This window comes from Aerococcaceae bacterium zg-252 (assembly GCA_016237705.1).
Lineage (GTDB): Bacteria > Bacillota > Bacilli > Lactobacillales > Aerococcaceae > Globicatella > Globicatella yangjingiae.
The window spans coordinates 1,264,384-1,322,054 of the sequence record CP066204.1; the positions used below are offsets into that span (position 1 = coordinate 1,264,384).

Annotated in this window: 45 protein-coding genes and 2 pseudogenes (2 of these 47 only partly in view); 8 read left to right on the forward strand and 39 right to left on the reverse strand. The window is 36.6% G+C overall.

Annotated elements, in window-relative coordinates; genetic code table 11:
* The 16 genes and pseudogenes from JDW14_05960 to JDW14_06035 form a co-directional block, all read right to left on the reverse strand.
* A protein-coding gene (locus JDW14_05960) for a MucBP domain-containing protein (GenBank protein ID QQD64881.1) crosses the window boundary here: on the reverse strand, nt 1–4,102 show its 5' portion. Its footprint begins 1,364 nt before the window's first position; only the first 4,102 of its 5,466 coding nucleotides appear in the window; its start codon is at nt 4,100–4,102; the stop codon falls past the left edge of the window.
* A 370-nt stretch (nt 4,103–4,472) separates the two neighbouring features.
* A complete protein-coding gene (locus JDW14_05965; protein QQD64882.1) occupies nt 4,473–5,087 on the reverse strand; it encodes a recombinase family protein in 615 nt (204 codons plus the stop codon).
* Between the two features lie 342 nt (nt 5,088–5,429).
* Nucleotides 5,430–6,296, reverse strand: coding sequence for a sugar ABC transporter permease (locus JDW14_05970; GenBank protein ID QQD64883.1), 867 nt, complete (start codon nt 6,294–6,296; stop codon nt 5,430–5,432).
* Nucleotides 6,296–7,686, reverse strand: a pseudogene (locus tag JDW14_05975) (sugar ABC transporter permease). The gene JDW14_05970 and the pseudogene JDW14_05975 overlap by 1 nt, the downstream one beginning before the upstream one ends.
* A 47-nt stretch (nt 7,687–7,733) precedes the next feature.
* Entirely contained in the window at nt 7,734–8,948 is a 1,215-nt protein-coding gene (locus JDW14_05980) for an extracellular solute-binding protein (GenBank protein QQD64884.1), read from the reverse strand.
* 264 nt (nt 8,949–9,212) lie between these two features.
* A complete protein-coding gene (locus JDW14_05985; GenBank protein ID QQD64885.1) occupies nt 9,213–10,703 on the reverse strand; it encodes a flavocytochrome c in 1,491 nt (496 codons plus the stop codon).
* Between the two features lie 199 nt (nt 10,704–10,902).
* Nucleotides 10,903–12,393 (reverse strand): flavocytochrome c, encoded by a 1,491-nt coding sequence (locus JDW14_05990; GenBank protein QQD64886.1) that lies wholly within the window; start codon nt 12,391–12,393, stop codon nt 10,903–10,905.
* 340 nt (nt 12,394–12,733) lie between these two features.
* Nucleotides 12,734–13,783 carry an alcohol dehydrogenase AdhP gene (gene adhP / locus JDW14_05995; protein ID QQD64887.1) on the reverse strand — a complete coding sequence of 350 codons (1,050 nt, stop codon included), beginning with the start codon at nt 13,781–13,783 and terminating at the stop codon, nt 12,734–12,736.
* A gap of 243 nt (nt 13,784–14,026) precedes the next feature.
* A complete protein-coding gene (locus tag JDW14_06000; protein QQD66552.1) occupies nt 14,027–14,242 on the reverse strand; it encodes a hypothetical protein in 216 nt (71 codons plus the stop codon).
* 27 nt (nt 14,243–14,269) lie between these two features.
* Complete coding sequence (gene pip / locus JDW14_06005; protein QQD66514.1) at nt 14,270–15,202, reverse strand: prolyl aminopeptidase; 933 nt, start codon at nt 15,200–15,202, stop codon at nt 14,270–14,272.
* Nucleotides 15,199–16,122, reverse strand: a complete 924-nt coding sequence (locus JDW14_06010; GenBank protein ID QQD64888.1) for a serine hydrolase — start codon at nt 16,120–16,122, stop codon at nt 15,199–15,201. The genes pip and JDW14_06010 overlap by 4 nt, the downstream gene beginning before the upstream one ends.
* A 9-nt stretch (nt 16,123–16,131) precedes the next feature.
* Nucleotides 16,132–16,623, reverse strand: a complete 492-nt coding sequence (locus JDW14_06015; GenBank protein ID QQD64889.1) for a dihydrofolate reductase — start codon at nt 16,621–16,623, stop codon at nt 16,132–16,134.
* Nucleotides 16,620–17,276 carry a YdeI/OmpD-associated family protein gene (locus JDW14_06020; GenBank protein ID QQD64890.1) on the reverse strand — a complete coding sequence of 219 codons (657 nt, stop codon included), beginning with the start codon at nt 17,274–17,276 and terminating at the stop codon, nt 16,620–16,622. Before JDW14_06020 ends, JDW14_06015 begins: the two co-directional genes overlap by 4 nt.
* A gap of 11 nt (nt 17,277–17,287) precedes the next feature.
* Entirely contained in the window at nt 17,288–17,647 is a 360-nt protein-coding gene (locus JDW14_06025) for a DUF1801 domain-containing protein (protein ID QQD64891.1), read from the reverse strand.
* A 34-nt stretch (nt 17,648–17,681) separates the two neighbouring features.
* Entirely contained in the window at nt 17,682–18,623 is a 942-nt protein-coding gene (locus JDW14_06030) for a thymidylate synthase (GenBank protein QQD64892.1), read from the reverse strand.
* A 41-nt stretch (nt 18,624–18,664) separates the two neighbouring features.
* Nucleotides 18,665–20,548, reverse strand: coding sequence for an ABC-F family ATP-binding cassette domain-containing protein (locus tag JDW14_06035; protein QQD64893.1), 1,884 nt, complete (start codon nt 20,546–20,548; stop codon nt 18,665–18,667).
* A gap of 169 nt (nt 20,549–20,717) precedes the next feature.
* Between JDW14_06035 and JDW14_06040 the strand changes: the two genes are divergently transcribed.
* Nucleotides 20,718–22,256 (forward strand): acyl-CoA synthetase, encoded by a 1,539-nt coding sequence (locus JDW14_06040; protein QQD64894.1) that lies wholly within the window; start codon nt 20,718–20,720, stop codon nt 22,254–22,256.
* A gap of 529 nt (nt 22,257–22,785) precedes the next feature.
* Nucleotides 22,786–23,493 (forward strand): CPBP family intramembrane metalloprotease, encoded by a 708-nt coding sequence (locus tag JDW14_06045; protein ID QQD64895.1) that lies wholly within the window; start codon nt 22,786–22,788, stop codon nt 23,491–23,493.
* Nucleotides 23,494–23,551: 58 nt separating this feature from the next.
* Here JDW14_06045 and JDW14_06050 read toward each other — a convergent pair.
* The 18 genes and pseudogenes from JDW14_06050 to JDW14_06135 all read right to left on the reverse strand — a co-directional run bounded on the left by JDW14_06050 (nt 23,552) and on the right by JDW14_06135 (nt 45,013).
* Nucleotides 23,552–24,200 (reverse strand): annotated as a pseudogene (locus JDW14_06050) (HAD hydrolase-like protein).
* Nucleotides 24,201–24,313: 113 nt separating this feature from the next.
* Complete coding sequence (locus JDW14_06055; GenBank protein ID QQD64896.1) at nt 24,314–24,964, reverse strand: ABC transporter ATP-binding protein; 651 nt, start codon at nt 24,962–24,964, stop codon at nt 24,314–24,316.
* Between the two features lie 3 nt (nt 24,965–24,967).
* Complete coding sequence (locus JDW14_06060) at nt 24,968–25,159, reverse strand: hypothetical protein (protein ID QQD64897.1); 192 nt, start codon at nt 25,157–25,159, stop codon at nt 24,968–24,970.
* Nucleotides 25,160–25,324: 165 nt separating this feature from the next.
* Nucleotides 25,325–26,203, reverse strand: coding sequence for a hypothetical protein (locus tag JDW14_06065; GenBank protein QQD64898.1), 879 nt, complete (start codon nt 26,201–26,203; stop codon nt 25,325–25,327).
* Between the two features lie 11 nt (nt 26,204–26,214).
* Nucleotides 26,215–27,327 (reverse strand): hypothetical protein, encoded by a 1,113-nt coding sequence (locus JDW14_06070; protein ID QQD64899.1) that lies wholly within the window; start codon nt 27,325–27,327, stop codon nt 26,215–26,217.
* The gene (locus tag JDW14_06075; GenBank protein QQD64900.1) at nt 27,302–28,264 is read right to left on the reverse strand and encodes a hypothetical protein; all 963 of its coding nucleotides are present in this window, start codon (nt 28,262–28,264) and stop codon (nt 27,302–27,304) included. Before JDW14_06075 ends, JDW14_06070 begins: the two co-directional genes overlap by 26 nt.
* A 215-nt stretch (nt 28,265–28,479) precedes the next feature.
* Nucleotides 28,480–31,122, reverse strand: a complete 2,643-nt coding sequence (gene adhE, locus JDW14_06080) for a bifunctional acetaldehyde-CoA/alcohol dehydrogenase (protein QQD64901.1) — start codon at nt 31,120–31,122, stop codon at nt 28,480–28,482.
* Nucleotides 31,123–31,424: 302 nt separating this feature from the next.
* On the reverse strand, nt 31,425–32,042 hold the full coding sequence (locus JDW14_06085) for a CHAP domain-containing protein (GenBank protein ID QQD64902.1): 618 nt from the start codon (nt 32,040–32,042) through the stop codon (nt 31,425–31,427).
* Nucleotides 32,017–32,253: a phage holin gene (locus JDW14_06090; GenBank protein QQD64903.1), complete on the reverse strand. Its 237-nt coding sequence runs from the start codon at nt 32,251–32,253 to the stop codon at nt 32,017–32,019. The genes JDW14_06085 and JDW14_06090 overlap by 26 nt, the downstream gene beginning before the upstream one ends.
* Entirely contained in the window at nt 32,243–32,476 is a 234-nt protein-coding gene (locus JDW14_06095) for a hypothetical protein (GenBank protein QQD64904.1), read from the reverse strand. The genes JDW14_06090 and JDW14_06095 overlap by 11 nt, the downstream gene beginning before the upstream one ends.
* Before the next feature lie 69 nt (nt 32,477–32,545).
* Entirely contained in the window at nt 32,546–32,785 is a 240-nt protein-coding gene (locus JDW14_06100; GenBank protein ID QQD64905.1) for a DUF2922 domain-containing protein, read from the reverse strand.
* Between the two features lie 254 nt (nt 32,786–33,039).
* Nucleotides 33,040–33,237, reverse strand: a complete 198-nt coding sequence (locus JDW14_06105) for a hypothetical protein (protein QQD64906.1) — start codon at nt 33,235–33,237, stop codon at nt 33,040–33,042.
* Between the two features lie 121 nt (nt 33,238–33,358).
* The gene (locus tag JDW14_06110; protein ID QQD64907.1) at nt 33,359–33,865 is read right to left on the reverse strand and encodes a sigma-70 family RNA polymerase sigma factor; all 507 of its coding nucleotides are present in this window, start codon (nt 33,863–33,865) and stop codon (nt 33,359–33,361) included.
* A gap of 23 nt (nt 33,866–33,888) precedes the next feature.
* Nucleotides 33,889–34,113 (reverse strand): helix-turn-helix transcriptional regulator, encoded by a 225-nt coding sequence (locus tag JDW14_06115; protein QQD64908.1) that lies wholly within the window; start codon nt 34,111–34,113, stop codon nt 33,889–33,891.
* A gap of 323 nt (nt 34,114–34,436) precedes the next feature.
* A complete protein-coding gene (locus JDW14_06120; GenBank protein ID QQD66515.1) occupies nt 34,437–35,540 on the reverse strand; it encodes an LPXTG cell wall anchor domain-containing protein in 1,104 nt (367 codons plus the stop codon).
* A 1,388-nt stretch (nt 35,541–36,928) separates the two neighbouring features.
* Nucleotides 36,929–43,540, reverse strand: coding sequence for a YSIRK-type signal peptide-containing protein (locus JDW14_06125; protein QQD64909.1), 6,612 nt, complete (start codon nt 43,538–43,540; stop codon nt 36,929–36,931).
* Between the two features lie 367 nt (nt 43,541–43,907).
* Nucleotides 43,908–44,504: a superoxide dismutase gene (locus tag JDW14_06130; GenBank protein ID QQD64910.1), complete on the reverse strand. Its 597-nt coding sequence runs from the start codon at nt 44,502–44,504 to the stop codon at nt 43,908–43,910.
* 68 nt (nt 44,505–44,572) lie between these two features.
* Nucleotides 44,573–45,013, reverse strand: coding sequence for a winged helix-turn-helix transcriptional regulator (locus JDW14_06135; GenBank protein QQD64911.1), 441 nt, complete (start codon nt 45,011–45,013; stop codon nt 44,573–44,575).
* Between the two features lie 274 nt (nt 45,014–45,287).
* Between JDW14_06135 and JDW14_06140 the strand changes: the two genes are divergently transcribed.
* Nucleotides 45,288–46,556 carry a DUF1576 domain-containing protein gene (locus JDW14_06140; GenBank protein QQD64912.1) on the forward strand — a complete coding sequence of 423 codons (1,269 nt, stop codon included), beginning with the start codon at nt 45,288–45,290 and terminating at the stop codon, nt 46,554–46,556.
* 18 nt (nt 46,557–46,574) lie between these two features.
* Nucleotides 46,575–46,913, forward strand: coding sequence for a hypothetical protein (locus tag JDW14_06145; protein QQD64913.1), 339 nt, complete (start codon nt 46,575–46,577; stop codon nt 46,911–46,913).
* 87 nt (nt 46,914–47,000) lie between these two features.
* Here the strand turns inward: JDW14_06145 and JDW14_06150 are convergent, their stop codons facing one another.
* Together JDW14_06150 and JDW14_06155 are read right to left on the reverse strand one after the other, a co-directional pair.
* Complete coding sequence (locus JDW14_06150) at nt 47,001–47,345, reverse strand: DUF2187 domain-containing protein (GenBank protein ID QQD64914.1); 345 nt, start codon at nt 47,343–47,345, stop codon at nt 47,001–47,003.
* Nucleotides 47,346–47,430: 85 nt separating this feature from the next.
* Nucleotides 47,431–48,336 carry a diacylglycerol kinase family lipid kinase gene (locus JDW14_06155; GenBank protein QQD64915.1) on the reverse strand — a complete coding sequence of 302 codons (906 nt, stop codon included), beginning with the start codon at nt 48,334–48,336 and terminating at the stop codon, nt 47,431–47,433.
* Nucleotides 48,337–48,548: 212 nt separating this feature from the next.
* On the opposite strand from JDW14_06155, the gene JDW14_06160 reads away from it, so the two are divergent.
* Both JDW14_06160 and JDW14_06165 read left to right on the forward strand, forming a co-directional pair.
* Nucleotides 48,549–49,520: a rhodanese-related sulfurtransferase gene (locus JDW14_06160; GenBank protein QQD64916.1), complete on the forward strand. Its 972-nt coding sequence runs from the start codon at nt 48,549–48,551 to the stop codon at nt 49,518–49,520.
* A gap of 549 nt (nt 49,521–50,069) precedes the next feature.
* Nucleotides 50,070–52,928 carry a penicillin-binding protein gene (locus tag JDW14_06165; protein QQD66516.1) on the forward strand — a complete coding sequence of 953 codons (2,859 nt, stop codon included), beginning with the start codon at nt 50,070–50,072 and terminating at the stop codon, nt 52,926–52,928.
* A gap of 110 nt (nt 52,929–53,038) precedes the next feature.
* Here the strand turns inward: JDW14_06165 and JDW14_06170 are convergent, their stop codons facing one another.
* From JDW14_06170 to JDW14_06180, 3 genes are all read right to left on the reverse strand, one after another.
* A complete protein-coding gene (locus JDW14_06170; GenBank protein ID QQD64917.1) occupies nt 53,039–54,208 on the reverse strand; it encodes a PatB family C-S lyase in 1,170 nt (389 codons plus the stop codon).
* A gap of 34 nt (nt 54,209–54,242) precedes the next feature.
* Nucleotides 54,243–55,334 (reverse strand): aminotransferase class I/II-fold pyridoxal phosphate-dependent enzyme, encoded by a 1,092-nt coding sequence (locus JDW14_06175; protein ID QQD64918.1) that lies wholly within the window; start codon nt 55,332–55,334, stop codon nt 54,243–54,245.
* 123 nt (nt 55,335–55,457) lie between these two features.
* Nucleotides 55,458–56,573 carry an MFS transporter gene (locus tag JDW14_06180; protein ID QQD66517.1) on the reverse strand — a complete coding sequence of 372 codons (1,116 nt, stop codon included), beginning with the start codon at nt 56,571–56,573 and terminating at the stop codon, nt 55,458–55,460.
* Nucleotides 56,574–56,923: 350 nt separating this feature from the next.
* On the opposite strand from JDW14_06180, the gene ccdA2 reads away from it, so the two are divergent.
* Complete coding sequence (gene ccdA2 / locus JDW14_06185; protein ID QQD64919.1) at nt 56,924–57,631, forward strand: thiol-disulfide oxidoreductase-associated membrane protein CcdA2; 708 nt, start codon at nt 56,924–56,926, stop codon at nt 57,629–57,631.
* A gap of 37 nt (nt 57,632–57,668) precedes the next feature.
* Nucleotides 57,669–57,671 carry the 5' end (the start) of a hypothetical protein gene (locus JDW14_06190; protein QQD64920.1) on the forward strand. The gene runs 342 nt beyond the window's last position, so only the first 3 of its 345 coding nucleotides appear in the window; it begins with the start codon at nt 57,669–57,671; the stop codon falls past the right edge of the window.

Below are 57,671 nucleotides of genomic sequence, written 5' to 3' on the forward strand. Positions count from 1 at the left end.
TCAATTCATAAGTCTTACCGTCTTTAGTCGTAATTGTTTTTGGTTTGTTATCCGTTGTATCGTATGATGTACCAGTTGAACTTTCTGGTGTATCCGTCACATCTTCTGCGATTGGATTACCTGATTCATCAACATAATGGACGATAACGTCACCTTTTACTTCTTTGTAAACATAAGTTACTTCGGTTGTACCTGGTACAACTGTTCCGTTTTCTTCACCTTTTGTCTTGTTCGGAATCAATTCATAAGTCTTACCGTCTTTAGTCGTAATTGTTTTTGGTTTGTTATCTGTTGTATCGTATGATGTACCCGTTGAGCTTTCTGGTGTATCTGTCACATCTTCTGCGATTGGATTACCTGATTCGTCAACATAATGAACGATAACGTCACCTTTTACTTCTTTGTAGACATAAGTTACTTCGGTTGTACCTGGTACAACTGTTCCGTTTTCTCCACCTTTTGTCTTGTTCGGAATCAATTCATAAGTCTTACCGTCTTTAGTCGTAATTGTTTTTGGTTTGTTATCCGTTGTATCGTATGATGTACCAGTTGAACTTTCTGGTGTATCCGTCACATCTTCTGCGATTGGATTACCTGATTCATCAACATAATGAACAACAACATCACCTTTTACTTCTTTGTAGACATAAGTAATAGTTTGGTCTTGATCTTTTACTTTACCGTCTACTGGAGCAGAACTTATTAAGTGACCATTCTCATCAACACCACCTACTCCGTATTCGCCGGCTGGTACTAATTCATAAGTCTTACCGTCTTCTGTTGTAATCGTTGGTGGTTTTAATTCATCTGTTTTTGTATCATAATCTGTTCCTGTATCAGCATCTTTTGCGACTTCTTTAGCCGGTGCAATTGGATTACCATCAGTATCAACATACGTTACGTCCACATTACCTTTTTGAAGTTCATAGTAGTAGACAATACGTGTTGTTCCCTCAACAACTTTTCCGTCTTCTTTTCCAGCAACTTTTTCGACACGTTTGTAAATTTTACCGTCTTCTGTTGTAATTGTTTCTGGACGATTATCAGTGGTTGTATAAGCTGACCCTGTCGATGTAGCTTGAGTATCAATGACAGCACCCTCCCATTCAGGACGAGCAGTATCATCTTCTTTGTCTTGAGTATCAGCTGTCGCTACATTACCAATTGTCTTACCATTACTTCCGATACCTGTAATCGCCTTACCTGTACCATTTTCACGATAAAGGACAACGACATCACCTTTGACTTCTTCGTAAACATAAGTAATAACTTTTGGTTCTTTACCTACTTGACCAGTTGGACCATCTACACCATGTTTATTAAGTGTTGATGTCGTAAGGTGACCGTCTTTGGCAACATCACCGACTGGATAGTTACCTTCTTTGGTCACTAACTTATAAGTCTTACCAGTTTTAGGGTCTGTGATTGTATTTTTTCTTTGTGGCTCTGAATCATACGAAGTTCCAATTGGTGTATCTTTAGGTTTTACTTCTGCTGATGTATGGATAGGGTTACCCTCTGTATCCACATACTCAACGGTAACTTGACCACCTTTTTGAACAGCATATTCATACTGAATAATTTGTTTTTCTTCAGTAACTGTACCAGTAGCCTCTGCTGAACCTGCTTTGACTTTTGGTGTTCCGTCTGGTGTTGTCACTAATACATAGACAACACCGTCTTTATCCTTCAAAGTTGCTGGTGGTGTATTTTCATACTTCGTTCCAACTGGTGTATTTTGTGCTTTTACGACTGTATCGCTCTTATCTGTCTTGTCTTCTGGATACAAACGAGTCGTTGTGCCTTCTATAAAATGTTGAGCAACTACTTCGCCACCTTTTTTAGCAGCATATTGGTACTGAATCACTTGTCCACCACCATAAGCAATCTTATCACTTACTGGAGCTGAACCGTCTTTTAAAACTGGTTCTCCTTCTTTATTAACAACTAATTCATAAACAATACCGTCTTTATCTTTTAATGTTGGTGGAATATTCGTATCTGCATAAGGCTGGCCATCAATGTCTTTAGCCACTTCTTTTTTCGTAGGATTTTCTTTGTCATAATCCGCTGGATCTGGATACAAGTGAGTATTTGTATTTTCTACGAAGTACTCTGCCTCAACTTTTTCAATTTTAGCATATTCGTAAATCACAGTATCGGATTGTTTCCACCCATTACGGATTGTCGCAATACCAGTGACTGTTCCACGAGCATTAATCAATGGTTCATAGAAAGGTGTACGATGATTAGAATCTCCAACAGACTCAAATGGTCGACTATTTACAGTTGAAATATACTTATAGTCCGTATTTCCTTCTGCTTTAAAATCAGAAAGTGTTTTTTCAGCAATCGGTGCATGAAAAAATGCTTCTCTATCAGCTGAAATTGTTGTCGCAAAATCATTAGCGATAATCTCTTTTTTATAGTCTTCAAGCGATTTACTTGAATCTGCCTTAAATTTCTCTGCAGCAAGCTGGTTAACACCAGCATTGTATAGAGACGCTGCATTATCTATATCTGCTTCTGGTAAATAATACTTATGTTCAAAAATTTTATATTTTTCAATATTAGTAAAGAACTCTTCAGCAGTCGGTAATGTTGCTTCATCTTCGGGATTATTCGCATTTTTTGGACTAACATAGATTGTCATAGTGCCGTGTCCCGTATTATTATCAAACACTACTTTTCGATAAATGGTCATCGGCCCTTTTGCTAATGGTGCTACCAATCTTGTATAAGTGGTATCCCCTGCAAGAATCGTTGGAGTTTCTGTCACCATTCCATTTTTATTTTCATTCTCTGAGACTAATTTGTACTCGGGAATATCAAACGGTTCCGTTGTATAGTTAAACCCATTCCAACCAGATTGAGTATAATCAGGAAGTAGCGGTTTATTGGTCTTATATTCTACATACTTAGTAATTTGCTCAGCATAACTTGGTGAACCGACAACTAATTCATCTAAGTATACGGTCGATTTTCGATTTGCTGCTAATAAATTGTCTTCAATCCCATGTTTATTTTCATTATTAACTCCTGAACGCATAGGAGAGATAGTAATCTGACCTGCTGAATCCACTGTAATAGTTGGATTCGCCTTATCAATCGTTGAAAATGGATTTGAACTACCCGGCTTACTTATATCGGCAACAAAAGCCTCAGCTAATGGCTTTCCATTAGCATCTACTGGTGTCACATAAATAACAGGAGCTTTATCACCAGTTTTTGGAGCTTCAGTATCAATTGATAAGACATATTTCACATCAGGATTGTTTTTATAACCTGTGTAGGCATATGAATAGCGTCCTGCTACTGGATCAACATATTTAAGAGATTTTGGATCAGAAACACTATAATCATCTGTAATTTTAGGTTGATTATTCTCTTGAATCTTCTCTGCATCTTTTAATAGAGAAGAAGTAGAACTTTCCTCACCAGCATCTGCACGAAAACCTGTATAAGACGCAATCTCTTCATCTACTACATCAGCTTTTTTTACAACGTCAAAATTAATTACATTGTTCTTTCCACCACGTTCAGATACAGTTTTTTCAACAACAGGTGATTGATTAGTAGATAATTCCCAACTAGCAAGTGCAGGATTTGTATCTAATTCATTTTTTTCAGTCACAATGGCACTGGCTGCTTCAGATTTTGGCAAGCTTGTTTCAACAGCTGTTGAATGACTTCTTGCATAAACTACTTCATTCGTATCCACATCTGTATAAGATACTTTATAAGTAATTCCAGCCACTCGTTTTGGTGCAACAGTTTCTTCTACTTCAATCGCTGAATCATCAATATCTTTATTATCTTCTGAAACTAAAGTATCTTCTTCAGTTACTTCTGTTGATTCAACCTCATCACTAGAATCCATTACTGGCTGTTCGACTTCATTTTCTACTACTTCATTCGCAACTGAATCAGATTCATCAACAGGTGTATTGACTTCTGCTACCGTTGCTGCTTGTTCCACATTGTCCAATTGTTCTGCCATAGCAGTATCGACATTTGTAATAAATAATGCCCCTAAACTTACCGAGCAGACTCCAACTGACAATTTACGAATCGAAAAACGATCCTTTCTCTTAAAAAACATATCATTCATCCTCTCAAACTTTTATTCATAATATTTTCCCTCAGTATCTACTATATGAATCAGCTACTCATCATCTCCCTCTCCCATTAAAAAGAGCCAATAAACATGGCGAAATTCATAAAACAGCTAATTTATACATCCTTTTCTATTCAAATCAGATGATGTTTTTAGTCAAATTTCAATTGACATAAGCAAACTGCTTCGATGCATTCCAAAAAGCAGAACTTTTTGTACAAATATGATAGAATAATACAAGCTAAGTTTGAGATATTAATTTTGCCAATAAATTAAAACTCTTGGAATAGCTGAGTCAGCTTTTAATACCCACTTCACTACCAAAAGCTGGCTTTTGTTGCGCATTCCGAAAGTCCTAGTATTTTGTACATTTTTTTTGATTTTTTCTGACGACTAACCAGTTATAACAAGTTGTTTTAGCAACACCGAGTATTCGAGCAGCCTCTCGTACATTCAATTCGTGTAATTCCCACTGCTGAAAGACCTCTTCAAAATTGCTCGGAATTTCTTTTTTAGGTCGTCCAAATCGGACACCTTTTTTCTTAGCCTCTCTAATTCCCTCCTTTTGTCTTTGTAACATATTTTCACGCTCGACTTGAGCAACATAGGATAGCACTTGTAACACTAAATCAGAAATAAAGCGTCCAGTAACATTATTATCGAGTGACTTGGTATTCAATAATTCTAAGTCAATCACTCGAATGTCTACTTCACGCTCTCTCACTAAATAACGCCATTGTTCAAGAATTTCATCGTAATTTCTCCCTAGACGGTCGATAGACTTAATCACGATTTCATCTCCCTTTTTAAGACGTTTTACCATTCGTTTATAAGCTGAACGATTAAAATCTTTTCCTGAAATTTTATCAATATAGAGCTGTTTAGTTGAAATCCCCTCTTCATACATAGCAGTTAGCTGTCTATCCACATTCTGCTCCTTTGTCGATACTCGAATATATCCGTATCTCATAATTAGCCTCCTATATGTTTTAAATTGATTATTCTCAAATCAGTCATCAAAAAATTAAGATGATAAAATAATAAAGCCTTACCATTTGACTGATTTATAGCACTCAATGACGAAAAAAATGATGATACTGGCAAAAAAGTCTTGTCTGACAACAAATAAAAGCAGCCTTATATTTGTTGTCATCTTTAGACTTTTCCCCAACATCATCATTTTTCTTATTAAGGAGAACTTGAGAACTCACATTATTCGAAAATATGTGCTCGCAAAAAACAAGTAAAACCTAGTCGATTAGATTTTACTTGTTTCTCACATTTTCATTGTTACTAAATAGTCAAGCAACCATTATCCTTTAACTGCACCGGATACCCCTTCAACATAGAATTTTTGCATGTAGATAAATAAGGCTGCAATCGGTAAGGACACCACAACTGCTCCAGCAGCAAATGCTGTGTACCATTGGTGAATATATTCTTTTTGTAACATATTCCATAAACCAATCGCTACTGTAAATTGGTCACTATTGGCACGAATTAACACTTTCGCAAAGATGAAGTCAACCCATGGCCCCATAAAACTTGTTAAGACAGTATAGATAATAATTGGTTTACTCAATGGAATCGTAATTTTTGTAAAGATTTGCCACTGATTAGCACCGTCGATAGTCGCTGCCTCGTCAATTGAACGTGGCACTGTATCGAAGTACCCTTTCGCAATTTGGAAACCTAAACCGGCACCGGCACTATACACCATAATTAAGGCGATACGTACCATTTGCCCTTCCGTTAATCCTAATGTTTTTAAAATATAGTATTGTGCAATCATCGCCATAAACCCAGGGAATAATCCTAAAATCATCGCAAGGTTCATGTATGGTTTACGGAAATTAAAACGTAAACGTGACAATGAATACGATACACTTAACACGAAGAATGTTGACACCAAACAAGTAAAAATCGCAATGATTAATGTATTGGTAAACATTTTAGGGAAGTTTAATACACTATGGTCAGTAAATAACTTCACATAATTATCCAATGTATACGACTTAGGGAAAAAGCTATTAACATAAGAACCTGGTTCTGCACGAAAACTCGTCAATATAATCCATACAATCGGCAATATCCAAATAAATGAGAGTGCTGCCAACAATAAATGAATCAGCCAATTTGTAATTTTTCTACGCATTCTTGCACTATTCGTTATTTTCATTACATAAACGCCTCCTCATTTTTGTATGATTTACTATTGCGATACGTTACTAAAGTAATAACAGTTAAAATAACGAATGTTAAGATACCAATAACAGCACCTAAGTTGAAGTATTGTTGATCTACCGTTAATTTGTATAACCATGTTACTAATAAGTCCGTTTGACCAGCAGTATCACCCACATAAGTTGGGCCACCACCAGATAATAAGTAAATAACGTTAAAGTTATTGATATTTCCTACAAATTGCGTAATCAAGTAAGGTGTTGTTACGAATAACATGTACGGTAACGTAATTTTAAAGAAGATTTTTACAGGACCCGCACCGTCCATACGAGCTGCCTCATATAATTCTTCTGGAATATTTTTCAAAATACCCGTTACTTGCAACATTGTATACGGAATACCAATCCACACATTGATCACAATAATTGTAATACGTGCCCACATCGCATTTGTCAAAAATGGCAATGGTCCGTCAATCAATCCTGCATTTTGTAAAAGAACATTAATCGCACCTTGTGGTTGTAGCATTGTTTTCATAATCAATAACGATACGAATTGTGGTACTGCAATTGATAAGACAAAACAAAAACGCCATAACCCTTTCATTTTAGTATCCTTACGGTTAATGACCATTGCTAACATCATACCAAGGAAATAATTAATAAATGTTGCAAAAAATGCCCAAATAATCGTCCATTGTAAGACGCCCCAGAACTGTTTCCCGATATTTCCTTTTAAGTTCAACACGCGGAAAAAGTTAGTTAAACCATTCCAGTCAAATAAAATCAACTGATTATTTTCTTTTGAATAAGTCGTAAATGCCATTGAAATCATAAAAATAAGTGGCACTACGTTAAACGCCAAAATACCAAGCATTGGTAATGACATTAAGGTTACATGTAACTTTTCATTGAATAAAGAACGAATGTCTTCACGCAAGTTGTTGATTGGCTTACCTGCACGCTGACGCAATTGTAAACGATATGCATGCTTCAATTGTGCTGCCCATAAACCAATTATCGCAACAATAACAAATAGAGTTAACACACCCATTAATAAAATAATTAATGAATTATCCCCTGCTTGATATTCATAGATTTGCTTCGCTTCATTCCAAACCTTAACTTGATCCGTCTCACCTAATGCAGGTAATGCACGTAAATTCTCTATACCAGTCGTCAACATGAAATAGATAAAGGTAATTTGTAATAGTAATAGCCCAATACCTTTTGCTACTTGACGACGCATCATATGTCCCACACCCATTACAAGTGCCGACAAACGTGTCCAACCATCTCCATTAGCCAAAACACGAATCAAAGATGTTTTGTTCGACATTTCAGTTGCTCCTTTCCTATAATTTAGTCAATTTGGCTTAAATTCATGTAAAGGGAGAGAGCATTAGCTCACTCCCTTTTGTTTTGAGATTCAATTATTCGACTGCACTTGTGTTCATTGCTTCATTTGTTGCTGCTGTTACTTCAGCTGCATTTTCATGAGTTACTTCACCCGCTACAATACGGTCACCTAATGTTTGAGCTGGAGTCCAATAATTAGACATAGCAGCTACTAAAGGTTGGACAACTGACGCAAATTCCATTGCATCAGATTGTGCTTTAGCCAATGCATTACCACTTATATCAATATCTGAGAATGTTGGAATAATGTTACGAGTTTCATAGTGAGCTTGTTGTGCTTCTTTGCTACCTAAGAAAGCTGCAAACGCAACAGCTACTTCTGGATTAGCAGAGTTAGGGTTCACACCAATCGCTTTTGATCCAGCAAATGCTTTTAATTGTTTTTCTTCGCCATTTAATGTGTATTTAGGTGCAGCTGCAATACCTACGTTTTCTTCACCTAAAGCTTTTACCACATTATCGTAATCCCATGTACCTGAGAAGATAGCATTGATTGAGCCGTCTGCTAAACCAGCAATTCCGACACCGTCAGCATCATTACGGAAGTTTTTGTTTTTCACTAAGTCTACTAAGTAATTTGTTACATCTGTACCTTTATCACCTGACCAGTCGATACCAGCAGATTCATCTGTTCCGTCACCGAAAATTGTATTACCATTTGCAGCATAGAACGATGCAATATACCAAGAGTTAGACAATGGGAATGATACCACACCTTTTTCTAACATTTTATCTAAGTTTGTAATATCTTCTTCAGAGAAAACACGTTTGTCATAATACATGAACCATGTGTTCGCTGTAAATGGCACACCATATACTCCGTCATTATAAGTTACTGTTTTAACAGTTGTTTCAGAGTTATTAGCTTTAATGTCTTCAACTGTTTTACCACCTAATTCAGCAATTGCATTAGCTGTTAATAAATCAGGTAATTGGTCATTCGCATACATATACACATCTGCACCAGCTGCTGCATCAGTCGCTAAGTTTGTTTTAGCATCTGCTTCCGGTACCACACCATATTCAAACTTAATATTCCATTCTGGGTGCATTTCATTGAACTTTTCACCCATTTTTTGTAACCATTGCTCACCTGTTTGGTCTTCTTGTGGGCCCCAAACAGTTAACGATACATCTTTAGCCTCTTCAGCTTTTGCTACTGCTCCAAAGGGTACTAAAGTGCTAGCTGCTACTAAGACAGCTAAACTTTTCATCATAAATTTCTTCATGCGACTACCTCCAAAAAATTTTTTATTCGAAATACTTTGCCCTCATATCAAATTCAACGCTATTTAATGGTAAAACTCAACACTTACGCAAACGTTTTCCTAATGATTTAATTATAGCGATAGCGTTTTCTATTGTCAATATATTTTTTACATTTTTCTGGTCTTTTTTATAATTTTTACAATTTAGATGCATAAAGAACAATAGATACTGGCACAACCAAAAAAGCACCTGAATCAATTCAAGTGCTTTTCCATATTATTAAATTATTCAGCTACAAAGGCTGCTGATTGTGCACCAGCTTGACGACCGAAGATGATAATATCAGCAACAGCATTACCACCGATACGGTTTTGACCGTGGATACCGCCTGTTACTTCACCAGCTGCGTATAAACCAACGATTGGTTCACCAGCTTCATTCAATACTTGTGCGTTTGTATTAATTTTCAAACCACCCATTGTATGGTGAATACCAGGAGCTACTTTAATCGCATAGTAAGGAGCTTGTGATAAGTCTGAATCCATACCTGTTGTACGACCAAATTCAGTATCTTCACCAGCTTTAACAGCTTCATTCCAAGTGTCTAATGATGCTTTTAATGTTTCTGCATCAGCACCGATTTGAGCTGCTAAGTCTTCGATTGTTTCACCAGTCGTTACTAAACCATTTTCTTCGTATTTAGCGATTGCTTTTACACGACCTTTTAATGCTTCATCGAATACAACGTAAGCATATTGTTCTTCTAAACCATTAATTGCTGCTGATACATTGTCACGTGTTTCTAATTCGTTATAGAAACGAGAACCTTGTTGATTTACTAAGATTGCTCCCTCACCACGAACAGCTTCTGTAATTAAGTAAGAAGTGCTTTGTTCAACTGACGGGTGAATTTGGATTTGCTCTAAGTCAACTACAGCTGCACCTAATGCTTTAGCCATTTCAATACCGTCACCAGTAGAACCAGCTTGGTTTGTTGTAACATAACCTTTTAATTCCGGTTTTAATTCAGTTACCATGTCTAAGTTAGCACCGAAACCACCTGTTGTTAAAATAACAGCTTTCGCTTTAATTTCTTTTGTTTCGCCACCGATTTCAACTTTGACACCAGTCGCTTTACCGTCTTCTTGTAAAATCTCTACTACATCAGCATTGACGAATAATGGAATTTCACGTTCAGTAACATTTGCATATAAACCGTCTACTAAGTAACCACCTACGGCAGAACCGTCAGCTGGACGGTGTGTACGTTTAACACTCATACCACCTGTTGTTGTTAAGTTACTTAAAGTGATTCCCATTGAATCTAACCACTCGATTGCTTCTGCTGAGTGGTCAACAAAATAACGTAATAATTCTTGGTCATTTGTATCTTTACCACCAGCTAAAGTTTCTTCGAAGAATTTATCATTTGAATCTTCGATTCCCTCTGCTTCTTGGAATTTTGTTTGAGATGCATTCATACCAGCAGATGATTTACTTGTGTTACCACCAGCAACTGGCATTTTTTCTAAAATCGCAACATTTGCTCCAGCATCGTGAGCTGAAATCGCTGCTGCCATACCAGCACCACCGGCACCGATAACCACAACATCATACTCCTCTGCTAATGTAGCAGGATCGGTGTACTCTTTTACAGAAGCACCTGATGTTGCATCTTCTTTCTCTTCTGATGACGCTTGTAAGCGTGGAAATGCTGTGAAAACACTAAGTGCCAATACTAAGGCAACAAAAATATATGACAATTTCTTTTTCATGTCTTTCCCTCCAATAAATATTTTTTACAACGAATATTATATTATAAACAGGTCGAATAATCAACTAGTCAAGTTAAATTGAATGGATATTTTAACGATAATTTACGTAATTTATATAGCTACTTCACTCAGCAATAACAATATATACTTCAAAAAACACTTGAACCGAAGTTCAAGTGCTAATTTATGATTTACTAAATTATTGAGCTGCGAAAGCTGCTGATTGTTCACCAGCTTGGCGACCAAATACAATAATATCCGCTACTGCGTTACCACCCATACGGTTTTGACCATGGATACCACCTGTTACTTCACCTGCTGCGAAAAGACCAGGAATCGCATTGCCGTCTTTATTTAATACTTCTGTATTGGTATTAATTTTCAAACCACCCATTGTATGATGAATACCAGGAGAAACTTTAATTGCATAGTATGGAGCTTGAGAAATATTACGTTCCATAGCTGTTGTACGACCAAAGTCTGTATCATTTTGGTCTTCTACAAATTTATTCCAGCTCTCGATTGTAGCTGCCAAATTTTCTGCTGGCACTTCAAGTGCTTTTGCTAATTCTTCGATACTATCAGCTTTTACAACCATACCTTTACTTTCGTAAGTATCAATTGATTTTGAATGTTCACGCAATTGTTGGTCAAATACAATATAAGCATATTGCTCTTCTAAACCATTAATCGCTGCTGATACATTATCACGTGTTTCCATTTCATTGTAGAAACGAGAACCTTGTTGATTTACTAAGATAGCTCCCTCACCACGAATTGCTTCTGATACAAGGAATGCATTTTCTTGATAAACAGTTGGGTGAATTTGAATTTGTTCCATATCAACTGTATCTGCACCTAATTTTTGTGCCATTGCGATACCGTCACCTGTTGCACCCTCATGGTTAGTTGTTACATAACCGTCTAATTCTGGTTTGTATTGAGTAACAAGATCCATGTTCGCACCAAAACCACCTGATGCTACAATAACTGATTTAGCAGCAACTGTTTTTTCTTCGCCATTTACCATTACTTTAACACCAGCAGCAGCACCGTCTTTTTCGATGATTTCTGTTACATTAGCATTAACAAAGATTGGAATATTACGCTCCATTAAGTTGTTATATAGTCCATTTACAAGGTAGCCACCAACAGCTGAACCGTCAGCTGGACGGTGAATACGTGCCACACTAAATCCACCTGAGAAAGTAACATTATTAAGCGTGATACCGATACTATCAAGCCAGTCAATCGCTTCGGCAGAATGGTCAACCATATAACGAAGTAATTCTGGGTCATTAGTCCCTTTTCCACCTTTTAATGTTTCTTCATAGAATAAATCATTTGTATCTTCAATACCTTGTTCTTTTTGGAATTTAGTTTCAGATGCATTCATACCACCTGAAGACTTGCTTGTGTTACCACCAGCAACTGGCATTTTTTCTAAAATTGCAACATTTGCTCCAGCATCGTGAGCTGAAATTGCCGCTGCCATACCAGCACCACCAGCACCAATGATAACAACATCATACTCTTCTTTCAATTCAGACGGATCAGTATACTCTCTTGCAGACGCACCTGATGTTGCATCTTCTTTCTCTTCTGATGACGCTTGTAAGCGTGGAAATACTGTGAAAACGCTAAGTGCCAATACTAAGGCAACAAAAATATATGATAATTTCTTTTTCATATCTCTTCCTCCAATAATTATTTTTTTCACAAAAGGTATTATATAATATGCTTAATTTTTTATCAAGCCATTTTGTGAAAAAAATTCAAAATTGATTAAGCAAGCCACTTCCAATTGGATATATGAGCCATGTGTTATTAATTCGCTAGAACATTCTTTCACAAAATAAGTTCTGTTCCACATTCAAAATCTAGTTGTCCAATGTATTCAATAGAAAATTGAGTTTTTAAAATGTTTACAAATCATTGTCTTGTCATCCATTTTCATTCCATTGTGTTACTTGGACTAAAAAAAAGACAAACCCCTATTTCATAGGAGTTCATCTCTCTCATTATCTATCTTAATGGCAGCCACAAGAACAATCACTGTGTCCTTTTTTCATATCAATAACCATACGGCCTTGAATCGTTCCATTTTCCATTTCTTCAAATACATCATTGACTTCATCTAATGAACGAGTTTGAACCACTGGTACGACTTTGCCCTCTGCACCGAATTGGAACGCTTCTTCTAAATCTTTTCGAGTACCAACGAGTGAACCAATTACTTCAATACCGTCTAATACGGCTTTAACAATTGGCAAGTCCATTGTTTCTGACGGTAAACCAACAGCAACCACTTTACCAGCAGCACGCACGCAGTTAATCGCATCATTGAATGCCACTTTTGAAACGGCCGTCACAACTGCTGAGTGAGCACCACCCACTTTTTCTTGGATATAAGCAGCAGTATCGCCAATTTCTTTAGCGTTTAATGCAATGTCAGCCCCTACTTCTAAAGCTAAGTCTAATTTATCTTGATTAATATCAATCGCAATAACATGTGCATTGAATACGTGTTTCGCATATTGAATTGCTAAGTTTCCTAGGCCTCCACAACCGTAAATCGCAATCCATTGACCTGGTTTTGCATCAGCCACTTTAATCGCTTTATAAGTAGTAACACCAGCACATGTAATCGAACTTGCTTGAGCTGGGTCTAAGCCCTCTGGCACTTTTACTGCGTAGTCAGCAGTAACTAAACATTGTTCTGCCATACCACCGTCAACACTGTAACCAGCATTTTTCACTTTACGGCATAGCGTTTCACGACCTGTTGTACAGTATTCACAGCTACCGCATCCTTCAAAGAACCAAGCAATACTCACGCGGTCACCAACTTTTAAGCTAGTAACACCAGGCCCAATTTCAGATACAATCCCAATTCCTTCGTGTCCGACAACACGACCAGGCACTTGTCCAAAGTCACCATGTGCTACGTGCAAATCAGTATGACATACACCACAGTATTCGACATCAACTAAAGCCTCACCATAACCTACTTTAGGTGTTTCTTTTTCAACAATCTCAACACGACCATTACTTTCTTTTGTTACAACTGCTGCTCTCATCATCAACACTCCTTAATTAGTGATTTATTTCACAATTTAATTTGTACTAAATTGCTCTTGTATCATATATTATAATCCAATATTATCAATAAATAAAGCCTTATTTTCATTTTTTAAATAAATTTTCATTATTTTAAAACTCCAACATTGAGAAAAATATCACAAAGTGTAATGGATACTATTTTATAAAATATCCCCCACAATCGACTGTCAATTGTGGGGGATAACAACAAATAAGATAAATTAAATTCTTAAACTCGTAAAGCGATACTCTTCGTACTGTATTACCGTTTTAAAAAAGTTAATTAACGGTTCGACCATGTATTCTGACGGAGTTAGATTATCTACTTTTTGTAAACCAAAAGCAGTTTGCCATAAATCTAGTTTTATTTGGTAAGTTAAATTACTTTTTTCTTCAGTATACTCACTCTTAAATTCTTGATTATTAATCGCAAACATCCTCTTTTGAATAATCAGTTCTTAATTTTACTTCAAACGTTCCATAACTTGCCACAATGCATCAAACATTGCATCATCATACGGAGTGTGTCCACCCAATGAAATTAGCTGCAAATTCGCCTGTGGACAAGCCTTTTTAAGTTCATACGCTCCAATCGGACGGCAGTCAATGTCATAGCGACCATGAACAATATCCATTGGAATTTCTCGCAATTGTTCAGCACGATTTAATAAATAATTATCTTCGTCCCAAAACATTTTATTCGCAAAATAATGAGCCTCCAATAATCCAATTGACCGGTCTCCATTACTGATTGTTATCGGAATTAGTGTTTCATCTGGTACTAGGCAAACAATTGCTGATTCCCACTGGCTCCATTTCAAATAGGCTGCCTCACGAATTGCCTCGTCATCACTCGTCATACGGCGATAATATGCCTGTACTAAATCATCTTGCTCTGACTTCGGAATAAATTGCTTAAATTGTTCGAACTCCTCTGGATAATAGTAGCCTGCTCCCTCTTGGAATAGCCAGTCCACATCACTTTGTCGCCCTAAGAAAATACCACGCAAAATGAGATGTTGCACACGTTTAGGGTGATGAATCGCATAAGCTAATGCCAAAGTCGAACCATAGCTACCACCGAACACATACCACTGTTCAACCCCCAATTGCTCACGAATGATTTCCATATCGCCAACACTGTGTAGTACCGTATTGTTTTCCAAACTTAAAAATGGCGTGCTTTGCCCAGTACCACGTTGGTCAAAGAGAATAATTCGATAATACTGTGGGTCGAAAAAGCGTCGAGATAATTCACTAATAGCCCCACCAGGCCCACCGTGTAAGAAGACAACAGGCTGACCATTCGGATTGCCACATTCTTCCACATATAAAGTATGCGTATCATCAACAGCAATGTGATAAGTTTGATTAACAGGTGTATCTTTATACATTATTGTGCCTCCTTTACTAATGGCATAAAATGTTCACTTAAATCGCCGAATGTAAAACCACGACTCGTTTCATTACTTGTCAAAACGACAAAAACAACTGGAAATCCTTTTGATTTTTCCCAAAGTAACGCATCATGCAGACTGACACCGTCTAGCTGCTCGCTGAGTGCCCCATATAATGTATCAGACGCACTTAATGTCACTGCGATACCAACTGGGCCATGTTGCGATAATAATTTCAAAGCCTCTTGATTATATGGCTTTTCAAATAAAACATCTTGATACAAGGCTAGTAAGAGATTTGCCACATCTGATGCTGATGTTTGATTGTTAATAATTTCTTCGCCCATTGGTGCTGCCAAATGCGTTTGAATAAAACCAAGATTTTTAATTGCTTCATCAACCTTTTCAATGCCACCAAGTGCTTTAATCATCACATTAGTCGCTGCTAAATCATGAGATTGTAACATCAATTGCAGTAAGGTTGTGTAATCATAGTCCTGCTCCAATGGTAAATTTTTTAAAGCACCCGAACCCTCTACAATATCGTCTGGAGTTACTTGAATTTTATCATTGGGGTTAATCGCACCAGTTTCTACTTGATGATAATAGGCTGCTAAAATAAATAAGTTAATCAGACTATCTGCTGGTAAAACCTGTGTGCTTTGTTGTTCGGTCGTTAAAATATCTGAGCCAACTTGTAAATAGATGGACGTTTGTTCATTGGACGATTGAATAATGTCAATTAATTCGTCCAATGTCTGATTGGTATGACTAGAATCACCAGTATTCGAAATCTCTGGCCATTGAATTGTTTCTTCGAGAATGTATTGACCTTGTTGACTGGTTTCTTGTGCATTTACATTTATCACCGTCGATGCTACCAATACTAACGCACTGCCTAAACTGATTAATTTTTTCATTATTTCACCTCACTCACACTTTTTCCACCATTCGAATTGATGTGGAATTTGATTTTTTTCGTCCATTATTCCTTGTTCAATTTTTTCACAATGCCATTTTGTAGCATCCAATTCCGGCATAAACACATCACTGTCAAATACCGCCTTAATTTGCGTGCGAATCACACAATCAGCATACGGCAATAGTGTATTGAATAATTGTGCTCCACCGATAACCATGAGTGGCTCTTGTTCGCTCATTCGTAGCACTTCATCGACAGTTGACAATACTGTCAAACCTACAATCTCTTGCTTATAAGACGTATCTCGTGTCACAACTACGGTATTGCGACCCGGTAGCAGTCGGCAGCCCATTGATTCAAATGTTTTGCGTCCCATAACAATGGTTTTCCCCATTGTCTGAGCCTTAAAAAATTTCAAATCATTCGGTAAATGCCATGGCAATTGATTTTGATAACCAATGCCCCCTTGCTCATCTTGCGCATAGATAAATGTAATCATTTTTCGTCCCTGCTTTCTGCTGACAAACTATTTTGTAATTCATTCAAACGTTTGTCTTTAGTCGGTTGTGTCTTAGCACTATAAAGATGCCGTAACCACTGTCTTTGTCTACCCGGTGTTAACTGTTTAAATCGCATTTGTTCTTCTGACGTTAATCGCTGCAACAAATCGGACTCATATTGTACATAATCTGCCACACGTCCGCTCGGCTTAGTATCCGATTGACGTGATAAACGTTCCAACTCCTTGGCAGATGCATGTTTAATCCCAATAATTGTCCACACAGCGTTCAAGCTCACCATGCGATTAAACTTATAATGCGTTCCCGGTAAAAATCCTAACGCATCATCTACTTCTAAAGCTGGAAACAAATGGTCACGATGAATACCTGGATAAATACCATTGTTGAGTTTAGGATACATTAGATAACAGACACCACCCTCTCGCAATGTCTGATGTTCATGTAAACGATAGAGTTGCTCTTTCATCTCCGTCAATGAAAATACGTGCAACAACACGCAATCATATTGCATTTGCCAACTAAACTCTCGGTCTAAATTTAAGTCACTCAACTCTGGACTATGTTCATTTTCATTGACTAAAACGATATGCTGATAACGATTCAATGATAATTTCCGTTGCAGTGATTCCATAGCATTCTCCCCTACCGCCAAAACTTTTGATAATCTTTCTTTTCCTCAATATTAAACGCAATCATGCGACGAATTAAATCTAAATCAACCGTATCCGTTGCCCCTAATTTCAAATAATTTTTAGTCGTCGCATACTGTCTGGCTTGTATCTCTGCTGCAAAATGTTCCATAGTCGCTATTTCTGGTGCGACATTAACATAGTGCTTGGATACACTAAACCCGATAATATATGTGCCATGGTCAAGAAACATTGGTTGATTCCACTTGACAGCATACTCTAGCTTAGGAAATTCTGTTTGAATTAAATCATAAATTTGTTGTAACTGTTGTGCTTGTATTGGATTTTGTAATTCCTGAATATATGCTTGCATGACTGCCCTCCCTTGTATTGACTTGATTGGAGCACTACACTGCTATCGGTGCTTTAATCGTCGGATGAGGTTCATAGCCGTCTAAACGAATCGCTGCTGCATCAATTTGGTCTATCGGTGCATCGCCGTCGATAATAAGTTTCGGTAATTCACGTGGTGTGCGGCTTAATAATAATTTTGCTTGCTCCACATGATTCGCATACAAATGGGCATCTCCTAATGTATGAATAAATTCTCCCACTTGCAAGCCTGTTTCACGAGCGATTAAATGAATCAATAACGCATAACTTGCGATATTAAAGGGAACACCTAAAAAAACATCAGCACTGCGTTGATACAGTTGGCAACTTAATTTACCGTCTTGCACATAAAATTGGAACAATGAATGACAAGGTGGCAATGCCATATTAGGCACATCTTCGGGATTCCAAGCCGACACAATTAAGCGTCTTGAATCAGGATTTTTTTTAATCTGCTCAATCACTTGAGAGATTTGATCCAATGTTTCGCCATTACGCAATTGCCACGCACGCCATTGCTTGCCATAAACATCGCCTAATTCTCCATATTGGGCTGCAAAATCATCATCTTCTAAAATCCGTTGTTGGAACGCAGCCATTTCTTGTTCATACACTTGACGAAACGCATCATCTTCTAATACTCGCACGCCAAAATTATCCATATTCGGCCCTTGATAGTCAGCACTTTTTACATATCGTTCAAATGCCCACTCGTCCCAAATATGATTGTTATGCTCTAATAAATAGCGAATATTTGTATCGCCACGCAAAAACCATAATAATTCACTTTTGATTAATCCAAATGGCACTCTTTTACTCGTAACCATAGGAAAACCGTCTGCTAAATTAAAACGCATTTGATAGCCGAATAAACTATACGTTCCGACTCCAGTACGGTCACTTTTAAAATGCCCTTTCGTTAAAATATCTGATACGAGTTGTTGATATACTTGCATTCTTTACTCCTTATATTCCATTATTTTTGTCATCACACGATTTACGCACGTTCAGCCAATTCTTCTTGGCGTTCATATAGAGCCATTAATGCCTCTTCCTTTTCTTCCAGTTCACGTTGTAAATCCATTAATTTACCAGCATCGCTGCTCGGCTTGTTCATTTCTGCTTGAATTTCTTCTAAACGCACTTCTAGCTTAGTAATTTTATTCGGTAATTCTGCCCACTCTTTTTTCTCGTGATAGCTTAATTTTTTAGCTGGTACACTCACTTTTTCCGGTTCGGCACTTTTTTCTACCACTGGTTTTGCTTTTTCAACCGGTTGGCTCTCTGCACGTTCGAGATAATCCGAATAATTACCCCAAGAAACAGTATAAGCACCTTGTCCTTGAATATCGAGTAATTGATCAACCGTTTTATCTAAAAAATATCGGTCATGCGATACAACCACCACAACACCCTCAAAGGTCGCCAAATAATCTTCTAAAACGGTTAAAGTATCAATATCCAAATCATTTGTCGGCTCATCAAGTAACAATACATTTGGCTGTTGAATCAATAAAGATAACAAATACAAACGACGACGTTCGCCGCCAGAGAGTGTACGAATTTCACTGCCATGCGTATTACGTGGAAAATTAAATTGCTCCAATAATTGTGACGCACTAACAAGCGAACCGTCTTCACGTTTAAAATTATCAGCAATCTTCGTCAAATACGCTAACACACGCACATCGCCAGGTAAATCTTGGTCTAACTGACGGTAATAGGCTAAACGCACCGTTTGACCCATTTCATACGTTCCACTATCAATCGAGTGCATACCAGCAATCGTATTTAAGAAAGTCGTTTTACCAACACCATTTTCACCGATAATACCGATACGTTCACCTTTGACAAAATTCTTTGTAAAATCACGAATAACTGATTGATTATTAATCGAAACCGACACATTTTCCATGTCAATAATCCGATTACCGATTCGTTGTTGTTGAAAATTAAACTCAATGCCGTCCACTTCTTGATTGCGTGATGCAATCGTTGATTTTAAGTCATGGAAACGGTCGATACGTGCTTGTTGTTTCGTTGTACGAGCTTTTGCTCCTTTACGCATCCATGCTAATTCTTGTTGGAATAGCTTATCTTGCTTTTCCTGAGTTCGTTGTTGAATCTCAGCTTGCTCAGCACGTTTTGTCAAATATGTTTCATAATTTCCCTCATAAGCTGTTAATTTTCCAAAACGCAATTCGACAATGTGATTAACCGAACGCTCTAAGAAATAACGGTCATGGGTTACTAAGAGCAATGCACCTTGATAATTTGCCAAATATTTTTCTAACCACTGTACGCTTTTAACGTCCAAATGGTTAGTCGGCTCGTCTAAAATCAATAAATCCGGTTGCTCAATTAAAACTTGGGCAATCCCAATTCGTTTTTGTTCCCCACCAGAACATTCACCAACAATACGTGTTAAATCCACTAAACCAAGTTGCGATAAAATTGATTTTGCACGCACTTCCACGTCCCATACATTATGCAAGGTCATCTCATCGCTCATTTTAGTAAAACGAGTAAGCAAGGTATTATTCGTAGGGTCAGCCTCTAATTGTGTGCGTAACTGCTCATATTGCAGCAACAATTGAATATCTTTCGCTTGGCTATCGTAGACTGTTTCTAATATTGTCTTAGTCGGCTCTAATTGGGGATTTTGATCTAAATAAGCAATCGTGTAATCATTTGGTTTAGTTATCTCACCAGTATCATAATTATCAATACCAGCTAATACTTTTAAAAAGGAACTTTTGCCCGTTCCATTAGGGCCGATTAACCCCACTCGTTGCCCTGTCCGTATCGCCCAATCAATTTGCTCAAGTAAAACTTTTGTCCCATACGTTTTAGACAATTGTGTTATTTTTAATTCTTTCAACAGCATCACCCTTTCGATTCAGTTGCGTCATCTATAAAAAATCAATCGTTATCTAAATAATCAATGACACGTATTTCTCAAACAGTATACCATAATTCGCTATAAAATACTTGCAGCATAAACTGACAGCCCACCGAATTTGTGATAAACTAATCCCATTATGAAATGAATGGAGTGTTCACTATTGGATAAAAGTTTCCCTTACAAACCACTAAATTTATATCAAAATTATCGTGATTCTGCATTACAAACACCAGACGTGATGATTGCCGTCGATACGGTTATGCCAGCCTTTCCTGAATTGGCAACTCAAACAACGTATCAACACAGTCACGATGCCATTGTGCAAAGAGCATATCAATTGGCTACTTATGGCATAAAGCACGGAGATAAGGTCATGATTTTCAAATCTGCTGCTTTGGATACCTATTTACTCGCCGTAGCCGTTACCTATTTAGGTGCGATTCCAGTCATGGTTTCATATCATTTACCTACATCAACTATTGAAACCTTTATCGAACGCTTAGAACAGCCCTTTGTGCTCTATGACAATGCGACTAAATCAACAATGGCAGCTGTCACTAACTTAGCCAAAGAACAACAATTACACATTGCTGACTTATTAAACTTAGCACCAACTATGGTCGAACACCAACCATTGCCAGACGATGTGATTTGTTATATGACCCATACTTCTGGTACAACCGGAGTACCAAAACTGATTTGTCACTCAGCCAATTCAATGGGCTGGCGTACAAAATGGCAGAAGACTGTTTTTGATAAAATTGATACAAAACGACCTTTAGCCTTTCACATTTCACCGGTTCATTCACGATACAATATCGGTGTCAGCTCTGCCATGTCACTCGGTTTTCCACTTGTATCAATCACTCATGCTGATTTTGATACACTAGAACAAGTACTTACCACGTATCAACCGATTGCATTAGAGACCCACCCAAACAACTTTGTTCGCTGGGCAGAGTTAGCACAAGCCAAACCAGAATTATTTGAACAAACTCGCTATTATCATTCAACCTTTGATGCAATCAATTATGGTACAATGGCTGCATTTTTATCGGCATCTAAAGCACAGTCGCCTGTCTTTTTACAAGTCTACGGACAAAGTGAGTGCGGCCCAATGATTTTACGGTCACATCGCTTAGAAACATTAACCGAACAAGATGCACGTAATATGGGAGTTGGACTCTTAGATTTAACAAAAGCTCGCATTGCCGATGAACAAGGACGTATTTTACCACCTAATACTGACGGAAATATTCATCTTTACTCAAAAGGTCGAGCATTAACTTACTATAAAGAAGATGAACGATTCCAAAAAACTGTCTATGGCGAATGGTGGGATAGTGGCGATTATGGCTGTATCAATGAAGACGGACACTTAATCTTAAAAGACCGTCAAGTTGACTTGATTCAAGATGTTAACAGTAACTTGGCACTTGAAGACTTCTTACTTGACCATTTAACTTTTTTAAATGAAGTTGTCATTGTCAAAGGAAAAGAAAATCGTGCACAACCTGTCATCACATTAAAAGACAATCAAACAATGGACTGGGACGCTTGGTGGCACCAAGTCAGCGATTTACCTCATTTATACAAACCATTAATTATGAAATGGGAAGAAATTCCACGCACAGCTACAATGAAAGTACAACGTAGACAATTGGAAACGATGATTAGTGAGTAGGGTGTTTTGTTTTTTTCAAATTGCATTTCTTGTTGAAAACTGAATTAATGTTCTGTATAATATAAATAGAAAGAGCCGAGCGGGAACTCGACTCTTATGTAGAACCGTTTCAGACGGTGGCTACCGACTTTATTGATTTATAAGCCGTTTGTCAAAGTTAAGGACGGCTTATTTTTTATGGTTGTCTTCATGAATTTGGTGGCACAAAGCTATCAAGCTGATAGTAAAACTACTAAACAACAAGATTGTTTGTACAACTTCAAATGCAGTCAACCTTGGCTACTCCTTTCTTACGGATTTCAGCACTTACTTCCATAAGCACCACCTCCTTTGTAATTTAGGGTAGCCACCGTCTTCACTTTTCTACATTTTTAGTATAGCAAAAATACATATAATTTCAATGTAATCGTTTTAATTTTATATCTTCCCCTGTAAAACTAACTTCATAAATTTACTCGATTATCCCCCCACCACCGATTTGTTATGGTATAATAATCTAGCAATCTGTATTAAATTTGTGGAGGTTTCTATGAAAAAATATGCTAATATAATTATGTTTCTTGCCTACGGTATCATGATGATAATCAGTGGTCATTTAATTGATGTCATTGGCGATACCAATGCTGTTTTACTAAATAGTGTCTCAACGCTGGCACTCGGCATTTATTTGTTTCATGACCACTTAAAAGCTGAATATCACCGGATTCGTCAACGCATTACAATACCAAAGCTATTCTTACTATCCGTTGGTTTATTTTTCCTAAGTGGGATTGTTCGCTTGTTATTAGTCTACGGATTATCCGAATTTATTAACTTTGATACACTCGGACAAAACCAACAAGAATTAGCTGAAATGCAACAAAATATACCATTTGTGCTATTCTTTTTCTTAACGGTTATTTCAGCACCTATTGTAGAAGAATTAGTTTTTCGCCATTCACTAAATGGTTGGGTCAATCCAAATAATCGAGTATTACAAATCGTCATGTATGCTGTATCAACCTATCTATTCGCAGCAGCCCATGTCTTTGCTTTACAAGATTTCATTATTTATTTACCATTATCCCTTGTACTCATCTGGATGTACGCTCGTTTCGATAACAATGTCATGGCATCTTTAGCCTTTCATTTTACCAATAATGCAATCGCAACAGTGGTGACACTTTTGTCATCCTTGATACCAGTAGAACAACTTGGCGAGCCAGTTAGCACCATTCTTCATTTATTTGTAAAATAATAACGCAAATACACCTCACATTACTTAGCTATCTAAGTCGTGTGAGGTACTTTTATTTCTACAATAATAAATCAAGCAAGGCTTGAGTAGTTTCAACAATATGGGTTGCTCCGGCTTGTTTCAATTCATCAAAATCGCCATATCCATACAGCACACCTACTGCATCTAAATGATGATGATGTGCCCCTTCTATATCATGATGCCGATCGCCAACCATAACGGTTGTTTCGGCACAAATGTCTGTATTTCTCGATAACACCAAATTGATAACCTGTTCTTTGGTGCTCACCACTCCGTCAAATGTCGCACCGACAATATCTTCAAAATACTGCTCCAACTGATAATGTTCTAGTATTCGACGTGCGAGAGGTTCTGGTTTAGCAGTCGCAATGTAGAGCTTTTTGCCAGCAGCTTTCAACTGTTGTAACACCACTTCAATTCCCTCATACAAAGTCGACTCAAATAGCCCGATATGATTATAGCGTTCACGATAGGTCGCTGTCGCTAATTGTGCCGTTTCATCATCTAAATGTGCATAATGTTTAAACGAATATGTTAACGGTGGCCCAATAAATAAATAAATTCAGTGTCGCATCATCAAGTGGTGGTAATTTCAAGGTATCCATTGCATATCGAATTGATGCGATAATTCCTGGAGCCGATTCTGTAATCGTGCCGTCTAAATCAAAAAGGATTGTTTCATACATGGTTTACTCCCCCATTTCTACTGATAATAGTGTAACATAATTTTATGGGAAGTTGTGACTGCAATCCTAGTTATTTCGTAAGATTTATAACTACCGATCTCCTCGTAATATCCTTATCCCTTAATCCTACCGTCGTCCATTTTGATAACTCTTGTTGCATATCGAGTTAAATCCTTATTGTGCGTACTCATTAATATAGTAGTCCCCATTTGATTTAATTGTGCAAAATAATTCATAATCAACTGTCCAGTTTCGGAATCTAAGTTCCCTGTTGGTTCATCGGCAATTATTAATTGTGGATTAATGACTAATGCCCTTGCAATCGCTACTCGTTGCTTTTGGCCATCCGATAGTTCAGATGGATAATTTTTACTTTTCTCCCCTAATCCAACAATTTCCAATGCTTTCATTGCTCGTTGTCTTCTCTCAACCGTTTTAACCCCAGCATATCCTAATGGCAAAGCGACATTATCTAAAACTGTTAAGTGATTAATTAAATGAAAAGCCTGAAAAACAAAGCCAATCTTCTGATTACGAATTCTAGATTTTGCATCTACCGATAAATGTGCCACTTCTTCGCCACAAAAAGTATAATTCCCTGAAGTTGCGTTGGACATTAATCCGATTAAATTTAATAAAGTTGTCTTCCCACACCCAGACTGACCTAGTAACATGATAAATTCGCCACTATTAATCGTTAAGTGAATATCTTTCAAAATTTCTGTATCGCCATACGAGAAATGAATATTTTCTAACGTAATCATGTTTTACACCTCACTTAAAATCGCAATAGGGTTCATCTTCGTATATTTCTTAGCGAGTAAGACAGTAATGAAGAGCGTCATGATGAATTGACATAAAATTAATAACAAACTATATCCAAACGACAGATTAATCGGCACTCCTAGCATATTGCCATTGAATAGTACAATCGCATACGATGATACAATGCCAATCATACCACTCACCAAAACTACCAAAATGAGTTCTAGCAACAGTTCAATTAATAATTCCTTTTTAGTCGCTCCCACCAAAAAACATAGCGAAATATTACCTTTTCTTCTATCAATAAAAGTAGACACCAGTCCAACTAAACTGATACCAATAATCACTACACAAACAAATTAAATTGAATAAAATGTTCTGGAAATCAACACGATTTCTTGTCTTTTATCATTAAACTCCTGTTTTAATGAAGAATATTTAAATAAATAATCAGAGTGCTTTTGATTGTTAGATGATAATATTTGTTGTAACTCTTTTGTTTGCTCTTGATTCACTCTCATTCCCAAAGAAATACTATGTTGTGCACCACCTAGAATATGCCATTTTGAAGACGCAATAATGGACTTCATTAACGGATGTGTATTTTCTTCCAGATTATGAAGATTAATTTCATTTCCAAAAATAATTTGTATATTTTGCGAATTTGATACATTTTCAAGTGGATAAATCGGAATTTTCTGCCCTGTTCCTGTCATTAACCACATTTCTTCCAATGAAATATCAGCAATGTCAAACTCTTGAGCTGTCACATTACTCGGCATTGAATTCAATGCTTGTTCCAATTCTTTAAAAAACTCCATTGACGCATAAATATACTGCTCCAAATCTAAATTTACCGTTTCGGACAAGGCTAACTCTTCAAAATTCCCTGTTACCTCATAATAATGATAACTTTTCACTGACGAATCATCATTAAAAATCCCCAGTACACCTGTTTTTACAAGACTCATTGGGATTGTAGGAAATAATGGCTGCAATTCTTGAAAATCATCTAGTGTAAAATCATTAAAAACAACTCCGTCTGCATTTTCTCCGTTAAGATACAATACATCAAACTGTCGTTGGCTAGAAAAAGTGGTTATCATCTGTTGCAACCCATTATTTAACCCCAATAGTACATTAATAAGGCAAGTAATCAGCACAATCTGTAAACAAAATAAGAGATAAAATTTCTTTTGGCTCATCACATTTTGTGTAGCTGTCCACAAGTAATACATTATAATTCCTCCTAATTTGCCAATAATTTCAGCCGTTTCTTCAATAGAAGAAATGAAATCATGAAACTGATTAATACCGAAAATACTATCACTGATAGATACATGCTAACATCAATGACAAAATACATTTTTAAATAATCAATGAACACTTCTCTGAACATCGAAAGGAGTAATAAATCCAATAGAGCTGCACATAAGACTGTAAACAATAAGAACAACACTTCTTGAATATACAGTTGGCTTTTCGGAACACCTAGAAACCATTGAATTTTTAATTCTTGTTCTTGACTTTCGACTTTATTAATCATTAGCGTCAATATATTTAACCCACCATAAATCAAAATAAAAATACTCGCTGCAATGATAACTCCTAAAGCACTAAAGAAAATTCCTTTATTATGTTCTTCATACCTAGTCCAATCTTCCCAAGATATAGGTGTTTTAATATTCAATTGTTCTTCAAATTTTTTCATGAATAGAGCAATTTCACTCGACGTAATCGTCTTATCTTTGAATTTGATACTATATGACTGCCATAATGAATTGTGATAATTCATATACTCTTTCACATCAATCATCATCACATTACTCAATTGCCGGTTATGGTACACACCTGCAACCCAATATTTCGTGTATTCAATGGTAATAAACTCTGGGTCCCCCAATTGATAATATAAATCAGAGCCTACCCAACAATATTTTTTATCTGAATTTAACTTTTCACTATCGAATATCGCTGTCCCTTTGACCTTTTGCTGTCTGAAAATCTTATCAATATCTCGAGTAATTCCTGTCAAATTGACATCAATAAATGATTCATTTCCCCACAACACAATATCTTTATAATTATGCACTGAAAATGATTCAATTTCTGGAAACATTGCCTTAATCTTATCTGGCTCTAAATACTGATTATTTTCAATTTGTACACCAAAAGAAATCGTCTGATTAGCCGGTTTAGGTATATAGGAAAAGGTAAAATTATACAAAGTTAATCCTATTCCGATAATACAAATGGGGACTAATAGCATGGCACTAAAAGAACCTATCAACAAAATGCAAAAATAAATGTCATGTTTAATCTTTTGGAAAGTATAGTTAATATTCATACAAATGCTTTTCATCATGATACACCAACTTCATTAATGTATGATTTGAATTATCAATTAAATAGACAGAATTATCAACATCTACTGCTAGCATACCAATATAAGCATTTTCGACACTCGTATAGTTCATTGAATAAATTACTTTTGACGTGCGATTGTTAATATCATATTTAATAATACTAGCTGTTCCAAGGCTAGACGTAATCATAAAATCGCCTAATTTGTAGAGTTTAAACGGAGCAATTTTGTCATTTAGTTGGTATGATGTGACTTGATTCTTTTCATTGATAAATATCATTTTTGAATCACCGGTAGTAATATGAATGCCGTCCTTATCTTGTGAGTGAAAATAAGCATTCGTAGCCACTAGACTATTGTCAATACTAGTTACATACCCAATAAAATTATTAACGATTTTTTTCAATTGCCCACTGGTTGCCACTTCATAAATGCAATTAGCTTCATTATTATTAGCACTTAAACTTACATACATTTTTTCATCAATAACCGTTAAACTCATAAACGTATTTAACATCACAGAATCTAAGTTGTTTAACTGAATTTTATCGTAGGTATCATCTTTAAGGTTATATAGTATTATTTGCTTTTGTTTATTGTCGAGAATATATAATGTATCTTCTGAAACATATAGACTAGACGGAATCCATAAATTCTCATTTAGATTTTGAGCAGATAATGTCTTAATCACTTTATAATCCGTTTTATCTAAAATCTGTACGATATTATTAGCACTATCATTAAGGAATATAAATTGCTTGTTGATAACAATATCTTGAATCATACTATTTTCTTCTAACTGCACACTTTCACTTTGTACGAGCTGAATATCATTATCTTCTTCTAAACCTATATCCACTTTGCGCTCTTTTAAACCTGTGCAACTAACCAGAAATAAGCACGAAAAGATTAACACTGCTAGTTTCTTTAACATATTCCCACCACCTAAAAAAACCCAATGTAAACGTTACCATTTTTATTTTACACCATTACTTTAATATATTCAAGTTTGAAACTGAATATTTTTTAAATTTTTGCCTATTTAAACTCAAATCAATGTCAGACAAAATTCTCTTGACTATACCCTATATCAAAACAAAACAACGACAACACCCAAAGGCATTGCCGTCATTTTCATTAATTATCTAATTATTTTAAGCGTCCTGGACGTTCTTTGTAACCATAGTAAGCATCTTCGATAATTTCTTTCATATCGCTTACTAATGCTAAACGTGGGTTTACTGGAGTACATTGGTCTTCATACGCTAAGTATGCAATTTCTTCTGCACGTGCCATGTATTCTGCCTCGTCAACACCTTGTGCTTTAATGCTCATTTCGATACCAATACGTTCACCTAATTCATACACTGCTTGAGCTAAACTTGCAACACCCTCTTCTGGAGTATCTGCTTTTAAGCCTAACATTTTAGCGATGTCTTGGTATCTTACATCTGCTTTATAGTAGTTGTATTTTGGCCAAGTTGTTTGTTTCGCTGGTTTTGTACCATTGTAACGGATAACGTATGGCAATAGAATCGCATTTGTACGACCATGCACTGTATGGAAGAAACCACCAATCTTATGTGCCATTGAGTGAGAAATTCCTAAGAACGCATTTGCAAATGCCATACCAGCCATTGTTGACGCATTATGCATTTTCTCACGAGATTCAAAGTCAGCTTCTTTTACAGAACGTTCTAAGTTTTCAAATGTTAATTTAATCGCTTGTAAGGCTAAACCGTCTGTATAATCGTTTGCCATAATTGACACATAAGCTTCAATCGCATGCGTTAATACGTCCATACCAGTATCAGCCGTTACGAAATCTGGTACTGTTAATACTAATGCTGGGTCGATAATCGCAATTGTTGGTGTCAATGAGTAGTCAGCTAATGGGTATTTCATATTATTTTTCTTATCTGAAATAACCGCAAATGGTGTCACTTCTGAACCTGTACCAGATGTTGTTGGAATACCAACATATTTTGCTTTAGCACCTAATTCAGGGAATTTGAAGGCACGTTTACGAATATCCATGAATTTTTGAACTAAATCACGGAAATCGATTTGTGGTTGCTCATAGAACATCCACATTACTTTCGCAGCGTCCATTACAGAACCACCACCTAAAGCGATAATTGTATCCGGCTCAAAGCTCTTCATTGCTTCTGCACCACGTTCAACTGTTGAAATATCTGGATCTGGCTCAACGTTACTGAACACTTGATAAACTACTTTATTACGACGTAAGTGTAATTGCTCAATAACACGTTGTAAGAATCCAAGTTTAACCATTGACTCATCTGTCACGATAAATACTTTTTGTACATCACGCATTTTTTGTAAATATTGAATTGAGTCACGTTCGAAATAGATTTTTGAAGGAACTTTAAACCATTGCATATTATTTCTACGTCTCCCCACTTTTTTAATATTTAATAAGTTAATTGCACTCACATTATCCCCAACAGAGTTTGCACCATAAGAACCACAACCTAATGTTAATGACGGAATAAACGCATTATAAACGTCACCGATACCACCAAAAGTTGAAGGTGCATTACAAATGATACGAATCGCTTTAATTTGACGACCAAATTCTTTCACTAAATCTTGATCATTCGTATGAATCGCTGCTGAGTGCCCTAAACCGTGGAACTCAACCATTTGGCATGCTTTTTTCACACCGTCTTCTTGACTATCAGACTTAATCACTGCAATAACTGGTGATAATTTTTCACGTGTTAATGGCTCGTTTTCTCCAACTTCTTTCACTTCTGCTGCTAAAATATTTGTGCCTGCTGGAACCGTAAAGCCTGCTTGTTCAGCAATCCATGCTGCTGGTTTACCTACGATATCAGCATTTAATTTCGCACCAGAACAGTTTTTGCTATTTGCTTTAACGCCGAAACAGAACTCTTCTAATTTCGCTTTTTCAGCTTTATTAACAAAATATGTATGGTATGACTTCATTTCTTCGATAAATTCATCGTAAATTTCTTTATCCACAATCGCAGCTTGCTCAGACGCACATACCATACCGTTATCAAATGATTTAGACATCACAATATCATAGGCTGCTTGTTTTACATTTGCTGATTTTTCAACATAGGCAGGAACGTTACCAGCACCAACCCCAAGAGCTGGTTTACCACAAGAGTAAGCTGCTTTAACCATTGCGTTACCACCTGTTGCTAAAATTGTCGCAACACTTGGGTGATTCATTAATTCGTTAGTTGCTTCCATTGACGGTTTTGTAATCCATTGTACACAGTTTTCAGGTGCTCCTGCTGCTACAGCTGCTTCGTATACGATACGTGCTGCATGAGCAGATGATTCTTGTGCTGACGGATGGAAAGCAAAAACGATTGGGTTACGTGTTTTTAATGAGATTAAGGCTTTAAAGATTGCTGTTGAAGTTGGGTTCGTTGTTGGTGTAATCCCGCAAATAACACCGACAGGTTCAGCGACTAATGTTAATCCTGTTACTTCATCTTCTTCAATAATTCCAACTGTTTTAGTATGACGCATATTGTTAATTACATGCTCACATGCGAATAAGTTTTTAGTTGCTTTATCTTCGAATACACCACGTCCTGTTTCATCTACTGCATGTTTTGCTAAAATACCGTGTTTATCCAATGCAGCAACAGATGCTTTGGCTACAATGTAGTCCACTTTTTCTTGATCTAATAAACGAAATTCATCTAAAGCAACAGTTGCTTTTTTAACTAATTCATCGACATGTTCAAAGGCTAATTGTTGTTTTGTTTTTTCTACTACTTCCGTCATTTCGACATCCTCCTAAAATGTGGTGTTGTTATTTACACCCTTATATTACATTCTTCACAAAGTATTGTCAAGCGTTTTGTGCAAAAAATCACAAAAATATTTTCATTCAGAATCCTATTGAAACAACAAATTAATGAAAGCGTTGATAGTTTCATCTTAGAAAACGTTTACTTTGTGAATAAATCAAGACTTATGTTTCTTTATTGATTTCACAATAAAAAAGACAATGCACGATGCACTGTCTTAATCAAAACCAATTTTATAATTGTGATTTTTTTAGCAATATTGATTAGGAACGATAATTACTGTGTCATCAAACGATTTACTTCTGCTTGTATTCGACGGCTATCATAGCCCGATGCCATTAAGCGTTGAACACGCTCTGCACCATTGCCCCACTCTCCACGAATGACTGAGCGAGCCACATTAGTTATTAACTGCAAATTATGTTTGTCCGTTATACGAAATGGTCGTGCATAGCCAACAATACGACTATCTCCTTTTAAATACTTGTTCCTAGCAACTTGACGATTGCTATTCCCCTCTATCGTGTGAACATAATGCGTATCCACCTGCTCCACAAAACCGATATGGTCTGCAAAACCACCGTTATCCCAATCAAATAATAGAATATCACCTGCTCGTGGCTCTACTTTACCTAGCCAAACACCTTTTTGACGCATCAATTGCTTATGGCGTTCAACACCACACTCCCTACCAATCACGTCACTAAATCCTAATTTATCAGCTATAAAGGTTACAAACACATCGCACCAATCATCATCGTATCGAACTCGATACCCCATTGGAATTGGTGTGACAGCATTGTATGCATCGACAATTGAACGATGAATAGCCGAATATTGTTGCACACCGATATATAATCGAAGCGTACTAAGCAATTGCTCGATGAACGACATCTGGTCCACTTCCCCCTTGATGATAATGGTGAGATGACAACTGAATTAAACTCCCGATAAACATTGCGATTAAGTTAGTCAGTGCCACCATTTGTTCAGCTTGAAACCAACCATAAATATCACCTAACCCCTTAACCAAAACGGCTAAGGCAGGTAATCCAATTAGTACCAACCATTTTAATACATCATATAGACGATTACTAAGATGCATAATACTCCCTCGTTTCTTCCAAATTCATGACACGCCAATCCAATCGTGCCATTTTATCGACTAAGGAAGTTATAGCGACTTGTTGCTCTTTTACCGTTTGTTTTAATTGTTCCAAACTATAAATAAGAGCATATATCGCATTGATAACATTCCATAATTTTGTAATAAGTGCCACAATCGCTAGTAAGGCACTGGCGATAGCACCGATTTGAATGACGGTCATCTTAATTCCTCCCTATACTTACTATACTAAGTGGAGAGCCTCCCTACTCTCCACTTAGCGATAAAACAACTACTCCTCGTTACGGTAAACTTCATTTACCGTTCGACGAACATACTGTGCATTAACTGCTTTTTCATAAGCATCACCAGACTCATCAACAAATATCGGTGAATCTACAAATTTTTTCACTGCATTTTCAGCCGTTTGACGGTCGATACCTGTACGTGGATTATTAATGCTTACTTTTTTCGATTTCCCTGCTTGATTTTTAAAACTCATCTCAAATTTTTCAGTTACTACTTCACTCATGGTTAATCCCCCTTAATCTGGTTTGCTCGGGCAGCCTTGACGTCCACTTCACATAGCTCTTGTAGCGCTTGTGGCGCTCCTGCGAACTCTGCTCCAGTAGTTCAAGGCTAAACGCCCTCACTCTCACTTTGTGTTAATCTGGTTCGCTCGGGCAGCCTTGACGTCCACTTCACATAGCTCTTGTAGCGCTTGTAGCGCTCCTGCGAACTCTGCTCCAGTGGTTCAAGGTCTAACGCCCTCACTCTCACTTTGTGTTAATCAATTGTATAAATTTGTGTCATTGTTGTATGAGTAAATGGTTCATCTAGCAATGTTTCCACTGCCTCACGTACTTCGACAATCGACTCTGCATCAGCTGATTCCGTCACATGCTTTAATGAGAAAGATGCCCCCTTGCCTTCTTCTTTCTCTTGCTTCATCGTCACTTTACTTTCCTTAAATTTTTTCGCCATGCTAATTCTCTCCCTTTTTAAAATTTTCTTGTAGTTCCGGACGCTACATCTATATAAAACCAAAACTACGGTATTTTAGGACAAGAATACACAACAATGTAGATAACGTTTACATTTTTATTTAATCTTTACCAAATCCATGCGATTTAAGATGTTCAATCAACTTTTTACGCCAACGGACAATTGTGCGATATTGACAATGACATAACTTTGCAATTTCTTTTAAAGAATAACCATTTAATAAGTATTCCAATAACATCGTTTCTTTAACTGATAATGTCTTAGGTAGCGATGCCATAAATTCATAGACCGTATATTCTGATTCTGTTGATAATCCATTTTCAATCAATAAGTCATCATGCACTTCATCAACTCGATAATATTGTTGTCGAATCAACTTAGATAATTGCCACTCTAATGCACGAATTAAGTAGGCTTTTGGATACTCTAATTGTGTATTGGTTTCGTGAAATTTTACCAGTAATTGAAATAAATGGATTCGTAATTCTTGTGCCCAGTCTTCAAACTCTGAATTTCCATGATAAATACCTTTACGCTTTAATACAAAATAAACTAAACCCTCGTACTGTTTGAATTGTTCTTCCAAATTTTGTTGATAATTTTCCATAATAAAAGCTCCCTCCATTCCTATTATTTCGGATGAAAAATTGCGACAACTTCAACATCATCTAATGCTAAAAAATCACGAATTAAATGTACGACTTCTAGTGACGGTACAGTATATCCATTTACAATTCGTGAGATTGTATTGCGTGACACACCAATACTGTCAGCCAAATGACAAATACTACTCCCTTTTCGTAAAATTAGTTGTAATAAATAGTCACGATTAATGACGTCCTTTATCACTCGCATTTTACTCCTCCTTTCTCTAATAAATGTCATACTTTACATTTCTAAACGATTATTCTTAGACAACTCCCTTGATTATATTATACATTTTCAGATAGTTATATTCAATATAGAATTATATATTCACTCAAGTTTATTTAACCTATTTATAATTGGATATTTTTATAAATTTAATCATATCAATAAAAAAAGACTAGGAAATCTTTCTACTACTACAAAATCTATTAATAAAATACTATTAAATCAGTATTTTATTACTTTGTTGTATTATTCTGACTTTTCCTAGTCTCAATTATTTACAAAATGTTATATTTTTTAATTATTTATTAATTTTCTTGACGACGTGTTGAAACTAAACCAACACCAGCAAGAATAGATAATGCTGCTGCACCAAAAATTAAGTAAGCATCCTTTTCACCAGTTTCTGGTAATGATTCTGCCTTTGGAGCTTCTGCCTTTGGAGCTTCCGCTTTTGGAGCTTCCGCTTTTGGAGCTTCTGCCTTTGGAGCTTCCGCTTTTGGAGCTTCTGCTTTTGGAGCTTCTGCTTTTGGAGCTTCTGCTTTCGATTGCTCAGCGTTAGGAGTTGCTTGGGCAGCATATGCTACTGCATAAAAGCTAAAGTGGCTCACTTTAAATTTAACTGAATAATCTAATAATTCGAATGGTAAACTTTCAGACAAACCAGTAGTCGCAACATAATGTACACCTACAATCTCCTTAGCTGTATCTCTTGGGATAGTTACCCATGCTTCAGACTTGATTTGTGTAACTTCTCCCTCAGCATTTACAAAATGAATATTATAAAAATCTAAATCTTTATCTTTCAATGATGCATCAAGATTGTCACCAACTGGGTTGTTAGCTAAACGTTCAACAACTAATTTTAAGCCTCGACCTACATCTTCACCAGTTAATTCAACTGTTACATTTGTAGCAGAATCAACATGAAGTTCAGTCTTATTCACTTTTTCTGAACCTCCGATAAAAGAAGTTAATTTATCTAAGCTATCTTTATTTAATAAAGTTTTATCAACTACTGATGCTTCTCCGTTGATTGTAGCATTTAATTTATCTAAGTTCTTCAATAAATCTTTGTTAATTACTGATGCTTCATCTCCATTGACTGTAGCATTTAATTTATCTAAGTTCTTCAATAAACCTTTGTTAATTACTGATGCTTCATCTCCGTTGACTGTAGCATTTAATTTATCTAAGTTCTTCAATAAACCTTTGTTAATTACTGATGCTTCATCTCCGTTGACTGTAGCATTTAATTTATCTAAGTTCTTCAATAAACCTTTGTTAATTACTGATGCTTCATCTCCGTTAACTGTAGCATTTAATTTATCTAAGTTCTTCAATAAACCTTTGTTAATTACTGATGCTTCATCTCCGTTGACTGTAGCATTTAATTTATCTAAGTTCTTCAATAAACCTTTGTTAATTACTGATGCTTCATCTCCGTTAACTGTAGCATTTAATTTATCTAAGTTCTTCAATAAACCTTTGTTAATTACTGATGCTTCATCTCCGTTAACTGTAGCATTTAATTTATCTAAATTCTTCAATAAATCTTTCTTAACTACTGGCTCATCTGCTTTTGGTGCGTCAGCGTTTGTTAATTTATCTAAGTTCTTTAATAAATCTTTCTTAACTACTGGCTCATCTGCTTTTGGTGCGTCAGCGTTTGTTAATTTATCTAAGTTCTTTAATAAATCTTTCTTAACTACTGGCTCATCTACTTTTGGTGCGTCAGCGTTTGTTAATTTATCTAAGTTCTTTAATAAATCTTTCTTAACTACTGGCTCATCTGCTTTTGGTGCGTCAGCGTTTGTTAATTTATCTAAGTTCTTTAATAAATCTTTCTTAACTACTGGCTCATCTGCTTTTGGTGCGTCAGCGTTTGTTAATTTATCTAAGTTCTTTAATAAATCTTTCTTAACTACTGGCTCATCTGCTTTTGGCGCGTCAGCGTTTGTTAATTTATCTAAGTTCTTCAATAAATCTTTCTTAACTACTGGCTCATCTGCTTTTGGTGCGTCAGCATTGTTACCCGCTGGAGTAACATCTTCGTTATAATCAGCAGCTATTTTATCTAATTTATCGTTTGACAATAAATCTTTGTTTACAACTGGTGCTTCTTCTTCACCATTGATAGATGCACCTAATTTATCTAATTTATTACCAGATAATAAACCACTGTTTAATACTGGTTCTTCACCCTCAGCATTTACTTGAGTCGAATTTACAAAAACTAGACTCGATAATGCAAACCCACTAGCTAATAAAATTTTTACATTTTTTGATTTCACTAGTCATTCTCCTTTTTCATTTTTTTGCAAGTAATAAACTAAACTAACTATCTTTCATAAAAAATATAGCTTTAGTATAGTTGCTTACTCCCTCTAATTATACCCCCCCCCCGAAAAATGTCAATATATTTAATATTTGAATTTTATTTTTAAGTTCATTCTTTTGTAAATAATAACAATACGTCGTATTATCATAAAATTTACATTTAATTTTTTTATAATTTATAAATTTTGTTAAATATATCCATCCAACAATTAAATCAATATATGCATAATTACTGTTTCATTTAGAACCTAATGTTCTTTCACAAACTGTATCTATATCCCTAAATTTTTCTCCACACAAAAAAAGAACTGGACAAAAGTCAGCAATTCTAGCAAAACGAAATACAAGAATGTTGTTAAGTAACATTTTTAATCTCATTTTTTAAGATTTGCGAGCTTTTTTGCCCAGCCCCATATTGGTTTCCTCACTCACTTAACAACAATTCACTCACATACTCGAATTATTGATAAATCGACGTTCTAAAATCATTCGTATCTAAAAGATACGCTTTGAAAATCGCTTCATTGAGCGTCAAGAGATTGGATGTTGCTTTCTTAGTCTTTAAGGCTTCCAAATCAGCTTGAATGGCTTCTTCAATCAAATGAGTTAATGTTACTGAATCTGCTGTATAATTCTTCTGATTGTAAATAAAGCTAACTGGTTTCAATTGATTTACTTTATTTAAACGACGTTTGTACATCGCTTTTTTAAAGTCATGGAAATTTAAAAACTCATCATTGGTAATCTTCTTGAGAATATACGAATCATTAAATGTTTCACCTGCAGCTCGTGCTTCAGCTCGATATTTATTCGATAGATACGAAATAAACCCTTCGTATCCTGTTTCAGCTAATAACTCATTACTCAAACGTTTAATACTTAAACTATCTACGGAACCTTTCGGATTCGTTAAACCACTATAATTCGCAGCAAATAAGTGTTCAATTTCATAACCATTTTTAGTAATTTTCTCTTTATTGCTATGAAGACCATGAACACCCAATAAAATATCATTTTCAACCAAGTCATCCACACTCTCTAAAGTGAGCGATTTTAAATCTTCTTCGCTCAATTGACGAATTCTCGACTCACCAATATCATTAATGAGTTCAATTTTCTTATAGAACAAAGCTTGGTCTGATTTATCCAATTTCACTAACGCATTACCTGCTAAGGCTTCAAGCGTATAAATCACATCCATACGACCTTGAAGATATTCTTTCAAGTCTTCTTGTGTTTGGAACCGATCTGGCGATAGATTATGCACACGATTATTTGCATATTTTCCGTCCTCTGCAATCGAATAGTCTGTATTCGTATTAAGTGCAAAAATCTGATTCGTCGCTGATGTAGTTGCTTGCAGTAGACCTTGAGCATAAATTTCTGCACCAAAAAATTCTCTACGGCCATAACCTCCAAGATAAACCGTTCCGTCCATATTGTGAGTCATTTCGTGCGTAAATACAGATTGCCCATAAGCAGACAATGCTTTATCAATAACGTAGTGGACTAAGTCCCCCGTTGCATACGCACCAACACCATTTGGAGTATAGTATTTTCCAATTGGTGCAAAGAAATCTGTCATACGACTAGTGGCCCCTTCTCCAAACTTCGGCATCCAATGAACTGGCTTTCTACCAAAATTTGGAATATAGTAACCGTCCCATACCGGAATTGGCATATTGCTACGACTATACATTCGAGCTTTCACTTCTGGTCTAGCTATTCGATACCAGAAATCAAAATGGTCTCCTTGCGTTTTAGCGAAATAGTCTACCAGTTTATTGACACGGTCAAGTTCGCTAGCATATTTATCTGGATTCGTGTCTTTAAGCGTCATATCCATATAACGGTCATACATACCAAATGACAAGGTGGTCATATTGCTCATGATATAGATTCCCTCAGAAGTCAAATTCAACAATGGTAAAATCATTCGAGGGTGGTCGATACGATTAAGCTGGTCATATACTTTATATTTTTCATTCGGCACTTCTTTCGATTGCACTTCTACGATATACGCTTTTGTCGCAGATTTAAACCAATCATTTTCATCTAGTTCAGTAAAGCGTGTACGGTAAGCACTCAAATAATCACGTAAATTCGCATAACCAGATACTGGAGCAATCCATTTCGCATAGGTTGCAGGGTTATTCTTAATGTCCAATGCATTATTGCCCATACGACCAAGGTTAGCTAACCATTCCAAACTATTCACTTGCGTACCAAAGAAGTTTTGATAGAAAGTAGCGAGTTCTCCGACATTCATCTGGTCAAATTGAATATTATACAAACGATTGAGATAGCTTGCACCTACAAGAATCGCAACAGCATTCTTTTTCATATAATCTTTCATTTGCTCTTTTAAAGGTGCCGTTGTAAAATCACCAGCAACACTTTGAGCCAATGCTGCTTCAAAGACATCTTGAGCACGATCATGCACTTTCTTAAAGGCATCCTTGAGATATAGAATTTCTAAAACCTCTCTCTGGTAAGGTGCAAGTGGTTCAAGACTTGGACTGTCTGCCTCTATCTCAGGGTGGTTTTGAGTCACTTTCCACACATCTTCTGAGAAAAATGTTAATCCGTTAACTCGATTCATCGCTGTTTCGATAACTTCTTCTGGATTGGTCATAAATTGCTCCGGCGTATAAAGCAATTCTGTGCCATTAATTCCGTATTCCTGAATAGTATTATCAGCAAAAGTTGAACCTGGAGTAATCTCTAAGTATTCGACTTTTCCGTCTGCATAATTCAAGAGTAGGCGATTAATTGTACTCTTATTCTTATAGAGGTTGGCAATTACTTCATTATCTTTCATTGGAACAATTGACACTAAATTCGTTGTAAATAGTTTACTTGAAGTATCAATCTTATTCCCTTGCTTCACAATGTATTCACGATTGTAAAATGGCAAGAGCTTTTCAGTATTGCGATAAGCTGTTTCGCGTGCTGCATCATAGTTTGGCAACTTGCTATAGTCAATGCGTTTCGAACTTTGACCTACCGGTGTTTCCTTATCTGATAATGTAGCAGTTATTCCCATTGATTCAACGATTTCAGCTGCTGCATCTGCACTAATTTGAGTTATTTTTTTCGAAAGAACATTTGCCGTAGACTTGCCTTCGACACCGTAGATTTCGGTTGCATTGAAATTATCACCGCCACCATTTAGGGTAGAACCATTCGTCACTGGAATTGCCGATACAATCCGATTAAAGACTGCACGTCCTGCATTTCCACTGACTGCTCCAACTCGTCCACCGCCTTTATTTGCTAATGCTCCCTCAACATAGACATCAGATACTCTTACATTATTTCCAGCAACACCTATAACACCACCAAAGTCTTGTGCTGATTTCACTCGAGTATCAATTTCAACTTTTGCATGCACTTTTTGAATACTACCATTACCAATTTGTCCTACCACGCCACCTGATTTCATTTCTGTATCAATCGCTGTCGTTGTGATTTTCATATTGAGATCAACATTACGGATATTTGTATTCGATTGAGCAGAATACACTAATCCAGCAACATTATGCGGCGCAGTTATACTACCCTCAATCGCAACATTTTCTATTGTTGTTCCAGTTGCTTGATTTACAAGAGCACCTACATTTGCTTTTGTAGATTTAACATTGACATTTGATAAATTAAGATTCGTTAGCGTAGCACTATTAGTAGATTCAAATAGTGTTGCTTTCAAGTCGTAAATCGTGTAATTTTTACCGTCATGCATTCCATTTAAAGTTCCTGTAAATGGAACATTAACGTAACTTTCGCCTGAATTTTCAATCTCTCCAGCACTTAAATCTGCTCCTAATGTGAACATTCCGCTTGGATTAGCATTGATTGCTTCAATTAAATCTTTAAACGAAGTATAGATGTCATTTTTGGCTGGTGCCAATCGACTTACCATAAAGCTGTAATCATCTTCATACTCGTCATTCGCATTCCGTTGAACAAGCTCAGGATGAGTGGCTACTACTTTGAATCCATTGTCTTCAAGGGTAATTGACTTGATTGGCAATTGAACTTCTTTGCCACTCTCTGATATAAAGCTAACAAAGTAATCATCAATAGAACCAACTTCCGTTAAACTGATAACCTTTGTTTTCAAACCATTTCGATAGGTGTACAATGATAAATCACGTAAATTTTTCAATTCAATCTGCTTACGTTCTAAAACAAAGGATTCGACATTTGACAATGTTTCACGTGCGTTTTCAGCTAATGTAGCATATTCAAAAGTCGTTTTTATTTTGTAATCCACATAATAGTCTAAGTCTGAAATATCAAATCCAGCTAAATCTTCTTTGGAAAGCTGAACTTCTTTAACCAACTTATCTTCTGCGTAAATTTGAGCAGTTGCAGAAACGAATGTATCATCTGGATCAGTTAAATGATATTGCACTCGAACTGATTTTTCTTTTTCTTGTTTTTCCAATGTCTGCAATTCTAAAATAGGCTTTTCAAGAGGTGCGTCTTCTAAAGCTGCTTCTGCCTCTTCCAGTTTTCGCAGTGCCTCTTCTACTTTTTGCAGAGCTTCAGCAATCACTTCTTCACTAGCTGTCGAATCTACAATTTTAGCATTTGCTTCTTCTGAGATTTGCAATGCATTTTGCTTAGCTTCCTCATAGTCAGCTACGCTGGCTGGTGTTTTTTTATTTGTATCAACTTCTTTTTGCAAGCCTTGCTCTAATTTATCTGCTGCCACCATTAACTCAAGCGGAGCAAGTGGCTTCGTTACAGTTAATACTGCTCCCCCTAAAACATCATGGTTTTTCTCCGGTTCAGGTGTTTCAGATTCTGCTGCATCATCTGTGTCTGGTGTTGGTTCTGCTGCTGGATTTGCAGTACCAGGCGTTTCTGCCGCTCCTGCCGTTGGCTCACTTGATACGTTTGTATCTGGGGTTGTCCCTGAATCCGTTGGGGCTTCTACCTCTGGGGCTGTTGGTTCCGTCGGTTCTTCCGTTGGATTTGCAGTACCTGGTGTTTCTTCGGCTCCGGGCGCTGGCTCACTTGGTACGTTTGTGTCTGGTGTTGGTTCCGCTGCTGGTGGTTCCTCTACCTCTGGGTTTGTTGGTGCCACTGGGGCTTCCGTTGGCTCTTCTGTTGCCGGGGTGCTCCCTGAATCCGTTGGAGATTCTACCTCTGGGACTGTTGGTTCCGTCGGTTCTGCTGCTGGATTTGCAGTACCTGGCGTTTCTGCCGCTCCTGCCGTTGGCTCACTTGATACGTTTGTATCTGGGGTTGTCCCTGAATCCGTTGGGGCTTCTACCTCTGGGGCTGTTGGTTCCGTCGGTTCTTCCGTTGGATTTGCAGTACCTGGTGTTTCTTCGGCTCCGGGCGCTGGCTCACTTGGTACGTTTGTGTCTGGCGTTGGTTCCGTTGCTGGCGGTTCCTCTACCTCTGGGACTGTTGGTACCACTGGGACTTCTGTTGGATTTGCAGTACCTGGCGTTTCTGCCGCTCCTGCCGTTGGCTCACTTGGTACTTCTGTTGCCGGAGTGGTCCCTGAATCCGTTGGGGCTTCTACCTCTGGGGCTGTTGGTACCGTCGGTTCTGCTGCTGGATTTGCAGTACCTGGCGTTTCTGCCGCTCCTGCCGTTGGCTCACTTGATACGTTTGTATCTGGGGTTGTCCCTGAATCCGTTGGGACTTCTACCTCTGGGGCTGTTGGTTCCGTCGGTTCTTCCGTTGGATTTGCAGTACCTGGTGTTTCTTCGGCTCCGGGCGCTGGCTCACTTGGTACGTTTGTGTCTGGCGTTGGTTCCGTTGCTGGCGGTTCCTCTACCTCTGGGACTGTTGGTACCACTGGGACTTCTGTTGGATTTGCAGTACCTGGCGTTTCTGCCGCTCCTGCCGTTGGCTCACTTGGTACTTCTGTTGCCGGAGTGGTCCCTGAATCCGTTGGGGCTTCTACCTCTGGGGCTGTTGGTACCGTCGGTTCTGCTGCTGGACTTTCAGTACCTGGTGTTTCTGTCGCTCCAGGAGCTAGCTCACTTGGTATTTCTGTTGCCGGGGTGGTCCCTGAATCCGTTGGTGCTTCTACCTCTGAGGTTATTGGTACCGTCGGCTCTGCTGCTGAGCTTTCAGTACCTGGTATTTCTATCGCTCCGGGCGCTGGCTCACTTGGTACTTCTGTTGGCGGAGTTGTACCTGAATCCGTTGGGGCTTCTACCTCTGGGGCTTCCATTGGATTACTTGGACTTTCGGTATTTGGTACTTTCGTTTCTGCCGTTGTTTCTGAATTTGTCGACACTACTATATCTGTCGTTTCCGTTACTTCTGGTTCTACGATTAGATTTCCAGTATTTTTTGATTCCGTTGCTCCTGACATCGGCTCACTCGAAACTTCCATTTCTGTTGTAATTCCCAAACCATTCGGAACTGCTGCATTTTCATGAACTTTTGGTGTTTCAGTCGTATTTCCAGCCTCTTGAGTCACTGTTTCTTCTGAGTTAAGTGCTGGCGTCTGGCCTATTTCTCTTAAATCTACTTCAGAATCCATTTCAACAATGTAACCAATAAAGTGATACCCCTCAATATCACGTACTTCACCCGGTAAAACTGCACCGTTTGGCAAGCAAAATTCTTGGGTAAGATTCGCAAATAAATTGTGAGTCAAAGCAGATGCGTCAGGAATTAAAACTGCTTGCCCTAAACTTGTAACTAAAAAAGCTGTTGCCACCCATGTTTTTTTCTTACGTAGAAAAGTTAACGCACAAACCAAAAACGTTACACCCGCACCTACTTCAAGTGCCGACCATCCTTCGCCTGTATTCGGCAAAGTTCCATTTGTATCTGGACGATAAACCATATAATAAGTCTTGTCTCTAGACACTCTATCAGATGGTAAAGCTGTCGTAATCAACGCTTTCTCTTCTTGAGTCAATTCTTCCTCACTAACATAGTGATAAGTAATTTTTGAACACGTAACTTCCTCTGCTTGTACCACCTCAGGTGACGCAGTAGCTAAAAAACTCATCCCTAATAAAACAGAAGCCACTCCTGTCGAGAACTTGCGTATAGAAAAACGACTAACCTGCCTGTAAAATTCCTTCATATCTTCCGTTCCTTTCGTTTCAATAAAATCACAACTCAAATTAAAGATAAATTACAATTTTTATTTTATTCAATAATACATATAATGAATAAATTATACAACCATAACTTCAAATACCTATCTTTCGTCCTATTAAATACAACAAGACATAACTTATAAAGACTATTCAACAAGCGAATCATTTAGTAAAAAATACAAATCATCGTTAATTACATCATTCTCAAATTTCATTTAATAGATTTATTCCGAACTATATAGCTAGACTTTATATCTCTAAATTACACGACAAAGACAAACAACTCTTTCATTAAAAGCTGTTTGTCTAAAGTTCAAGTGACGCAATTCTTACTCCACTTATTTTTATTAATTAGCCTAAACGTTGTGCGACTACATCCCAATTCACAACATCCCAGAATGCTTTAATGTAATCTGGACGACGGTTTTGATAGTTTAAGTAGTATGCGTGTTCCCAAACATCTAAACCTAATAATGGCACTAAACCATCTGTTAATGGGTTATCTTGGTTTGGTGTTGAAACTACTTCTAATGCACCATTATTTGATACTAACCATGCCCAACCTGAACCAAAACGAGTAGCAGCAGCTTGTGCAAATTTTTCTTTAAATGCATCAACTGAACCAAATGCATCAACTAATTTTGTTTCCAATGCTGCTGGAATTTCGCTATTACCAGCTGGTTGTAATTGTTCCCAGAATAATGTGTGGTTATAGTGTCCACCACCATTATTGCGAACAGCGTTTTGAATTGATTCTGGTAATTTAGCATACTCTTTTACTAATTCTTCAATTGTAGCATTTTCAAATTCTGTTCCTGCAATCGCATTATTTAAGTTTGTTACATAAGCATTATGATGTTTAGTATGATGAATTTCCATTGTCGCTGCATCAATTACAGGTTCTAACGCATCATAAGCATACGGTAATTTAGGTAATTCAAAAGTCATAAAAAGTCCTCCTAAGATTTTATACAGATAGTGTACCACTAATCATACGATTTCACAAAATAATTTACCTAAAAATTTGATGAAATTCCATTTATTTTCTTCAACAGATGACGTAACTGCCCCATTTCTTCAAGAGAAATATGTTCGAACGCTTCTGTCAACTGTTCCGCATGAATTGGAAACAATTCACTAATCAGTTCTCTACCTTGTTCCGTTAATGAAACATTAATAATACGTCTGTCTTTACTATCAAATTCACGAACTATATAATTTTTTTCACAGAGTTTATCAACGATATAGGTAATACTTGTATTAGCCGCCAATATACCCTCTTTTAATACTTGCATAGTCGCAGGTCCTTTATGGAGAAGAAACTCCAAGATAGCAAACTCATTCATGTTCAGCTTATATTTAGCAATTAATTTTCGTGTATCTGCTTCAATTCGATTCGTGGTTCTCTTTAAACCGATATAGGCTTTTAATGATTCCACTTCCTTTATTTTGTTCATTACATTCCTCCAATAATTTTTATTTTATTTTTATCCTCCATATTATTTCTCCCGATAACAAAACACTCTCTCCTCCAATGATAATCATGTTTTATTATTTATTCATTATAATACAATATTTAGAAATTACAAAAAATTTGCCTATCAATTAATATTGATTTTATTTTTTTATACTCGACACCATTGCAAGTACTATGTTATTCTGTTACTGATATTTATACTTTTTATTATTAATGTATTAATCGAAACATCTATCTATACGAAAGGAGTTCCTATGTCATTACTATTACATTTTTTTAAAGCACCCTTTATCCGAAAACATTTCATTTTATTTTTAGCAATTTTCACTTTAGTCTTTGCACTATTTATGCCTGATAGACATGCTTTATGGCACAATTACTTAACAATCATTACACAGCCAACCCATTTACTCCAAGATTTCTTTGCTCTTGGAGGACTATCGGCAACATTTTTTAATGCAGCGACGCATTTATTTTTAATGTATGCTCTCTTCATGTGGAATGACCAAACCAAATTGAGTGGCTTTCAAATCGGAGCAATGGGCATCTATTTAGGTCACAGCTTTTTTGGTACTCACCTTATCAATATTTTGCCGATTATCGGTGGTGTTATCTTATACGCTATTTGGACTAAGCAATCATTTAAACGGTTTACTACGATTAGTTTATTTGCTACTTCATTGGCCCCTATGGTTTCAACATTGATTGCACATAATCACTCACAATTTACTTTACTATGGCTAATTGTGGTGATTGGATTAATTTTAGGCTTTATTACGCCCGTATTGTCAGAACATTTTTTGAAATTTCATCAAGGCTTCGCACTATATAACTCTGGTTTCACAACAGGAATTATTGCAATGTTTGCCTTATTAATCTTTCAATTATTTGAAGTAGACATATCGTCTCGCACGATTATTAATAATGAAGTGCACATTTACACAACGGTCTATTTCCTATGTCTATTATTTTTTGCATTTTGTATTTATTTGCATAATCCCAAAAAAGCACATCAAAATTTTCCGAAATTATTAAAGCGTTCCGGAAGACTTCCTGATGATTTTATGCTAAACTTTCAAGCTGAAACGACTGCATTGAATATCTTTTTAAATGGTGGCATTTACTTAGCCCTCATCTTACTATTAGGTATTCGTATCAGTGGTCCTGTGCTCGGGGGATTATGCTCGGTTTTAGGTTTCAGTGCATTTGGTAAACACCCACGTAATTGTCTACCAATCAGTGCAGGGGTACTAGCCATTGCCCTATTAACCAAACAAGATATCACGCAAATCCAAGTCGCACTGCCTTTATTATTTGGTACTTCGCTAGCTCCAGTTGCCGGCTACTATGGTATCTTCGCTGGAATTATTGCAGGTGCCTTGCAATTTTTATTAGCCAGTACCGTCTTCCCTTTGCATCAAGGGCTAACGCTGTATAACAATGGCTTCAGCAGCGGATTTATCGCTGCCTTTATGGTTCCAATTATCGACATAATTTTAGAACACCGACCAAACAATGTTTAACTTATTAGGAGAGAAAAAATGATTACAGAAAAAGATAAAGCTGCACGTATTACAAAAGAGATTATCCACTATTTTTTAGAGCATCATTTATATACATTTGATTTACATTTTAATATTACTTGTGATTTCTTCGAATTAGAAATTAAAACCCAGACGGATAAAGTCCCCCATAATTTCAATCAATTTGTTGATGATTTAAGTATCGCACGTCAATACGAACTTGATGAGTACTATAATTCACTTTTAGGTAGTCATACAGATCATCAAGACTATAAATGCTTAGGACAATCAATTGACGAAGTGACGACATCATTTGAAAATGGTCAACTCGTCTTATATATTAAACGACTGTTTTAATGCAAAAAAATAACGTAGCACCCAAAAGTGTTACGTTATTTTTTTGACATTACAGATTGACGACTTCCAATGGATTCATCATTTTACTTATTCCTCTGGCAAAGAAACAAAATCAATAATATCTTTAAAATTGACAATGGTTCTCTCCTCGCAAATATCTTTCATTATCGTATCCGACTTAGACCAATCTATTTTAACAACGGCACTATTGGTCAGTAATTTGATAATTTTACCTGTCATAAAATTATCTCGGAAATTAAACGTAATGACATCATTTAGATCCGGACGAATTGACTTCTTAACTGTTTCAATCATTTCTTGTGCCTCTTCAAAGTCAACATTCAATATCGCAGCTATTCTTGATTTACTCGTGCCACGCCTTAATTCACGTTCTATAATACTTTTCGTTTGTTTCGTTAACATTGCTGCCACCTTTATCCCTCTTCCTACTTGCCAACAACGTCCATACCTAGTTTCTATTATACCATATGTATAAAATAAATCTACTTTTATTTCATTATTTTGGTTGTAAAACTTGAATCGCCTTTCCTTTTACCGTAATGTCCAATGGTAATTGCGGCCCCTCATCTCCGTCAATATTCGACACAATCTTGTGCGGATAATGACTTGTCGGATCCACTTCAATAGTAAATTTCTCACCTGATATAACAAATAAACTATCAGATTCTTCTTGAGTAAGGCCTCTTTCAACAACAGCTTTCACTAAATCAAAAGGTTTAGAGCCTTTTACTGCCACTAAATGCAGCAAGCCGTCATTGATACTCGCATTAGGAAATAATGACTCGAAACCACCGACACTATTAGTCAATGCCATAATTAATAGATTCGTTTCAATCGCTGTCACATTATTTCCATAAGAAATCACTAATGGATAGCCCTCTTGAGAGAAAAATGCTCCTACCGCATCTTTAATATAGGCAAATGCACCTAAACTATTTTTATCAGTTGATTCAGTTTCCATAACGGATTCAGGAATGGCACCGATTGCTAGCACATTAATAAAGACCTTATCATTAACAAAAGCAATATCCATTGGGACTGGCGTCACTTGTTTGAATTGCTCAATCGCCTCTTCTGGATTAAGCGAATAGCCAATGGCACGACCTAAGTCATTAACAGTACCTAGTGGTACAAAACCAAAATACGGTTGTCGCTCATTTTTGATAATTCCCTGAATCGTTTCATTGACAGTCCCGTCGCCACCTAAACAAATAACTGAATCGAATCCCTCTTCGTTTGCACAACTCGCCCAATCCGTCGCATCACCCTCTTGTGTCGTTAAACGCAATGTCACTGTCGAACCATGCGTATTTTCTAATATTGTTTGTAACTGTTTTGCATAAGTTTCAGCCATATTTTTCCCTGAACCTGGATTTGCAATTAACAATACTTTATTTAACATCTTCATTACCTCAAATTTAAAATTTACTCTATTTTTATCTTATCATAAACTTATAGATAACGCATTCATAATAGATATTACAAGATAATTACATTTTTGAAAAATTGCTATCATAAACATCACTTATTTGAGAAATAAGCATATTTTGAGTATAATAGAAAGAGCTGAAAAGCAAAAATTGTAGCATGCAACTACAAGGGGGAAAATTTATTATGTCAAAAGAATATCGTGTATTACTTTTTTATAAGTATCAAACAATTGAAAATCCAGAACAATTCGCTGCTGACCATTTAGCTTTTGCTAAAAGCATTGGATTAAAAGGTCGTGTCTTAGTTGGTACTGAAGGTATCAACGGAACGGTTTCAGGAACAATTGCTCAAACTGATGCTTATCAAGAGTACGTTCACTCATTACCAGGTTTTGAAGATGTTTGGTTCAAAATTGACGAAGCAGATGACTATGCACATAAAAAAATGTTCGTACGTCCGCGTAAAGAAATCGTTGCATTAGGATTAGAAGAAGATATTAATCCTCTTGAAATGACTGGGGAATACTTAACACCTAAACAATTCCGTGATGCGATTTTAGATGAAGATACAATCGTTATCGACACTCGTAATGACTATGAATATGACTTAGGTCACTTCAAAGGTGCTGTACGTCCAGATATTCGCAATTTCCGTGAATTACCACAATGGATGATTGATAACCGTGAAAAATTCATGGAAAAACGTGTAGTTGTTTACTGTACAGGTGGTATTCGTTGTGAAAAATTATCTGGTTGGTTAGTGCGTGAAGGGTTCAAAGATGTTGGTCAATTACATGGTGGTATTGATACATACGGTAAAGACCCTGAAGTCCGTGGTGACTTATGGGAAGGTAAAATGTATGTGTTCGATGAGCGTATCGCAGTTGATATTAACCATGTGGACCCTTCAATTATCGGTAAAGATTACTTTGACGGCACACCATGTGAGCGTTATGTAAATTGTGGTAACCCATTCTGTAATGAACAAATCTTATGTTCTGAAGAAAATGAGCATAAACACGTTCGTGGTTGCTCACCAGAATGTCGTCGTCACCCACGCAATCGTTACATCGTAGAAAATCAATTATCGACAGAACAATGGGAAGAACGTTTAAATGCATTAGGCGAATCGTTAAACGACGCTGTCACAGCATAATGAACTTTGACGGGGTTGGGATTTTACCTAACCCTGTTTTTTTACAAAGGAGTCCTTTATCTTTTGACTCTATTCTAGAAGAAAGAAGGTGCGTTGATGAGTCATAAGCAAGATGATTTACATACTTCATCGTCAGACAAGATTTCTACGGAAGAACAACCTTTCAGTCAGACAGATACGTCAAGCGAACAAAATATCAAAGGCAAAATCAACCAATCTCTTCACCAAATGAAGCATTTATTAGATAAGACGGCAGAAAAACAAAACGTGAATGCCAATCCATATAAAACCCAGCGACCTGTAATTGATCGTAGTGCTCCCCTACCGACACCAGAAGAACTGCGTGCATTAAGAGAAGCACGTCGCAAAGCTCGTATCGAAGAGTTGGAACACCTTACTTCCCTTAAGGAAGTTGAGGATAGTCACAAAGCTTCACGTTATGGGAAGGCTCCTGTTTCCGATGAACAAAAGACTGAAAATATTGATTCGAGTGCTATCCCCCACTTAATTGGTGATTTAGATAAAACACAAGATGATACTAAAGCAGTAATGATTAAGCAAGTACAGGAAGAAAATCTTCAGCTTGAGGAAACTCTCATTTCACGTAAAGATGACCCACGCATGAAACATGCAGACACACAAACGGTAGTCAGTGAAAAAACGTCCAATCATGATGTTCTTGTCAATCAATCATTCGATGATAAAATAACAGAAAATGACTTCGCACCGAACGTGCCACAAGCTGTGGTAATTTCAGATGAAGTAATCGCTAATTATTCAGATTTCGACACACTGAATGAATCGAATGAACTAGCAGAAGACACACCGGCAACGAATTCCAAAAAACGTCTAGTTTTTCCATTTAAAGTTAAACGAAAACAAAAAAAACGTCATAGTGAGTATTCACTCGATGAATTGGATAGTAAAGGTAAAATTATTTTCGGTTTCAATGTTTTCTTCAATGTATTGAAACGCTTTGTCATCTACCTATTACTAATTGGTATCTTATTCGGAGCAATGGCAGGTGGAATTGGAGCTGGCTACTTTGCCTATCTCGTATCGAAAACAACGCCACCTACTCGAGAACAAATGGCAGAACAAATCAATCGTGTCGACCAACAAAGTACCTTGTATTATGCTGACGGTTCTCAAATTGCGAATGTTCGTGCCGATATTGTCCGAAATGTAGCGGAGTTGCAAGATATTTCTCAATACATTATTGACGGCTTAGTCGCAACCGAAGATGAATATTTCTATGAACACCCTGGTGTCGTACCAAAAGCAATACTTCGTGCTACTTTACAAGCCTTATTAACATCAGGCTCTGGTACAGGTGGATCAACCTTAACACAACAATTAGTAAAACAACAATTACTAACCAATGATGTCACGTTCTTGCGTAAAGCCAATGAAATTTTATTGGCATTGCGTGTGGAAAATCATTTTTCAAAAGATGAAATTTTAACAGCCTACTTAAATATTTCACCTTTCGGCCGTAATAATAGTGGGGATAATATTGCCGGTATTTTAAGTGCCTCACAAGGTATTTTCGGTAAATCGCCGAAAGAAGTCAATCTTCCTCAAGCTGCCTTTTTGGTGGGATTACCGCAAGCACCATATGCTTATACACCTTATACCCAGACAGGTGAATTGCAAACGGATCAATCTGCTGGTGTTGAACGAATGAAAGAAGTCTTATTTAGAATGTATCGTACGCAAAAAATTACTAAAGAAGAATATGAATCAGCTATTGCGTATGATATTACAAAAGACTTTATCCCTACTGTTCATCGTAATGAAGAACGTCAAACGTATCTCTATCAAGCGATGATGCATGGTGCAATCGAACAATTGATGCGTTTAAATATTGCAGAGAAAAATTTAACTTGGGAACAAGTCAATGCTGATCCTGAATGGTACAATGAATTCTATTATGCAGCCGAAGAACAGTTGAGAACTGGTGGCTACCGTGTTTATACAACAATTAACAAAGGAATATATGACCAATTGCAAACATCAGCTGCTGAACACATCGATGAATTAGGTGCAACCTATGACGGAGTGTATACCAATCCCGATACTGGAGAAGAAACCTATTATGTGGAATCTGTTCAATCTGGTGTCGTTGTAATGGACAATACAACTGGTCGTGTACTTGGTTTCGTATCCGGTACGGATTATGAAAATAATCAAATCGACCATGCATTCCGTATGCGTCGTTCGCCTGGTTCAACTATCAAACCATTAGCAGTTTATGGGCCAGCTATTGAACATAACTTGATTAATCCCTCAACTGTTATTCCAGACACTGCCTTTGAAAAAGTATTTGATGACGGTACTACATGGACACCGACCAACTACGGTGGAGTTTATAGTGACGGGTTCTTAACGGCTCGTACTGCCCTACTCCGTTCGGATAACTTGCCAGCTGTTCGAGTTTATCAAGAAATAATCAATCAAAATATCCCAGTATTTGATTATTTACAAAAAATGGGCTTTGATGTTGTGGACTCTTATACCAAAGAAGACACAAAAAACCTTGCATTCTCATTAGGTGGGGTAACCACAGGTCCAACTGTCTTTGAGCAAACAAGAGCCTTTACTACATTTGCGAATAATGGTAAATATGTGGACGGGTACTTTATCGAAAAAATCGAAGATGCCTTTGGTAATACGGTTTATCAACATGATACACAACCAGTTGATGTCTTCTCAGAAGATACCAATTATTTAATGGTAGATATGTTGCGTGATACGAATACAGAAGGTACTGGACGTACGGCTGCTGCCAATATGGCAATGGGTGGTGACTGGATTGCAAAATCTGGTATTAGTGAAAACTCTCGTGATGTCTGGTACATTGCATCTACACCAAAAATTACAATTGGAACATGGATTGGTTATGATAATCGTTATGTTGATTATACAATTGATATTAATGACGGTTTTGACCGTGAAAGTGTTCGAATTCAAAAATATTGGGCAAATTTAGCCAATGACTTATATGCAAAATATCCGGATATTTTCGGAACAGAGCAAGTCTTTGCAAAACCAGATTCTGTTCAAGAAACAGAAGTTATCCAATCAACTGGTACATTGCCAGGTACGATAACGGTTGATGGCACACCTGTATCCATGACAAGTCCATTAGTCAACGAAGTGTTTAAAACGACTAATCCTGCACCAGCATTGGATTATCGCTTTATCTTTGGTGCATCAGAAGAAGAATTACAACGTTTTTGGAATGGTTATATACAACAAGCGCTTGAAGCTTTACGTCGTCAACAAGCGGCACAACAAAATAACCGTTCTTCAAGCAGTAATAATAATCAAACAAATAATCAAAATGAAAACCAAAATCAGCCAACTGCTGAAACAACAACCGTTGCACCACCAACATCTGAATAAAAAATATAAAACAGTCGATAAGTTGGCTGTCCTATATTTCATTATATAAATAAAAACATCATCAGCGTCTAGATTCTCTTGAATCATTCGCTGATGATGTTTTGTGTTTATTACGCATTTTCAATCATTTTTTTAATTGCGTGTTCTATATTTTGTGGGTGAGTTGCGAGATTTAGGCGAATATATCCAGTATATTCTTCTCCAAACCATTCTCCGAAATCAATCGCTAAGCCACATTGGTCTTGGATGTAAGTCTTACAATCTCTACCTTTCAATATCGGATTCAAATCCAATAACAATAGATAAGTACCTTGCAATTCAAATACTTTCACTTCTGGCAATGCACGTTTTAATTCTGCTTGAATATAACGATAATTATGTTCAATGACAGTTAACACTTGAGCCAGCCACTCAGTACCCTTTTCATAGGCTGCTTGAGTTGCGATAGCACCCATTATATTTACTTCAGATTGCCCAACATAGTTTAAATGGCAATCATATTGTTCTCGTAAATCAGCATTCGGAATCATCACAATAGAATGTGTCAATCCAGCCAAATTAAATGACTTAGAGGCAGAAGTCAGTGCCACGACCCCTTGTTGAACATAGTCATGCTTAACTGCTAACATTGCCTGTTGTTTATGTTCCCCGAATACAAAATCTTGATGAATCTCATCTGAAATCAAAATCACACCATGTTTTTGACAAATATCGAGTAAGCGAATTTGTTCGTCCACTGTCCAAACACGTCCGGCTGGGTTGTGTGGCGAGCAATGAATAATCATTTTAACAGCTTGATTTTCAATTTCTGCCTCGATTTTATCAAAATCTAAATGAAACGTAGCTTCTGATTCAATTAAATTAACCGTCACTAACTGACGTTTAGTATCACGAATCGCATTAAAGAACGGATAATATACAGGTGGAAAAATCATAATAGCATCGTCCTCATGCGTAAAAGCATGAATCACATGATACAATGCTTGTACCACTCCTGGTGTATAACGCAACCAGTCTTTTTGGATATTCACGTCAAAACGTTCAGACATCCATTGTTTAAATGCACAAATATAATTCTGTGAAACATATGAATAACCATACACTCCATGTTGCACACGTTCCGTTAATGCCTCTGAAATCGCCGCTGATACTTTGAAATCCATATCCGCTACCCAAAGTGGCAATAAATTCGCATCTCCAAATCGCTCATCTAGCTTATCCCACTTTAGCGACAATGAATGACGACGCTCAACCGAATATTGCTCCAAAAATTGTTCCATTAGACAACACCTACTTTCTTCTTGTATTTTATTATTAATTAAGTGCTGCCAATGCCTGTTCAACATCTTGAATTAAATCTTCTGCTGACTCAATACCAATCGAAATTCGTAACAAATCAGGCGTTAAACCATACGATTCACGTAATTCTTTCGGAATATCAGCATGTGTTTGTGTTGTTGGATAAGTAATCAAACTTTCTACCCCACCTAAACTTTCAGCATACGTCAATATCTTTAGATTCGCTAAAAATGGTCCTATTTGCTGTTCATCTTGCAACTTAATACTAAGCATTGCACCTTCTCCTGCATAAAGCACCTCTTTAATTTTTGGATTAGATTTCAACGCTTCCACAAGTGCTTTCGCATTCGCTTCTTGCTGATTAAAACGTAAAGGTAATGTTTTAAGACTTCGAATAAATAACCAACAATCAAATGCAGATAAAGTCGGCCCAGTCGTATTCGACAACCATAATAAACGTTCTCCTAATTCTGGTCGATTCGTCACAACAACACCAGCTAAAATATCATTGTGCCCTGTTAAAAATTTAGTTCCAGAGTGAATAACTAAATCTGCCCCTAATAATAATGGACGCTGACGTAATGGTGTCAACAAGGTATTGTCTACAATAACCAGTGCATCATATTGTTTCGCTAATGCGACCATTTTGTTCAAATCGACCACTTGCATTAATGGATTAGTCGGTGTTTCAATGATAACAGCTGTAATCGTATCATTTAATTGCTTTTCAAAATCTTCTTCATCTGTAAAATAATGGAATGTCGCCATTTGACGTTGCTCTAAATCGTTGAAATAGCGAAAACTTCCACCATATAAATCTCGTGACACTAAAAATATGCTACCTAAAGGGAATAGCTGCATCACTAATTGGATAGCACTCATACCAGAGCTTGTCACAAATGCATGCGTTCCACCCTCTAATTCAGCCAGTCCCTCCTCTAATACAGTACGAGTTGGATTTTTTGTACGAGTATAGTCATACCCTGTACTCACTCCTAATTCAGGGTGCTCATAAGCTGTTGATAAATGAATCGGTAAACTTACTGCCCCTGTTCGTGGGTCTTTACGATTACCTAATTGTGCTAATTTTGTTTCAATTGTTGTCATAACAGTAATACTCCATTTATTAAATTTATATTAGAACACTTTAATTTTATCTTGTATTCAGAATACTGTCAACGCTAAATCAATCGAAACAATGACACGATTTTTATTACGTTTGGCTAATTTCTAATTCATCTTATTTTTACGCAAAATTACCCAATATCCACATATCACAAAAATGGCAACCAATATAGCCGTTACCGTCCACGTATTCGTGATACCAATCAATTCAGATGATACACCATTGACCCAAAGCATCATTGCCATAACGATAGCCTCAAAAGAATAGTAAATTGAAACGGTCGTATTTCTAAATCGGTCATCTTCCACAATTTCTTTATGTAATAAAGTAGACCCTTTCACACCACAAATCGTATTCATAATAATATAAATAGCAAAGATAATAATTCTTACTATCATATCAATATTTAACGACATCAATAGCACCAGTGCGACATTAATATAAATCAAAATCATAAATGTCATACTCGGTTTTAGTTGTTTTAACACCTTATCAGCAATAAAGCTACCTATCATGCCACATACCGAGATAATAATCCACATATAACTCGTTAACGATTGATTGTTAGCATCATAAAATACTGCTTGCCATTGATTAGACGGCCCTAAATCAATGATAGCAGGAATAGTAATCAATAACATCAATATAATTCCGATTTTAGCTTTCAATAAGCCACTCGCAACACTTTTTAATTCATTCATTGAAGTGCTAATAATCTGTGTAAAATCAAGCGATATTTTTTCTCGGTAATCTTCAATCATTGACACAACCAGTACTTGCCCTAAACACGCCACCATACTAAAGACAAGTGGTAAATAAGCAGCATGTGTATATAAATAATTAGAAGAAATGAATCCAACAATAAGTGCAGTGCTTGACCCAATCAAAGACGCTCTTGAAAACATACGGTCATAATCGATTGACTCATCATACCCTTTTTTCTTTAATGTATTAATCACCCAACTACTAGCTGTTCCCGACTGAAAAGACTCACTAATAGACGATAAAAGAGCTGATACTAAAAGTAAAGCATACTGATTACTTAATAGCAGTAATAAGCCACTGATTCTAAAAAATGAACTGATAAACAATGATTTTTTCTCACCAATTACATCAGTAATAGCCCCACATGGCACTTCTGTAAAAAATGAACATAGCCAAAATAGTGATAAATAAGTCCCAACTTGTTGTACAGTAAATGTTTTTAATAAAAAATATATAAAATTGGATTAAAGAACGAAACCATAGCAACAAAAATAAAATTTAATGCATAATATCGAGTTAAAATTCTTTTCAATTTATCTCTCCTCCTTAATTGATTTTCTCTTTGCTTGAAAAAGAATGATACAATATTCTATTTCTATTTAACAATCAGCGTTTTTTCAGTCATTTCAATTTATATGCGTAGTTAAACAGATAGCAGCTAAATCATTAGAATATTATAAAAACCCTTTCATATCATATCATGCTAGAGCATATCAAATCAAATTCTAGTTTTTTCAAATCATCTCCCATAGTTTCCACTATAAAAAGACGGTATAGTTATGACAAAGAGAAAGGAGAACAAAACATGACCCCAATAGTATTTTCAATATCAGTATTTTTAGCAGGAGTGCTATCATTCTTTTCACCCTGTATTTTGCCGCTATTACCAGTATACGTCGGTGTGTTACTCGATTCAGATGAACCACGCACAATACGCATATTCGGTATTGACATCGCTTGGTATGGAATAGTAAAAACACTATTCTTTATCGCTGGACTTTCAACTGTTTTTATCACTCTAGGATATGGTGCTGGATTTCTAGGAAATCTACTCTATGCTGAATGGTTCCGTTATCTTTTAGGTGCGATTGTAATTATACTTGGTATTCATCAAACAGGTATTATCAACATCAAACAATTACAAAAACAAAAGAGCGTACAACTAGATAATAATAAAAAACGTAATGATTTTTATAATGCGTTCTTACTTGGTCTAACATTCAGTTTCGGTTGGACTCCATGTGTCGGACCTGTTTTAAGTTCAGTACTCGCAATTGCCGCTTCTGGTGGCAACGGTGCATGGCAAGGTGCATTGTTAATGCTTCTTTACACACTTGGCTTAGCACTACCCTTTTTATTAGTCGCACTCGCATCATCACTTGTTTTACGTCACTTCAACAAAATTAAACCACATATGGATACACTCAAAAAAGTTGGTGGTATCATCATTATTTTAATGGGTATTTTACTTATGTTTGGTAACTTAAATATTTTTTCACGCCTATTTGGCTAAAAACTAAAAAATTATTGTAATTAAAGGAGAATTTACTATG

Excerpts from the sequence above, each read along its gene's own strand:
- JDW14_06115 (QQD64908.1), bottom strand. The coding sequence starts at position 34,113 with ATGCGAGTGATAAAGGACGTCATTAATCGTGACTATTTATTACAACTA.
- JDW14_06135 (QQD64911.1), bottom strand. The coding sequence starts at position 45,013 with ATGAACAAAATAAAGGAAGTGGAATCATTAAAAGCCTATATCGGTTTA.
- JDW14_05970 (QQD64883.1), bottom strand. The coding sequence starts at position 6,296 with ATGAAAATAACGAATAGTGCAAGAATGCGTAGAAAAATTACAAATTGG.
- JDW14_06165 (QQD66516.1), top strand. The coding sequence starts at position 50,070 with ATGATTAAGCAAGTACAGGAAGAAAATCTTCAGCTTGAGGAAACTCTC.
- JDW14_06040 (QQD64894.1), top strand. The coding sequence starts at position 20,718 with ATGGAGTGTTCACTATTGGATAAAAGTTTCCCTTACAAACCACTAAAT.
- ccdA2 (QQD64919.1), top strand. The coding sequence starts at position 56,924 with ATGACCCCAATAGTATTTTCAATATCAGTATTTTTAGCAGGAGTGCTA.
- JDW14_06170 (QQD64917.1), bottom strand. The coding sequence starts at position 54,208 with ATGGAACAATTTTTGGAGCAATATTCGGTTGAGCGTCGTCATTCATTG.
- JDW14_06095 (QQD64904.1), bottom strand. The coding sequence starts at position 32,476 with ATGACCGTCATTCAAATCGGTGCTATCGCCAGTGCCTTACTAGCGATT.
- adhE (QQD64901.1), bottom strand. The coding sequence starts at position 31,122 with ATGACGGAAGTAGTAGAAAAAACAAAACAACAATTAGCCTTTGAACAT.
- JDW14_05985 (QQD64885.1), bottom strand. The coding sequence starts at position 10,703 with ATGAAAAAGAAATTGTCATATATTTTTGTTGCCTTAGTATTGGCACTT.
- JDW14_06065 (QQD64898.1), bottom strand. The coding sequence starts at position 26,203 with ATGTATTACTTGTGGACAGCTACACAAAATGTGATGAGCCAAAAGAAA.
- adhP (QQD64887.1), bottom strand. The coding sequence starts at position 13,783 with ATGAGAGCAGCAGTTGTAACAAAAGAAAGTAATGGTCGTGTTGAGATT.
- JDW14_06105 (QQD64906.1), bottom strand. The coding sequence starts at position 33,237 with ATGGCGAAAAAATTTAAGGAAAGTAAAGTGACGATGAAGCAAGAGAAA.
- JDW14_06060 (QQD64897.1), bottom strand. The coding sequence starts at position 25,159 with ATGATTGGCATTGTATCATCGTATGCGATTGTACTATTCAATGGCAAT.
- JDW14_06075 (QQD64900.1), bottom strand. The coding sequence starts at position 28,264 with ATGTTAAAGAAACTAGCAGTGTTAATCTTTTCGTGCTTATTTCTGGTT.
- JDW14_06015 (QQD64889.1), bottom strand. The coding sequence starts at position 16,623 with ATGATTACATTTATCTATGCGCAAGATGAGCAAGGGGGCATTGGTTAT.
- JDW14_06045 (QQD64895.1), top strand. The coding sequence starts at position 22,786 with ATGAAAAAATATGCTAATATAATTATGTTTCTTGCCTACGGTATCATG.
- JDW14_06145 (QQD64913.1), top strand. The coding sequence starts at position 46,575 with ATGATTACAGAAAAAGATAAAGCTGCACGTATTACAAAAGAGATTATC.
- JDW14_06025 (QQD64891.1), bottom strand. The coding sequence starts at position 17,647 with ATGCAAGCATATATTCAGGAATTACAAAATCCAATACAAGCACAACAG.
- JDW14_06020 (QQD64890.1), bottom strand. The coding sequence starts at position 17,276 with ATGGAATCACTGCAACGGAAATTATCATTGAATCGTTATCAGCATATC.
- JDW14_06100 (QQD64905.1), bottom strand. The coding sequence starts at position 32,785 with ATGAGTGAAGTAGTAACTGAAAAATTTGAGATGAGTTTTAAAAATCAA.
- JDW14_06110 (QQD64907.1), bottom strand. The coding sequence starts at position 33,865 with ATGGAAAATTATCAACAAAATTTGGAAGAACAATTCAAACAGTACGAG.
- JDW14_06010 (QQD64888.1), bottom strand. The coding sequence starts at position 16,122 with ATGAAAAAATTAATCAGTTTAGGCAGTGCGTTAGTATTGGTAGCATCG.
- JDW14_05965 (QQD64882.1), bottom strand. The coding sequence starts at position 5,087 with ATGAGATACGGATATATTCGAGTATCGACAAAGGAGCAGAATGTGGAT.
- JDW14_05990 (QQD64886.1), bottom strand. The coding sequence starts at position 12,393 with ATGAAAAAGAAATTATCATATATTTTTGTTGCCTTAGTATTGGCACTT.
- JDW14_06155 (QQD64915.1), bottom strand. The coding sequence starts at position 48,336 with ATGTTAAATAAAGTATTGTTAATTGCAAATCCAGGTTCAGGGAAAAAT.
- JDW14_06085 (QQD64902.1), bottom strand. The coding sequence starts at position 32,042 with ATGTCGTTCATCGAGCAATTGCTTAGTACGCTTCGATTATATATCGGT.
- JDW14_06130 (QQD64910.1), bottom strand. The coding sequence starts at position 44,504 with ATGACTTTTGAATTACCTAAATTACCGTATGCTTATGATGCGTTAGAA.
- JDW14_06055 (QQD64896.1), bottom strand. The coding sequence starts at position 24,964 with ATGATTACGTTAGAAAATATTCATTTCTCGTATGGCGATACAGAAATT.
- JDW14_06030 (QQD64892.1), bottom strand. The coding sequence starts at position 18,623 with ATGCAAGTATATCAACAACTCGTATCAGATATTTTAACGAAAGGGCAT.
- JDW14_05980 (QQD64884.1), bottom strand. The coding sequence starts at position 8,948 with ATGAAGAAATTTATGATGAAAAGTTTAGCTGTCTTAGTAGCAGCTAGC.
- JDW14_06070 (QQD64899.1), bottom strand. The coding sequence starts at position 27,327 with ATGAAAAGCATTTGTATGAATATTAACTATACTTTCCAAAAGATTAAA.
- JDW14_06175 (QQD64918.1), bottom strand. The coding sequence starts at position 55,334 with ATGACAACAATTGAAACAAAATTAGCACAATTAGGTAATCGTAAAGAC.
- JDW14_06090 (QQD64903.1), bottom strand. The coding sequence starts at position 32,253 with ATGCATCTTAGTAATCGTCTATATGATGTATTAAAATGGTTGGTACTA.
- JDW14_06000 (QQD66552.1), bottom strand. The coding sequence starts at position 14,242 with ATGTTTGCGATTAATAATCAAGAATTTAAGAGTGAGTATACTGAAGAA.
- JDW14_06125 (QQD64909.1), bottom strand. The coding sequence starts at position 43,540 with ATGAAGGAATTTTACAGGCAGGTTAGTCGTTTTTCTATACGCAAGTTC.
- JDW14_06160 (QQD64916.1), top strand. The coding sequence starts at position 48,549 with ATGTCAAAAGAATATCGTGTATTACTTTTTTATAAGTATCAAACAATT.
- JDW14_06140 (QQD64912.1), top strand. The coding sequence starts at position 45,288 with ATGTCATTACTATTACATTTTTTTAAAGCACCCTTTATCCGAAAACAT.